Below are 57,671 nucleotides of genomic sequence, written 5' to 3' on the forward strand. Positions count from 1 at the left end.
GGCGCCCGCCCCCGCGCCCGCCTTCGCCGGCGCCGAGGGCACGGAACACGGCTACGGCCTCCTCGCTCCAGGCGAGGCGCCGCGTCGTCGGCTGCGCCCGTAGCAGCACCCAACCGGGCGTCAGACACCGTGTCAGCGCGGCGCCGAGCAGCGGCCCGCCCGTCCGGACGCTGATCCGGGCCAGCAGCCGCAGCGGTGGCAGCAGGATGCGCGCGGTCCCCATGTGTTCCCCCTCACAAGGAGGACGGCCGGGCCCGCGCCCTGGTTGCACTCCACGCCGCAAGGGCGCATCCGCATGCCACCTGGGCCTACCCCGACTGCGGCGGTTCCGTTCGCACTCTCATCACACTTCGTGTTCACATGAAAGCGCAAAGTCATCTTCTGTTTTTGGTCAACCAGAGGAGTTGCCATGCGTAACCGTCACACCCTGCGTCTCGCTGTCACCTCGGCCGTGACGTCCGCCGTGCTGGCCCTGACGTCCGGAGCCGCGCTGGCGAGCGACTGGTACGGCTATCCGCAGTCGAACCAGAAGGGCCAGCCCCAGCACATCCTGGCCTGCGGTTGCAGCAATCTCGACGAGGGCAAGCGCGGCTCCTACTACTTCGACCACCGCGGACAGGACGCGACGATGTTCAACGACCGCGACTGTCCCCGGGGTCACGGGCACTACACGTTCCGGGGCGACTCGGAGCGGAACGCGTCGTTCGGCTGGAAGAGCATCCATATCCACTGCTGACATCCACTGCTGACGGATTCGGTCCGGGCAGTCCGCGCGGAACGCCCGGCCGGGATTTCCCGGCCGGGCGTTCTGTGATGCGAGGCGACGTCAGCAGCCGGGCGGACGGGCGAACGCGGTACACACGACCGCAGGTCGTATTCGTACGCCGAACTCAGGGGAACTCCGCACTCAGGGGAACAGCAAGATGCCCACCAGCACCAGCACGACAAAGGCGATGAGAAGGAGCGTGGTGGTCCGTATGCGGTGGTGTTCCGGAACGTAACTCTCCGAACGTCCGCGAGGGCGGTCCTCCGGCAGCTCGGGGTTGTCCGGCCGGTCGCGGGTGTAGAAGTCGGTGTCGGCCATGGAAACCCCTTGGACGTCGTGACTTCGTTCGAGGCCGGGGCTCCGACCCCGTATGTCAACTTTACTCCCGAACGGATGATCGGAGAAAAGCGACGGCGGGGCGCGGGTACGGAGCCGTCGCCGTGGGCGCTGCCCCATTCCGATTCCGCCCGGGAACCGGACATGGCGGATTTGTGTCTGCCATGGGGACAGGGTGTGGGCTACCGTCCGCCGTCGCGCGACAGGCGACCGGCGGCGACGCCGAGGGGGAGAAATGAACGCCTGGTCCGTGCCCGGGTACACGGAGTACCGCGAACTGGGCTCCGGCGGCAGTGGGCGGGTCGTCCTCGCCGTCCACGACACCACCGGTGTACCCGTCGCCGTCAAGTATCTGAGCGAACGGCTGCGCGCCGACTCCGCGTTCCTCCGGTCGTTCCGGGCCGAGGCGCGCCTGCTCAGCGGCCTCGACACACCCCATGTGGTGGGTCTGTACGAGTATGTCGAGGCACCGCGGGGCGCCGCCATCGTGATGGAGCTGGTCGACGGCGTCGCCCTGAGCGCACTGCTGCGGCAGGAGGGACCCACCGGTCCGGAAGCGGCGCTCGTGGTGCTCAAGGGTTCGCTGCTGGGGCTGGCCGCCGCCCACCGGGCGGGGGTGGTCCACCGCGACTACAAGCCGGAGAACGTCCTGGTCGCCACGGACGGCTCGTCCAAGCTCGTGGACTTCGGTATCGCCACGGGCCGTGGGAGCACCCCGGGCGTGGCCGGAACTCCCGCGTACATGGCCCCGGAGCAGTGGAACGGAGAGCCCGCCTCCCCCGCGGCGGACGTCTACGCGGCGACGGCGACCTTCTACGAATGCCTCACCGGCCGCAAGCCGTTCTCCGGCGACAACTTCGCCGAGCTGGCGCTCCAGCACATCGGCGCGCCCGTTCCCGAGGAGGAGGCGCCCGAACCGGTGCGTCCGCTGATCCGGCGCGGCCTGGCCAAGGAGCCCGGGGAACGGCCCCACAACGCGGACGTGTTCGTCGCGGAGCTGGAGGAGATCGCCGGGACGGCCTACGGCCCGGACTGGGAGGAACGGGGACAGCGGAAGCTCGCCGCGCTCGCCGCCCTGCTGCCGCTGCTTCTCCCGTACGCGGCCGGCCGGCCCGCGGGCACGACCGCGTCGGCCACCACGGAGCTGGGCGGTGGAGGACGACGCGGTGAGGGCGGAGGGCGCGGCGGCGGGCGAGGCCGTAGCTGGAAGCCCGGTCTGAGAGGGACCCTGGCCGCCGCCGTCGCACTGGTCGTCGCCGCCGTGGCCGCCGTCGCCGCGGGAGCGGTGGGAGCGGTGGGAGCGGTGGAAGACGGCCAGGGCCGGACCACGGCCCGGGCGGTCACCACGGCGGGCCCGGTCCAGGCCACCGGCACGGGTCCGGGCGCCGCCGTGTCCGCCGGACCGGCCGACTCCATGAGCCCGTCGCCGACCGGCGCTGCCTCTCCCGGCGGCCCGCCCTCGTCTCCCGCGTCGCCCTCGTCGCCTTCGGTCACCGACAGCGCGACCGCCGGGACGACCGGTACCTCCACACCTCCCGTGGCGCCGCCGTCGCCGCCCGCTCCACCGTCGTCGTCCGCCCCCTCGGTCACACCGACGTCCTCGGCGCCGACGACGGATCCCGTACACGTGAAGTCCGTCTCCGTCACCGGCCTGCGGCAGACGGGTACGACGAGCGCCACCGCCACCGTCGACATCGCGACGGACAGCACCGGGCCGGTCACGGTCGTCGTCACCTGGTTCGCCGCCGAGGCATCCGGCGAACTCGGCGCCCAGGACGGCTCACAGACCTTCCGGCGTGAAGGCGCCACGCGGTACACGATCCCGCTCGACCACACCTTCCAGCGGCAGGGCTGCTACTGGGGCGTACGGGCGACCACCGATCCGGCGGCGGCGAGCGGCGCCTCCTCCCAGCAGATCCTGATCCGGCGGTGTGTGATCTCATGAGCGATCCCCGAATCCCCTACCACCCCGATGACGCGAACCCCGAGCGCCTGGAGGACGAGACCGAGACCGTGCACGGGAGTGGCGACGAGACCCGCCCCGCCGGCGGTCCCGGTCCCGATACCTACAGCGCGACCGTCCTGGGCAGCCACTGGTCCGAAGGGCCCGACCCTGCACCGGATCCGACGCGCGCTCCGGAGCCGGCGACCACCGCCTCGTCCCCCGCACCAGGTCCCCCGGCTCCGTTGCCGGAGGCGGCGCCGGACCGTGTCGAGGGCCAGGTCCTCCGCTTCGGTCCCGGAGTGACCGCCGCCGTCCGCGACCGGCACCACGAGAACACCACCACCGCCGCCGCCCTCTGGCACGGCGCCCCGCCCGGACGGCCGCCCGGGCCGGAGCCGGCGGTCCCCGGACGCCGCTCCGGGGGACCACGCCGGTACGCGCTCGCCGCCGCGGTCCTGCTCGCCGTCGTGGTGTTCCTCGCCTGGCAACGGTACGGGCCCGCCCTCGCCGTACAGGACGTGTCCGTGGGAACCGCCTTACGCGGGCCAGGATGTGACGGTACGTCGGACATCGTCGGCGTGGTGCGGACCAACGGGCGCCCCGGCACGATCACCTACCGCTGGGTGCGCGGCGACGGCACGTCCTCGGGTCCGCTGCGCGAGAAGGTGACGCGCGGTCAGAAGACCGCCCGGCTGCGCCTGCTGTGGACGTTCCGCGGCCGGGGCGAGTACCGGGCGACCGCGGAGCTGCGGATCACCTCGCCGTCCCGGCACACGGCCGTCACGCGCTTCGTCTACCGGTGCGTCTGAGCCGCCGCCGTACCCCCGTACCACGGCGGCGGCTCGTCCGGCCGGTGGACCCGGTCGGTCAGCAGGCCGAACCGTCGGCCGGTCAGCCGTTCACCACGACAGCGGCCCTGTTGTTGGCCAGGTTCGGGTCGAAGTCCCTGATCCTGAGGTCCGGCCGGTCGTTGAGGGTGACCGCCTTGCCACGAGCGCCCGGCACGACACGGTCGACACGGAGCGAGAACGGGAAGGTGTGACTCGCCCGCTCGTGCAGGACGTTGGGCGTCGTGCAGCGGTAGCGGGGCGCGCCGAGCTGCTCCTCCCGCCATTCACCCGAGGCGTCGAGCGCGTAGCACTCCTCCGGCTTGGCGGTGACGGCCGTCCCGCGCGGAACGGTGAAGTCCACGGTCGCCACCGGCTCACCCGCGCCGAGCGAGGCCACCCATGCCGGACCGCGGTTCTTCACCGTGACCGAAGCGGTGACGGTCTCGCCCGCCGCTCCCGCGACCTTGCCGCCGATCAGTTTCAGATCCGCGGTGTTGACGGCCTTGATGAGCACGGAGCGGTTGTTGTCGGAGGTGTCGACGTCGTCGTCCGCGGCCACGCGAGACGCGGCACCCGCCGCGCGCAGATCGAGTTCGGCGCCGTGGCCCCGGACGAACGGGCGTCCCGCGCGCGCCTGTTCCAGCGCCTCGTCCGAGTACGGCTCGACCCCGTAGTCGAAGCGGTCGTAGAGGACGCTCCTCTTGGCCCGCAGCGCGCCCGCGTCGAGGGACGAGGTCCGGCCGGGAGCGACCGGCTCGTCCAGTACGCACAGGGCCCAGGTGCCGACGGGAGTGGCCGGCGCGCCCTCGTGGGTGTACTCGCAGTTCTCGTGGCGCGAGGCGAAGTCCACGCCGTGCGAGGCGAACAGCGTCAGCAGGGTGCGGTCGGCGGTGCGGTTGCCGTTGTTGGTGAGGGTGATGGGCACGTCGACAGGGGTTCCCGGTCGCACCCCGGTCCGGTTCGGTGCCTGTACGAGGCCCAGATCGGGTCCGTTGAGCACGGTCACGGTCGTCTCGGCCGGATACGCCGTCAGATCCCCCGCGACGGCCGTGGACCTGATCGTCGCGACCGTTCCCTCGACGGCCGCGGACGTGGCCGTTATCCCGATCTCGGCCCCGTGGACGTAGCTGTCCGTCGACAGCTCGGGAAAGGAGCAGTCACCGGTGACGGTACGGTCCTGGCCCGTTCCGCCGATCCGCTCGGTGCAGTTGGCGGGCCAGGTGATCTCGGCGAGGTCCGCCAGCTCGGTGACATCGACGGTGAGCGTGCCCGCGGGCACCACCATGTTCGTGTTGTCGTGCGAGAGCTCGATGGTCAGGGTTCTGGTGGGCGCGTTGCCGTCTGCGTCCGTGCCGAGCAGGGTCATCTCGTACGGGACGGCGATCCACAGCGCGTCCGACTCGTCGGCATGCGCGGGCCCCGCACCCGCGGCGACAAGGGCGAAGACGGCGAGGAACGGTGTGATGAGGCGACGGGTCAGGGTCAGGCGTCCGGTCATGACGTCTCCCATGGGTCGAGTTGTTCGAGCTTCTTGAGCTGTTCGTGCTGATCGAGCTGTTCGAATTGGCCAGAAAGTCGGAATGTCGGAACGTCAGGAGATACGGCTTTCGTCATCAGGACCCACGGGACTGTCGGAAAGTTGTACGGGCGCGCCGGGCCGTGCTGTCTCCCGGCGCGCCCCGTACGGTCGTCCGCCCGCGCCGGGCCCGGCCCGAGCGCCACCCTCCGCCACCCGTTCGGGCCCACGGCGCGGCCCGGACGGCCCTGGGGTCCCTCGCCCGGGTACGCCGGGCCGACCGGCGCCGGACCTCCGTACGCCCGGCAGCCGCCGGGGCCCGGCCGGACACCGGCCGTTTGACATCAGGACCCAACGGGCACCGATCGCCCCCGACAAGGCTGACCACGACACCCACGAGCCGCGGAGGAGAGCCATGCGCGAGGCGAGCACGCCGGCGCGGACCACGGTCACGGCCGCCGTCACCGACGAGGAACTGGACGCTCTGGTGGCCCATTGGCGGGCCGCCAACTATCTGGCGGTCGGCCAGATCTATCTGATGGGCAATCCGCTGCTCACCGAGCCGCTGCGTCCTGAGCACATCAAACCGCGGCTGCTGGGCCACTGGGGTACGTCCCCCGGGCTGAATCTCGTGCACACCCATCTCAACCGTGTCATCAGGGCCAGGGGCCAGGACACGGTCTGCGTCTGGGGGCCCGGGCACGGCGGTCCCGCGGTCCTGGCCAACGCCTGGCTGGAGGGCAGCTACTCCGAGGTCTATCCGGACATCGGCCGGGACCGGGACGGCATGGCCCGGCTCTTCCGCCAGTTCTCCTTCCCCGGCGGCGTGCCCAGCCATGTCGCGCCCCAGACGCCCGGCTCGATCCACGAGGGCGGTGAACTCGGCTACTCGCTCTCCCATGCCTACGGCGCCGCGCTGGACCGTCCGGATCTGCTGGTCGCGTGCGTGATCGGCGACGGGGAGGCGGAGACCGGGCCGCTGGCGGCGTCCTGGCACTCAAACAAGTTCCTCGATCCGGTGCGCGACGGCGCGGTGCTGCCGATCCTCCATCTCAACGGCTACAAGATCGCCAATCCGGCCGTGCTCGCCCGTGTCCCCGAGCCCGAGCTGGACGAGCTGCTGCGCGGCTACGGCCATGAGCCGCTGCATGTCGGCGGCGACGACCCGCACACCGTCCACCGCGCCATGGCCCGGGCGATGGACAGCGCGCTGGACCGTATCGCGCTGATCCAGCGCACCGCCCGGCTGGAGGGCGCCACCGCGCGGCCCCGCTGGCCGGTGATCGTCCTCCGTACGCCCAAGGGCTGGACCGGTCCCGCCACCGTGGACGGACTGCCGGTCGAAGGGACCTGGCGCGCGCATCAGGTGCCGCTGGCCGCCGTACGCGAGAATCCGGAGCATCTGCGCCAGTTGGAGGCGTGGCTGCGCTCGTACCGGCCCGAGGAGCTCTTCGACGGCCAGGGCCGGCCACGGGCGCGGGTACTCGCGTGCGTTCCCGAGGGCACGCGGCGGCTCGGCGCCACCCCGTACGCCAACGGCGGTCTCCTGCTGCGCGAGCTGCCCGTGCCGGCCCTGGAGCCGTACGCCGTACGGGTCGACCGGCCCGGTGCCGGCCTGCATGAACCGACCCGGGTACTGGGCGATCTGCTGGAAGCGGTCATGGAGGCCACGAGCGAGCGCCGTGACTTCCGGGTCGTCGGCCCGGACGAGACGGCGTCCAACCGGCTCCAGGCCCTCTACAAGGCCTCGGGCAAGGCCTGGCAGGCTCAGACGCTGAGCGTCGACGAACATCTCGACCGGCACGGCCGGGTCATGGAGATCCTCTCCGAGCACACCTGCCAGGGCTGGCTGGAGGGCTATCTGCTGACCGGACGGCACGGTCTGTTCTCGTGCTACGAGGCCTTCGTCCATATCGTGGACTCGATGGTCAACCAGCACATCAAGTGGCTGAAGGTCTCCCGTACCCTGCCGTGGCGGCGCCCGGTCGCCTCCCTCAACTATCTGCTGACCTCGCACGTCTGGCGCCAGGACCACAACGGCTTCTCCCACCAGGATCCCGGCTTCATCGACCATGTGCTGAACAAGGCGCCCGAGGTCGTACGGGTCTATCTGCCGCCGGACACCAACACCCTGCTCTGTGTCGCCGACCATGTGCTGCGCAGCCGGGACTACGTCAATGTCGTCGTGGCGGGAAAACAGCCGTGCTACGACTGGCTCACGCTGGACGAGGCGCGGGCCCACTGCGCCCGTGGCGCGGGGGTGTGGGAGTGGGCCGGTACCGAGCGCGAGGGCGAGGAACCGGATGTGGTGCTGGCCTGCGCGGGCGATGTCCCGACCCAGGAGGTCCTGGCCGCCGCCCTGCTGATCCGCCGCCATCTTCCCCGGCTCGCGGTCCGTGTCGTCAATGTGGTCGATCTGGCCCGGCTGCTGCCGGAGACACGGCATCCGCACGGACTGTCCGGCAGCCAGTACGACGCGCTGTTCACCCGCGACAAGCCGGTGATCTTCGCCTACCACGGCTATCCCTGGCTGATCCACCGCCTCGCCTACCGCCATGCCGGCCATGAGCATCTGCATGTACGCGGTTACGAGGAGTCGGGCACCACCACAACGCCCTTCGACATGGTGGTCCGCAACAATCTGGACCGCTACCGGCTGGTCATGGATGTCATCGACCGCGTACCGGGACTCGCCGTACGGGCCACTCATGTGCGGCAGGCGATGGAGGAGGCCAGGCTCAGGCACCACTCCTGGATCCGTGAGCACGGCGTCGACCTGCCCGAGGTGACCGACTGGACCTGGCAGCCGGTGCCCGTGGACAGCGAGATCCACCCCACGACCCGCCTGTGAGCGGCGGGCACTGACCATGCACGGCTGGAGCTGGACGTACGAGGGCTACGAGCCGGAGTCGGAGCGGCTGCGCGAGGCCCTGTGCACGCTGGGCAACGGGTACTTCGCGACCCGGGGCGCGGTGTCCGAGACCTCGTCGGGACCGGCGCACTATCGCGGCACCTATGCGGCGGGCTGCTACAACCGGCTGGTCTCGACCGTGGCGGGACACCAGATCGAGAACGAGGACCTGGTCAATCTGCCCGACTGGCTGCCTCTGCGCTACCGCGTCCACCCCGAGGGAGCCGGGCCCGGACCATGGCTCTCCCCCGACCGGGCCGAACTGACCGGCCACCGGCGGACCCTGGACCTGCGGCAGGGCACGCTCGTCATCCGGTCGGTGTACGAGGTCGGCGCCGGGCGCCGGCTGGCGGTCGAGCAGTGCCGGCTGGTGCACATGGGCGAGCCGCATCTGGCGGCGCAGCGCACCTCGTTCACCGCCGACGGATGGGCCGGGAGCGTCGAGGTGGAGTCGGCGCTCGACGGCGATGTACGCAACACCGGGGTCGAGCGGTACGGCGAGCTGGCGAACCGGCATCTCACCCACTGGCACACCGGCACCGGGCACGCGGACACCGACTGGCTGCGCTGCCGCACGGTCACCTCGGACATCCGCGTCGCGCTCGCCGCGCGCACCCGCGCCGCCGCCTCCGGCGAGACCGTCACCTCCACCGCGCGGCTGACGGAGCGTCAGGCCCTCCGGACGCTGCTGATCCCCGTGGCGCCCGGAAGGACCGTCACCGTCGACAAGACGGTCGCGCTGTACACCTCACGCGACGCGGCGATCAGCGATCCCCGGTCCGCCGCCGTCGAGGAGGCACGGCGGGCGCCCGGCTTCGCCCGGCTGCTGGCCTCGCACCGCCGGGCCTGGGAGGACATCTGGCGCCGCGCGGCCCTGGACGTGCCCGGAGAGGCGGGCCGGATCCTGCGGCTGCACCTCTTCCATGTCCTTCAGACGCTCTCCCCGCACACGGCCGAACTGGATGTCGGGGTGCCCGCCAGGGGGCTGCACGGCGAGGCGTACCGGGGGCATGTCTTCTGGGACGAGCTGTTCGTGCTGCCGTTTCTGAATCTGCACTTCCCCGAGGTCTCCCGGGGGCTGCTGGACTACCGGCACCGGCGGCTGCCCGCGGCCTGCCGCGCGGCGCGGGAGGCGGGCCGGCTGGGGGCGATGTATCCGTGGCAGAGCGGGAGCGACGGGCGCGAGGAGACCCAGGAGGTGCATCTCAACCCGCTCTCGGGCCGCTGGCTCGCGGACCGTTCACGACTGCAGCACCACGTCGGTTCGGCCGTCGCGTACAACGTGTGGCAGTACTGCCAGGCCAGCGGCGATCTGACGTTCCTGCACACCAAGGGCGCGGAGACCCTGCTCCAGATCGCCCGGTTCTGGGCGAGCGCCGCGGCCTGGGACCCGTCCCTCGCCCGGTACCGCATCCGCGGTGTCATGGGTCCCGACGAGTACCACGACGGCTATCCGGGAGCGACGGCTCCGGGTCTCGACGACAACGCCTACACGAATGTCACCGCGGCCTGGGTGCTGGCGCGGGCGGGCGAGCTCTGCGCCACCCTGCCCGCCTCGCGCCGCCGCAGGCTCTTCGAGCGGCTCCAGCTCGACGCGGACGAGCCGGAGCGCTGGGACGACATCTCGCGGACGCTCCATGTGCCCTTCCACCGCGGTGTCATCAGCCAGTTCGCGGGTTACGGGGATCTCGCCGAGCTGGACTGGGCGGGGTATCGCGCGCGGTACGGCGACATCCGGCGGCTGGACCGGATCCTGGAGGCCGAGGGCGACTCGGTCAACCGCTACCAGGCGTCCAAGCAGGCCGATGTGCTGATGCTGGGCTATCTCTTCTCGCCCGGTGAACTCGCCGGCCTCCTCCGCCGGCTCGGGCACCGGCTGGACGACGACTCCTGGCGTACCACCGTCGACTACTACGAGCGCCGTACGAGCCACGGCTCCACGCTGAGCGCGCTGGTCCACGCGTGGGTGCTGGCGCGGATCCACCGGGACGAGGCGTGGACGTACGCCAGGGAGGCGCTGACAGGTGATGTGGCGGACGTCCAGGGAGGCACCACGGCGGAGGGCATCCATCTCGGTGCGATGGCGGGCACCCTGGACTTCGTCCAGCGTGGTCTGACCGGTCTGGAGACCCGGGAGGACGCGGTGTGGCTGGATCCGGCTCCGCTGCCGCAGCTCTCGAAGTTCCGGGTGGGAATCCGCTACCGGAACGACTGGGACGTGGATCTGCGGATCCGTGCGGAGCGCGTACGGGTCGGTGTCCCGGCGTCGGACGCGGATCCGGTGCGGGTGGTGCTCGGTGGCCGGGCGTACACGATCGCGCCCGGTACGGCCCGCTGGCTGGACCTGCCCGGCGCGTGAGCCGTGCCCAGGTGTCCTGGCGGGCGCCGGGTGTGCGCCGTGCCGGGGCGGGTGTCAGTCCGCGTCCGGTACGAGCACGGCGGCGCCCTGTACCCGGTCGCCCGCCAGATCGGCGAGCGCCCGGTCGGCCCTGCTCATCGGGTACGGGGTGGTGGTGACCTGGATGCCGATGCGCTCGGCGAGCGCCAGGAACTCCCGGCCGTCGTGGCGCGTGTTGGAGGTGACACTGCGCAGGTTCCGCTCCTGGAAGAGATGGCGGTCGTAGTTCAGTACGGGAATGTCGGTGAGGTGGATCCCGGCGACGGCCAGCGTGCCGGAGCGGTCCAGGGCCTCCATCGCCACCGGTACGAGATCACCGACGGGGGCGAACAGGATCGCCGAGTCCAGCGGCTCGGGCGGACTGTCGTAGGCGTCCCCCGCCGAGTCGGCGCCGAGCTCCAGGGCGAGTTCGCGGGCCCGCTCCGACCTGGTCAGCACATGGACGGTGGCGCCCTCGGCGAGAGCGACCTGGGCGGCGAGATGGGCCGAGCCGCCGAATCCGTAGAGTCCCAGCCGCCCGCCCTCGGGCAGCGCGCTGCGGCGCAGCGCCCGGTAGCCGATGATCCCGGCGCACAGGAGCGGCGCGAGCAGGACCGGGTCCTGGGACGCGGGCAGCGGATAGGCGAAGGCCTCGGGCACCACGGTCAGATCGGCGAAGCCGCCGTCCGCGTCCCATCCGGTGTAGCCGGACCAGGGGCAGAGGTTCTCCCGGCCGGCCAGACAGTAACGGCAGGTTCCGCAGGTGCCGCGCAGCCAGGCACCGCCGGCCCGGTCGCCGGTGCGGAACCGGGTCACCGAACCGCCGGTGGCGATCACCCGGCCGACGATCTCATGGCCCGGGACGGTCGACGGCCGGTGAGGGCTCAGATCTCCCTCGGCGAGATGCAGATCCGTACGGCAGACACCGCAGGCCTCCACGCGCAGCAGCAGATCCCCGGGGCCGGGGACCGGTGTGCGGCGGCGGATTCGGACCAGCGGCCCGGTGGCGACCGGGCCGGGCGTCTCGACGGCCCAGGCGCTCAGCGCGTCGGGGACGGCCGCGGGAGAGGCGGCGGAAGCGGGAGAGGCCATGTATCCAGCGTGCGGCGGGCGCCGACGAGGGGCAAACGGTCGGCGGACCGCCCCTCGCCCGTCGCCGGGGCCCGCCGCGGCGCCGCCCGAACGCGGGGACCACGGGACACCCCTTACGGGCGGTTCAGATACGCGAGACCGGGATGCGCCTTTGTGTAACCGTCAACGAGATGATGGGCCACGGTCACCGAGTCCACCAGCGGGTGCAGGGCGAACGCCCTGACGGCGGCGGCGCGGGAGCCGCTCCCGGCCGCGGCGAGCACCTCGCGTTCCACGGCCTTGACGGCGCACACCAGGCCGGTGGCATGGTCGGGCAGGGGCGCGACGGAGAGCGGATGGGCGCCGTTCGCGTCCACGAGACAGGGCACCTCGACGACCGCGTCCTCGTCCAGCACCCGCAGGGTGGTGCGGTTGCGGACATTGAGGATGAGCGTGGTGCGCTCGTCGCGGGCGATGGCGCGCATCAGGGCGAGGGCGACCTTCTCGTAGCCGCCGGACTCCAGATCGTCGGCGTCCCGCTCGCCGACGCCCGCCGCCTCGCGGTTCTCCGCCATGTACGTGGCCTCGCGTTCGGCGCGGGTACGGTCCCAGGTCGCGAGCGCCGGCGCGTCCGGACGGGCCATCTCGTCGTAGAAACGGGCCTGCTGGTCCCGGAGGAACGCGCCGCGTGTCTGCTCGGCCTCCTGGTAGGCGCGTACCGCTTCCCGGTTGAAGTAGTAGTAGTGCAGATACTCGTTGGGGATCGCGCCCAGGGAGCGCAGCCACTCGGGGCCGAAGAGCCTGCCCTCCTCGAAGGAGCCCAGCGCCTCGGTGTCCGCGAGCAGCCGGGGGAGTTCGTCACGGCCGGCCACCCGCAGTCCGCGCAGCCAGCCGAGATGGTTGAGACCGACATAGTCGGCCGACGCCTCGTCCGGGTCGGCGCCCAGGAGGCGGGCGACGCGCCGGGCCAGCCCCACGGGCGAGTCGCAGATGCCGATGACACGGTCGCCGAGCCGGCGGGACATGGCCTCGGTGACCAGTCCGGCGGGATTGGTGAAGTTGATGACCCAGGCGTCGGGTGCGAGCCGGGCCACGCGCCGCGCGATGTCGACGGCGACGGGCACGGTGCGCAGTCCGTACGCGACACCGCCCGCGCCGACGGTCTCCTGGCCCAGGACACCGAGGTCCAGGGCGACGCGCTCGTCGGCCGCGCGCCCTTCGAGCCCGCCGACACGGATCGCCGAGAAGACGAAGTCGGCGCCGCGCAGCGCCTCGTCGAGATCGGTGGTGGCTGTCACCGCCGGCGCGTCGGGGACGCCCTCGGCCTGCTCGGCCAGCACCCGGGCGACGGCCGTGAGCCGGGCGGGATCGAGATCGTGGAGGGTGACCCGGGTGACCCGGCCTTCGGCGTGGTCGGTCAGGAGCGCTCCGTACACGAGCGGCACCCGGAACCCGCCTCCGCCGAGAATGGTCAGCTTCACGCGGGAACCGCCTTCGCGTCGGCCTCCTCCGGCACGGCCCGGATCACCGCGTCCGGGGAGGCATGGGAACTACGGGACCGACGGCGTGAGGGCCGCCCGCCGGGAGGCCGCCGGAGTGCGGATCGCGCAGGATCAGCCGATCGCACGGGATCAGCGGGGGTCGTCGCTCGGCCGGCACGCCGTGAACACTACCCGTCGCCCGGCGCACTTCTCCACCGACCGGGAGGCGCGGTCTGCGTCATCCGGTCCCGGCGAGGGGCAGCCGTACGGTGAAGACGGTATGGCCCGGACGGCTGGTCACGTCCACCGTGCCGTCGTGGGCGGCGGTCACCGCGGCGACGATCGCCAGGCCGAGACCCGTGCCGCCCGTGGTTCCCTCGCCCGTGGTCCTGGACCGGGCGCGGTCGGCGCGGGTGAACCGCTGGAAGATCTCGGGCTGGAGCTCCTCGGGGATACCGGGCCCGGTGTCACTCACGGTGAGTTCGGCGTGGTCCTCGTGGGCGGCGATACGCAAGGTCACCGTCGTGTCCGGCGGGGTGTGCGTACGGGCGTTGCCCAGGAGATTGGCGACGACCTGGTAGAGACGGTGTTCGTCGCCGGTGACCGTCACCGGTTCACTGGGCAGCTCCAGCAGCCAGTGGTGTTCCGGCGCGGCGGCGCGCGCGTCGCTCATGGCGTCGAGGGCGAGCCGGGTGAGGTCGACGGTGGCGCGGGCCAGCGGGCGGCCCGCGTCCAGGCGTGCCAGCAGCAGCAGGTCCTCCACCAGGCCGCTCATCCGTTCGCTCTCGTACTGGATGCGCTCCAGCGCGTGCCGTACGTCGTCGGGTACGGACTCGGGGTGGCGCAGGGCGAGTTCCGCGTGTGCGCGCACGGTGGCCACCGGAGTGCGCAGCTCATGGCTGGCGTCGGCGGCGAAGTGGCGCAGCCGCTCCTCGCTGGCGTGACGGCGCGAGAGCGCGTCGCCGACATGGCCGAGCATCCGGTTGAGCGCGGCGCCGACCTGGCCGACCTCGGTCCGGCTGTCGGTGTCGGGCACCGGGCCGGGCATGGCGACCTCGCCGCTGGCCAGTGGCATACGGGTCACCTCGGTGGCGGTCGCGGCGACGCGGCTGAGCGGGCGCAGGGAGAGCCGCACCCAGAACGCGCCCGCCACTCCGGTGACCACGATCGCGGCTCCGAACACCGCCGTCTCCACCGCTTCCAGCCGGTGCACCGTGTCCGTCACGCGTCTGAGCGGCAGTCCGGTCAGAAGCGTGTCGCCCCCGTGGCCGCGCTCGGCGACCACCCGGTAGGCGCCGAGGGAGGAGAGGGCGATGTTGTGTCCCCTGCCGTCCGGCGGTACGGCGGCCAGCGTCCTGCGGTCCGCGCGGGTGAGCGGTACGGGCACATGCGTATAGCTGTGCACGATCGACGCCTCGGTGGCGACGCCGAACAGCAGCCGGGCGCCGAAGGTGCCCTCCGCCTGGCCCCGGGTGTCGGGATTCGCGTCGTCGTTGTTGTCGTCGTTGTCGTTGTCGTTTCCGTTCTCCTTGTGCTGGAGGCTCGCGGCGAACCGTCCGTCGGCGACGGCGAGCTGATGGTCGAGCCTGGCCATCAGGAAGCGTTCGAGCGCCAGCACCGTGATCACGCCCACCGCGAGGCAGGCGAGGGCGAGCAGCAGCAGGAGTCCGGTGGTCAGCCGTGCCCGGAGGGTGCGGGGCAGGGGCAGCCGACCCGGCAGGCTCCGCAGCGCCGCCACGGCCTGCCGGGCCCGTCCCGCGCGGCCGGCGGCGCTCGCCCGCCGCACGCCGCTCACGCGTCCGGCTTCAGTACGTAACCGACACCGCGCACCGTGTGGATCAGCGGTGTCCGGCCCGCGTCGATCTTCTTGCGCAGATAGCTGATGTACAGCTCGACGACATGTGCCTGGCCACCGAAGTCGTAGGACCAGACCCGGTCCAGGATCTGTTCCTTGGACAGGACCCGGCGGGCGTTGCGCATCAGGAAGCGCAGCAGTTCGAACTCGGTGCGGGACAGGTCCACCGCCACCCCGGCCCTGGTGACCTCGTGCGACTCCTCGTCCATCACCAGTTCGCCCACCACCAGCCGGTCGCCGCCCGGCTCGCGGGCCATACCGGCCCTGCGCAGCAGTCCGCGCAGCCGGGCGAGCACCTCCTCCAGGCTGAACGGCTTGGTGACATAGTCGTCACCGCCCGCCGTGATGCCCGCGATCCGGTCCTCGACGGTGTCACGGGCGGTGAGGAAGAGCACACAGACGTCGGGCAGTGTGGCCCGCAGCTCGCGCAGGACCTGAAGGCCGTCCATGTCGGGCAGCATCCAGTCGAGTACGACGGCGTCGGGGCGGAACGTACGGGCGGCGCGGACCGCCGACCGGCCGTCGCCCGCGCTCTGCACCTCCCATCGCTCGTAGCGCAGTGCTCCGGACAGGACCTCGGTCAGGTCCGGCTCGTCGTCGACGACGAGGACGCGCACCGGGGCGCCGTCGGGCCTGCTCAGGACGGGAGAGGCGGAGTGATCGGCGTGTTCGGCGTGTTTCTCCATGGTGGGTCCAGCTTCTCGCGCCGCGATCGCCGAGGCGGGCAGGCCGGCGTCCGCGTCCGCGCGTCGCGCCCGTCCGCCCGCCGGGGCCCGCCGGTGTCCCCCGCCGGTGTTCAGAGGGTTCTCAGAGGGCGTCCTGTCAGGGTGGTGCTTCCGTGTCCTGCGGACAGCCCGCCTCCGAAAGAGGGACCCCTGGTGATCACTCAACAGGACCCGCAGAGCAGACACAGCCCCCATCCCGGTCTGCGCCACTTCGAGCATGTGATGGGGAGGGTGTTCTCGTTCGACATCCACGATCCCGTCACGCAGGAGGTCGGGCAGGCCGTCACACGGAGTGTCGCCTGGCTGCACGAGATGGACGCGCTGTTCTCCACGTTCCGCGCGGACAGCGCCGTCAACCGGCTCACGCGCGGTGAGACGACCGTGGACCGGTGCCCGGGCGAGGTGGCGGAGGTCCTTGCGCTCTGCGACGAGGCGGCACGGGACACCGAGGGGTTCTTCACCGCCGTTCCGCAGGGCCGGCTCGATCCGTCCGGCCTGGTGATGGGATGGTCGGTGGAGCGGGTCTCGCAGAAGCTGTACGCGGCCGGAGCGCGGAACACCTACATCGACGCCGGAGGCGATCTCCAGCTCCGGGGCGAGACCTCGCCGGGCCTGGCCTGGCGGGTCGGTATCGCCCATCCGGTCCTGCGGGACCAGCTCATAGCGGTCGTCCACGGCCATGAGCTGGCCGTCGCGACCTCGGGATCGGCGGAACGCAGTGGCCTCATCATCGATCCGCGTACGGGTCTGCCGGCCTCCCAGTCGCTGTCCGTCACCGTGACCGGGCCTCATCTCACCCGGGCCGACGCCTTCGCCACCGCCGCCTTCGCCATGGGCGATCTGGCGCGTTCCTGGATCGAGACCCAGGACGGGTACGAGGCGCTGGGCGTCACCGCCGACGGGGAGACCTGGCGGAGCAGCGGCTTCCCGTCCTGAGGCGCCCCGGGGAACGGCCCGCACCGTCCTGCGCCCCGGGAGCCTCCCGGAGCGCAGGACGTGCCGTGCGCGCGTTCAGCACTGGGGGACGCCCGGCAGCCACTGCTCGGGGACATCGATGTAGATGTTGGTGATGTAGCCGCCGTAGTCCGGCAGATAGGACCACGCGTCATTGGTGATGCCGTCGACGGTGACGCGCTGGCCGTGGACCTGGCACGAGACATTCACCCGTGTGGGCCCGGCCAGTCGCGCCACCTCTGCGGACGCGGTGGTGGCCTGCTGCCGGATGCGCACGGCGGTGCCCCAGGTGGGGAAGGACTTGCCCGTCTGGGTGCCGGTCCACAGATAGGTGACGGTCACCCAGCCGTTGTCCCTCAGCCCGACATTGGCGAAGGTGCCGTCGGCGAGATCGATCCCGGCCGGGTTGAGCACCCGCCGGCCGGAGCCGTCGAGGCCGCCGTTGTAGCCGCTCTCGTACGCGGCCTGCGCCTGCGGCCTGCCCTGCGGCAGATCCTTGAAGCTCTCGCGGACCGAGGAGGGGTTCCAGTGGTCGTCCCGGATGTTCCACGGGCCGACGTCCCAGACCGGGGCGGTCTCGCAGCGGGCCGGGCCGCACACCTGGACGGAGTACTGGCCGCTGCCGTTGGGCGACAGGCCGCGCCGGGAGGGCAGGGCGACGAAGTGGTCGTTGGGCTGTATGACATGGCCGTTGGCGGTCGTCCCGCCGACCAGTCCCTCACGGGTGGCGAAGACCCGGGCGCTGAAGGCGGCGGCGGCCCGGGGCGTACGCGGCTCGGGGCCCCGGTCAGCGGTCAGCCGCAGCCCCTGGACCCGTGCCTGTCCGGCCTTGTCCCACAGCGTGATGCGGGCCTGGACGGCGACGACGGTACGGGGCAGGGACACCGCGCTCGCCTCCGGACCCGCCTCCGTCCCGCGCCACTCGGTCCAGGAGCCGTCCTCGGCGCGCCCCCGGACCTCGACGGCGACCCGCGCCCCGGAGGGGACCTCGGCGGAGAGCTCGGCCCGGACGCGGTTGACGGGACGGTCGAGCGTTCTGGGCGGGAGGACCTGGGAGCCGTATCCCGCTTCGCCCCCTTCGGCGGTGGTGCGGAAGTCCCGCTGACGGACGGCGAGGGCGCCCCGGGTGTGGCGCACGTTCACGTCGTCGGTGTCGACGCGGGAGAGATCCGCCCGCCAGGAGATCTCCCCGGACACCTCCTCGGACGCCGCGCGCGCGGATGCCCGGGTGCCGGCCGCCCCCGCGGGCTGCGCGGTCACCGTCAGCCCCAGGCAGACGAGCGTGGACAGGACTCCGGTCAGTGAACGGTGGAGCTGCCGTCTCTGGCGCATCGCGTGTCTCTCTCGTTCCGGGCCGGGCACGTGCCCTCCCATGACACACGCGTGGGGGGCCGATCCGGCGCAGGGTCCGGTGAACGGGTCACGCCGGTGTGGCGCGGCCCGCCACACCGTAGCGATCCTGTCATGTACACAACAAGAGAAATCCGGAGGTCTTCACGTGCGGACGGGCCCGTTCGCCACGGGCCCGTCCGTACGGCATCGCCGTCAAGGGGCGTTCATGTCCGGCTCAGACGGAGCCGGCCCCCGAGCGGCGCCTGAACCACCAGGCTCCGCCGGCCAGCGCGACCACGACCACCACGCCGAGTCCGACGAACAGCAGAGGACGTGTGCCGTCGTCCGTCGCGGCTGCCGGCCCGGCCGCGGCGTCGGAGGGGTCGTCGGAGGGGGACGGTGAGGTGTCGGCGGAGGATCCCGTGGTGGGCTCGGTGGCCGGGCCGGTACCGACCGGCTCGGCTCCGGGCGCCGCGGGCCTGAGCGCGAGTGTCGGCGCGGGACTGCCGTGCCCGCCGTCCGCGGGCTCCTCCAGTTCGATCCAGCGGTCGACGCGGCCGTCGTCGTAGCTCTGGAGGGTCTTGAACGCCAGGGACTCGGCGTCCGGAAGCTGCCGTACGGTGACGGTGTACGCGGCGTCCCCGCCGACGGCGATCGCCGGTCCGGAGACGGTGTAGCCCCGCGCGGTCGCGGCGAGCCGCCAGCCCTTGGGACCCTTTCCGTAGGTGATGTCGGCGGGCGCGACGCCGTCGGGCAGGATCACCTCCAGGGCGGTGATCCCCGCCGTGTCGGACTCGGTCTCCGCGGTGAAGGCGAGGGTGACGTTCTCGGCGAGGGCGGCGGCGCCCGGCGCCTCGACCTCCACATGGGCGGACGCCGGAGCGGCGAGGGCGACCGAGGCCGCGAGCACGGCCGCGGTGAGAACGGAGAGACGGCGCACGGCGCACGCCGGAGCGGTGGTACGGAACACGGATGACTCCCATGGTGATGTGGGGCGGTACGGGCACGCCGGAGCGCGCCCCGGGCTCAGAGGGCGGGGGCGTGCTCCGGAGGCGGCCCTCGGCGTACCACCGCGTGCGCCAGTATCGGAGAGCCGTGCGAAGGCGGCGGCGCACGCGTCCCTACGGCGCGCGGGACGCGGGGCGCGGACGGGAACGGCCGGGTGGGAGCGCGCCGCAGGAGCCGTACCAGCAGCGCGCCGAGCACACCGCCGGCGCTCCGGCAGACGGCGAGACAGGCCGCGTCGGCGCGCTGGAGGAACCAGGCCACCAGCAGCGCCGCGAGGACATGGGCGGCCGTCATGGAGAGCCCGTGGCGCCCGGCGTGCCACGCCTCGTACGTTCCGTGCGCGGCGCCGTGGCCCGCGGCGCCGTGCGGCGCGGGCGCGCCCGGGGCCGAGACCCGTACGAGCCAGAGGTGCAGGGCCAGTTGGGCCGTGCCGGTCGCCGCGATCACCGAGGGCAGCGGCAGTGGCCACGACCGTGACGGCGGGCGCGACGGCGATGTGCGCACGGCCGGCAGCGTGAGGGCGAAGAGCGCCGCGGCGGCGGGCGGCACAGCCCGCCAGGGCACCGGATGGCCGGAGACCACATGATGTCCCGTGACCGCGAGCACCACACCGGTCACGGTGAACACCGCCGCACGGACGACGGCCACCGGCACGCGGGACCCGGACGCTCGACCGGTCCGGCGCGCGGTGCGGGTGCGGTGGATCCGCGAACACGACATGGCCGGCCCATCATGGGGCATCGCCGGGCCCTCGGACCGGGAGTCGCGGAATCCGGCCATCCGCCGGCCGGGTCCGCGGGCCGCCTCCCGGCTCCCGGATGCGGCCCATTGGCCGCCTCCTGCTCGCGGACATCCCGCACGGCACGCATGGTCGATCTGTGTCCCCGCGAGGAGCACCAGATCCGAACCGGTGAACGGAGCCCGCCATCCCCTCCGCACAGCACACCTCGCCGTCCTTCGGTCCCGGTCCTGAGGCCGCGCTCGGGACACCGGAGCCGCGCGAGCGGTCGTCGCGTCACACGATCGCCCTCGTCCTCGGTCCGTTCGCCGTGGCGCTGCTCCTCGGGCTGTGGGGAATCGACCGCGGGAACACGCTGTGGGGCGACGAGGCGGTCACCTACGAGATGGCGCACCGGAGCGTCGGACAGATCTGGCACACGCTGGGCCACGCCGACGCCGTGCACGGTCTCCACTACCTGCTCATGCACGGGGTGTTCGCGCTGTGGGACGGCGCCGAGGCGGCCCTGCGACTGCCGTCCGTCCTGGCGGTGGCCATGGCGGCGGTGGGGGTCACCCTCATCGGGCGGACGCTCGCCGGGCCACGCGCCGGAGTACTGGCCGGGCTGGCCTTTCCGCTGATCCCGACGGTGCAGCGGTACGCGCAGGAAGGACGTTCGTACGCGCTGGTGTGTGCGCTGATCACCTGGAGCACCTGGCTGCTGCTGACCGCGATCGGCAGGCGGGGCGGGCTCCGCTGGAGCGCGTACGCCGCCGTCCTGCTGATCGCCTGTCTGCTCCACGAGCTGGCGGTCGTGACCCTGCTCGCCCATGGCGCGACGGTGTTCCGCTCCGGGCTGCCGCGCGCGGTGATCCGGGAGTGGGGCATCGCGGCCGGATGTGTGGGCGTCGGGCTGCTGCCGCTCGCGGCCTTCAGCACCACGCAGGCCGGACAGGTCGACTGGATCGGCTTTCCCGACCTCTGGCAGACGGCACGCTTCGTGGCGGCGGCGCTGCTGGGCCTGCTGTGCGCCAGGGTGGCGGACCGTGCCGGACCCGGTGCGGGGCGGCCGGTCGAGCTGCGGACGCTCGCGCTCCCCCTGCTGATCCTCCCGACCGTACTGCTCATCCTGCTGACCCCGGTACGGCCGCTGTACGTCGACCGCTATGTCCTCTCGTACACCATCGGCCTCGCCCTGCTGGTGGGCGCGGCGCTCGACCGGATCCGGCGCCGGGCGACCCGGCCGCGCGCGCTGCGCGGCGCCGTGACCGTGGCGGCGGCGGGCGCGGCGCTGGCGGCGCTGTTCCCGGTGGGCGCGTATCTGCGGACCCCGCAGAGCCGCCAGAACGACGCCGACGCCGTCGCACGAGCGGTACGGGAGGTCGCGCGGCCGGGCGACGGGGTGCTCTTCATGCCCGCACGCCGGCGCGTATGGACCCTCGCGCGCCCCGAGGCGTTCCGGGGGCTGTCGGATCTCGCGCTGGAACGCTCCCCGGTCGCCTCGAACACCCTGCACGGTACGGAGTTCGCACCCGGCCGGATCCGGGCCCGCGTCCTGACCGCCCGAAGGATCGTCGCCGTCCATGACCTGGCCGGCCAGCCGCTGGAGACGGACGCCCGGGAAGTCGCCAAGCGCGAGACCCTGCGGGCCCACTTCCAGGAGTGCCTGAGCCGTACGGTGACCCAGGCCCAAATCACGGTGTACGCCCGTCCCGGCGCCTGCCGGCACTCGGCAGGAACCGGGAACCGCCCCGCCCGGTACGGGGCTCGGAGGCGGGGTGACCTCGGGAGCGAACCGGGCGCGGGGCGGGAAGCGCCGCTGACGCCGTCCCACCCCGCACCTCCTTCCCCGCGCTTTCGTCGGCCGTCGCGCGCCCTCCGTCCCGCGCCGCCGGCCCGCGCGCTCAGCGCGAGATCGGCTCCACGGGAATCCACAGCTCCGCGTCGGCCGTCCTCGCGTCCTGCGACAGCCGGGTGCGCAGGATCTCGGGTCCGGGCACACTCCGGTACGGATTGGACGGGAACCACTGCGTGTAGATGTCCCGCCACAGATACTGGAGCGCCTTCGGGAACTCGCCCGAACTCTCGAACACCGCCCAGGTGCCGGCGGGAACGCTACGGCTCTCCATGTCCTCGGGAACCGGGGCCCCCGTCACCACCCCGTGGTAGTAGTCGAGTTCGGTGCCCTCCGCCCTGCTTTCGTCGATCTTGTCGCTCACGCCGAGGATCCCGAGCGGTTCCTGGTCCGACAGTTCCTCCAGCCGCCGGAGCGTGTCCTGGCCGATGCCCCGGATGAACGCGACGAGTGCCGGGTTCATGCCTTCGTGGACCAGAGGGATCCGTGCCTTTCTGCCGACCACTCGGAAGGCCGGCTTCTCCACGATCCGATACCGCATGCTGCTGTTCCCTTCAACGATGAGACGGAAGGACATCCGGGGCTGGGAACGCAGCGCGGCACCGGTCCGTCTGGCCTCGCCCGGGCCGACGCCGTGCAGAGCACGGAAGGCCCGGGCGAACGACTCGGCGGAGCCGTATCCGTACCGCACCGCGATGTCGAGCAGCGTGCTGCCCCTGCCGAGCACCTCGGCGCCGGCGACGGTGAGCCGTCTGCGGCGGATGTACTCGGACAGCGGGATGCCCGCCAGCGCGGAGAACATCCGCCGGAAGTGGTACTCCGACGTGACGGCGATCCGCGCGAGTTCGGTCATCTCGATCCGCTGGTCGAGGTTCCGCTCGATGTACTCCATGGCCTCGTTGAGTCCCTCGATCATCCCCGGACCTCCTGCCCCTTCCACTTCCACTTGCACTCGTCACGCTAGGTACGGCCCACCCTGCCCGACCCGGCATTCCATGCCCGTATCGGTCTGCCGGACATCGCGTGCCTCCGTGGAGGAGCCCGGCCCGTGGACGGTCCCGGAGCGGCTGCCGTACGCGCGGCGGAGCGCCATGCGCGTGTCCTTGCCGACGGGCCGCGCAAGCGCCGGCGCGTGTCCGGAAGCACCGCGCGCCGGTCGTCAGGGACCGTCCGACGTGCACAACACGGGTATGCGGCAGCGCGGTTCGCCGTCCGGACCACTGTTCCGTCAGGCGTGGATGTCCGCACACGGCGGTAGCACGATGACAACGACGGCGCGCCGTCCGTTGGCCGCCACAACGCAACACACTCTAGTCTGCTCTACAGCGGTCACCGACGGGGTCAAGTGGTGACCCGGAACGAAAGGGCGACACCATGACATCCGTGACCGGCACACCGGGCAGCATCGAGGCGACCACAGCGCTCCTCCTGAGCGAACTCCCGCGACTGGAAGCACAACAGCAGACACTTGAGAACGAGTTGGCGGCCGTCACCGAGCGGTTGGGCTCGGTACGTGCCGCCCTGACCGCGCTCCAGGCGCTGTCGGCCGCTCCCCATGTGCCGGAACCGGCGGTGTCCCCGGAGGCCGGTGCCGAGTCGGGGACGGAGCACGGCGCGCCGGCCGAGGAGTCCGTCGGGCAGCCCGCCGAGGAGTCCGACACGACGGCGAAGAAGGAGGAGACGGCTGACGACGCGGCCTCCGCAGCCGACGCGGAGGACGACGCCGAGGCCGCGACCGAGGACGACGCGACGTCAACGCCGGTACAGCACAAGGTTCCTCGGGCCCGCGCGAGCCGGAAGGCGGCGGAGGCTCCCAAGGAGCGCAAGCGGCGCAGCGCGAAGAAGACCGTCCCCGCCGCGGCCGACGACGCCGTCGCCGACGACACCGTCGAAGACGCCGCCGATGACGCCGCCGCGGATCAGCCTGCCGGTCTGACCGAGCAGATCCTCGCGGTCCTGGCCGACTCCGCCGACACCCCGGTCCGCGCCCGTGATGTGGCACAGGTGCTGGGTCGCGACGAGTCGCCCGGCAGCATCAACGCCGTACGCAGCACGCTCGACCGCCTGGTCGGTTCCTCGCGGGCCCACCGTGCCGGCCGTGGCCTCTACCAGGCCGTCCAGGGCTGAGCGGCCGCGCACGGGCCGGCGGTGCGGTGGTTACCGTCGGTCCGGATTCGGCTGTCACTCCCGGGAATAGCGGGCAATGTGCGGGAAAGGCCGGGCGTACTCCCTTCACGGGAATGACGTCTACGCGCATCGCACGGCGGCCGGCCGCTTCCGGGGCCCGGAGGCGGATCGTCAAGCCGAATCAGAAATCGTCTACCGATTCGGGCAGCAAAACCACATCTCCGGGTGAGCAAAACCACACGGCGGTCAATTTGTTCGAATTCTTGACCAGGAAAACCGGTCTTCAGAACACAATTACGCCGGGCTCCGCGCTCGATCAAACAGACAACAGAACGGCGGAAGCGGACCGCGGTACCGCGTACCGCCCGGCAGAAAACACGGAAGCCCGCACAGATCCGCGGAACCCTTCGAAGGGTTCCGCGGATCTGTGCGGGCTGCGCGGATTGTACTGGCCGTACGGCCGTGCGGGCCGGGAACCGGCGACGCCGGCGGGCCGCTCCCGGCGGCCCGGCGGCCTCACTTGATGAAGTCCTCGACCACCTTGGGCGGCCAGGTACCGACGTTCAGAACACCCATCGAGTAGGCGCGGGAGACCAGGGCGGCCCGGTTGGGCACCCGCAGCTTCCGCAGCAGACCCGTGACGTGGTATTCCACGCCCTGCCGGCTCAGATAGAGCCGCGAGGCCAGCGGAATCGTCGACAGACCCGCCGCTATGCCTTCGAGGATCCGCGCGTCGATCTCGGTCAGGATCTTCTTCTGACTGGTCACCACACCCGCGTCGGCCGTGTTCTCCGACGAGCGCATGAGCACCAGGATCGCGGCCACGTCAGGGGTCTCCCCGCTGACGGCCGCGGCCGTCAGCGTGCCTGCGAACGCGGAGTCCTCCGGCCCCAGTGCCACCACATGCGAGGCGAACCGCTGGCGTTTGCCTTCGACCAGCCGGGAGAACTGACGCATCAGCGGCTGCTGGACGCTGGGGTGCACCAGCTCTCGGAAGCTGCGTCCGCAGACATCGGCCGAGGAGTCGCCGAAGCGGCGGAAGAACTCCTGGTTGGCCTGCTGGACGGTCAGGGCCGGGTCGAGCGAGGCCATGCAGAGCCCCGCCTGGTCGAACTGCTGGGCACCTCCGCGCCCGTGCTGGTCGGGTACGAGTTCGGTGGGGTTGAGCTGCGCCGAGTCTACGAGTGCGGCAATCGCCACAAGACCGCCATCCTTTCGGGTCCCCCGGTTCTCTGGGAATTGACAACGACGCTATGCGTCAATTAGCAGTGGTATCCGGCCTTACCTGTACCCATTGACCGGTTATCCATTTACCGAAATTGAGACTAGGTAACCGCGCGCTCGCGCGTCAACAAGGTCCCCTGTTCATCGGGCTAAAGCTGTGGTCGAACCCGGGGAAGGTTCGGTCCGCAATGGCGACGGCACGGGATGGGCAAATCACGGCATGACGGGCGGGGCCGACCGGGCACCCATCCTGCAATTGAGCCGCCTTTGAGGTTCCGCCGGGGCACGTCCGGCGCGGTGTGACCGAACCACCGGGCGCAGCCGTCGCTCCGGTCACACCGTCCGTAGCACGCCGTTAACACATATGTGTTCGCATGCTACGCGGGGAGAGCGCCCGCCAGTTCGTGCCGGCCCGAGATGCCGAGTTTCCGATAGGAATTCGTCAGATGCTTCTCGACGGCCCTGGAACTCACACCGAGTTCACCCGCAATTTCCTGATTGGTGAGGCCGCGGCCGACAAGGGAGACGACCCGGCGCTCACTGCGGGTGAGTACGGCCGTACGCGGTGGCGGTGCGGGCGTACCGAGGCCGTGCTCGGCCTGTTCGACCAGCCACGGAGCCCCACAGGCGGCGGCGATCGCGCCCGCCTCGCGCAGGGCGGACTCCGCCTCCGGGCCGCCGCCGAGCCGCCGGCCCAGCAGCACCAGCGTTCTGGCGAGTTCGAGGCTGTGCGTGGAGCCGCGCAGTACGCCGACGGCCTCGCGCAGCAGCGGAACGCCCTGGCCGCCGTGGAGCCAGCCCTTGAGGCGCAGGGCGCGTCCGAGGCCGGTCGGCGCTCCCCAGGCCGCGGCCCAGGCGTGCTCCTCCTCGGCCAGTGCCAGTGCGGCGTGCGAGTCACCGAGCCGGTGGTGAAGGCCGATCGCGTGAGGACGCCACGGAAAGAGCGCCGAGTTCTCCCAGCCCGACGCCTCCAGCCGCCGGCCGCAGACCAGCAGGCTCTCCAGTGCCCTGGCGCGGCGACCGCGCTGGGCGTCCACCGATGCCTGGAGGATCCGTAATGTCACGGTCACGGCCAGGCCGGTGAACCTACGGCGGTGCGCCCGGTTCAGGACGCGCTCGCCGAGCGCCGGATCGCGCAGCTCGAACGCGACGGCGCACAGGACGAGTACGGCGCTCTCGCGCCAGTCCGCGTCGGCCAGTCCCATGGCGCGTTCCAGATATTCGCGCGCCTGGCCGTGCCTGCCCTGCATGACAAGGGCCAACGCCCGTTCCGCGAACAGGAGTACGCCGTCGGCGCCGGTGGTGTTCTGCCGCCGGGTCTGCTGTTCGCTGGACAGCCAGGAACCGACACCTCGTATCGATTCCGCCGCGAACAGTGTCATCACCACCAGCGGCAGTCCGGTGTACGCGCCCGCCGAGGCGGCCGGTTCGCGTTCCAGGACGCGGTTGGCCGTGCGGGCGGCTCCGGCCGCGGTGAGCCGGCCGGTGAGCGTGCCCGCGCAGAGCAGGACGGCCACCAGCTCGCGTTCGCCCGCCGAGCCGAGCGGTGGATCCTCGCCCAGCTCACGCAGACGTTCGGCCGCCGAGGCCAGCTCGCCCGGATTCTCGTGCCCGCAGTGCCGCAGCCGCGCTTCGAGGCGCAGTGCCAGCTCGCGCGCCGGTTCGTCCAGGCGGGCCTGCGCGCCGAGTTCGGCTGCCGCGGCGCGCAGCAGGGCGGCCGTCGCGGGAGGCACCGCGCCGAGCAGCGTCGGCGGGATGCGCAGCGCGGCGGCGGCGCGGTCCCTGGCGGTGGTGAGCAGGGGGATCGCCTGGACGACATGGCGCTCGCACGCCTCCGGGTCGAACGCCCGCTCCGCGGTGGCCAGATCGACGAGCAGCCGGGCCCGTCCGGTGTCCTGGGCACGGTGGGCGAGCAGCGCGCGGCGCAGATAGCGGGCCGCGGTCTCCGGCGCGCCCCGGCGCAGCGCGCTGTCGGCGGCGGACCGCAGCACCGGCAGGGACCAGGAGCGGCCCGGACCGGTGACGGCCATCAGGTGGGCGGCGACCTGTTCGGCCGGAAAGCCGCTGCGGTACAGCAGATCCGCCGCGTCGGCGTGCGTGCGTTCGCGCTCGGCCGGTGTCATCGAGAGCTCGATCGCGTCCTGGACGACACGGTGGGTGAAGCGGGGCTCCCGGGCACCGGTCAGCAGTCCCGTCTCCTCCAGCGCGCGGCGCGCGGCGCCGAAGCCGATCTCGTCCAGCCCGGCCAGCTGGGCGACGAGCGCGGGCTCCGCGTGGTCGCCCAGGGCGGCGACCGCCGCGGCCAGGTCGCGCACGGCGGGTGTCTGGGTCCGCAGATGGCTCGCCAGCCGGTCCCGCAGTTCGGCGGGCCGCAGTGCGCGCACCTGCCCGATGTGGTCCGCGGTCGGCGGGAAGCCGCGCGCCGCCGTGCCCAGCAGTACCGACATCAGGAACAGCGGATTGCCGCCGGAGACCTCGTGGCAGGCGCGCGCGTACTCCTCGTGCCCGGGGCCGCCGCGCCGCTCACGGACCAGGGCCCGGGCGGCGTCGAGCGACAGCGGCGCGGGCCTCAGCACGCGCGCGGCGGATTGGGCGACCTCACGTACCAGGGGATGCCGGGCCCTCGGCTCGCCGTCCCGTAGCGCGCAGACGAGTACGGCGCGCAGTCCGTCCAGCCGTTTGGCGAGGTGGGCGAGCCAGCGCAGCGAAGGAACGTCCGCCCATTGCAGATCGTCGACGAGGATCAGCAGCCGGCCGTTCGAGCCGAGGCAGGCCGGCAGTGACCGGAGACCGTACAGGATCGCCTCGGAATCGGCGTCCTCCCGGCTCTCCCCAATGCCGTGCGCGGTGGCGGCAGAGGGGAGGCCGAACCCGTGGCCGGACTCGTGGCCGGACGCCCGCGTGCCGTCCCGGCCGCGGCCCCGGCGGTCACCCCGGCCGCGGTCGTCGGGCACGGTGCCGGCGGTGAAGATCCGGGTGAGACCGCCCGCCTCACCCGCCCAGCGCGTACGGTCCGCCTCCGGCGCGCCGGCCACCAGGCTGTCGAAGAGCTGGCGCACCACCCCGAAGGCGAAGTCCTGTTCCGTCGCAGCGGCGTTGGCGCGCAGGACACGTACGTCCTCGCCCGCGCAGAGGCCGGGCAGGCACCGCAGCAGGGCGGATCTTCCGATGCCGAGCGGACCGGAGAGCAGTATGGACGACGACGTGCCTTCTTCGGCGGCTCTCAGAGCGGTGCCCACGTGCGCCAGTTCGGTGTCCCGCTCAAGAAGCATCCGTCGGCCGTCCTTCCATGGCCTTGACCAACTCGCACAGTTCCTCACGGCCGGTGATACGGAGCTTGCGGTAGGTGTTGCTCAGTCGCAGCTCCACCGTGCGCCTGCTCACCGACAGCAGTTCGGCGATCTCCCGGTTGCCGTGGCCGCGCCCGGCGAAGGTCGCCGTGCGCTGTTCGACCTTCGACAGCGTTGTCCACTCGCGCGGCGGCGCGGGCGGCGAGGGCGTGACCGGTTCGTCCAGCCGCTCGGCGAACCGGCGCAAGGACACGGCGATCCGGCTCGACGGATAGGCGGTGACGAAGGCGGACAGCTCCTCGGCGGTACGCGCGGCGGCGTGCCGGTCGCCCTCCTCCAGCTCGGCGGCGGCCAGTTGGACGAGCCCCCACGCGTGGGCCAGCCGGGCGGGCGAGTCCCGCAGCACGCGTGTCGCGCCACGGGCCCTGACCACCGGCCTGCCACCCGTGCCGGTCATCGGTCCGGCCCACAGCTCGGCCAGCCCGAGCGCGCTCGCCGTGCCCCAGCGGCGGGCGAGCGTCAGCTCCGAGAGGCTCAGCCGGGCCGCCTCGGCGCGGTCGCCGAGCGCCAGGCCGGCCGTGGCGGCCAGCGGGCGCCAGCACAGCAGCGCCGGGTTGCTCCACCCACGGCGCAGCAGCAGCCGGCCGCACTCCTTGGACAGCTCCAGCGCCTCGGTCCACCGCTCCTCGACGGCGGCGAGCTGCGCCCTGGCGAGCAGCAGCGAGGACCAGGCCACACCGTCCGCGGCCCCGGCGGGCGCGGGCGCGGCGGCGAGCGACCTCGCCCGCTCGTGGCGCCCCGCTTCCAGAGCGGTGGCGATCCGCAGGGCCGTCAGCTCGGGCGCGATGAGCGGATGGCGGCTCGCCGGCGGCAGCGCGCGCTCGGCGGCCTCGGCGTCCCGTTCGGCGGCATCCAGCATGCCCGTACGCAGATGCAGTTCGGCCCGTACGGTCAGCACCCGCGCGACCGCGGCGGGGAGGTGATCGCGGCGGGAGGCGGCGAGCAGGGCGGTCAGCCCGGTGGCCGCCTCCGTGCAGTCGTCGGTCAGGATCAGTGCCTTGCAGGCGGCCAGCCGGGGAAGGAACAGGGCGGCGCCGGGCCCGCCGCCGGCCAGCGCGGCACGCGCCAGCTCCCTGGTCGTCCCCCGGTCCTCGCCCCGCGCGGCGAGCTGCCAGGCCCGTACCCCCGCCTGGGCGGGCCCCGGGGGCAGGTCGGGGAGCGCGGGCACCTCGGGCACCATCGGCTCGGTGTCGTCCTTGGCCGCGTCGGCCAGCCAGAACAGCGCGATCAGGCCGTCCCGTTCACCGTCGTGGGCGTCGTGCAGCGCCTCGGCGGCGGATCTGCGGACCGTGTCGCTGTTGCCCCGGGCGAGCGCCAGATCGACGGCGCGAACCCTCAGCCCGGCCGGGACATCGCCGCGCGCGCGCACGAGTTCGGCCAGTCTGCGGTCACCGGCCTCGGGTGAGCGGACCGCCTCGACGGCGGCCAGTTCCATGCTCAGCCGGGCACGCTGGTCCGGCTCCAGCGGCTCACGCAGGGCGCGGGTCAGACACGCGACCGCGTTGTCGTGGTTCTCGGCGCGCAGGGCGGCGGCGAAGCCGCGGCGCAGTACGGGGACGGCCCACGAGGAGCCCAACGGCGGTGAACGCAGCAGAAGGCGGGTGAGGTCCTCGTCGTTCACGGATGCCCGATGGGCCTGTTCGGCGGCGCCGGAGTGGAGAGCGGCCCGTTCGTCGGCGGGCATGTCCTCCAGCAGCCGGGCCTTCACCATCGGACAGATCAGAGCCTTCATCCCGGCGGAGGTGATCAGACCGGCCGCCTCCAGCATCGCGCGCAGGTCGCGGCCGACGGCCGGCCGCAGTCCGGCCACGGCGCACACGAGGGAGAAGGGCAGCAGGTCACCGCAGACCGCCAGCGTCCGCAGAAGTGTGGTCACTTCCACGGGCAGACCGCCGAGCGCGTGGGTGACCAGGTCGCCGACGACCTCCGTGGCGACCGCCTTCAGCTCGGGCAGCCGGGCGGCGACCGGTTCATGGCCCTGGCCGGCGAAGCGCCGCAGCACCTCGTACAGCGCGGTGGGATTGCCTCCGGTGGCGGTCCTGGCCGCCCGGGTGAACCGCGGGTCGCCGGAGGCGCCGCAGATCAGCCGCACGGCCGCGGCGACACCGCCCTCGCTCAGACCGTGCACCACGAGCCGCTTCACGGGCACCGGGGCCGTGGGCAGAGCGCTCAGCCAGTCGGGTCCTCCGGCGGACAGTGTGCTGGCGCTCGCCATGATCGCGACCGGTGTGTCCGGAGTCAGCCGCCGGACCAGTGTCTCCAGCCAGTGCCGTGAGGCGGCGTCGAGCCACTGGGTGTCCTCGACGACCAGCAGTGTCGGCGTGGTGCGGGCGGCGCGCAGAAGTCCCCGGAGCCCCGGGAGCGGATGGAGGTGTCCGGGCACCGAACGGTCGTCACACCCGTCCCGTCCGGTCAGGGCCCGCAGGGAGTACGGGACCCGACCGTCCCCGTGCGCCGGACCGCCCACGGGGACAGGCCCGTGCAGCGCCGTCATGAGCTGGACGACCACCCCGTAGCGCAACTCCCGCTCGGCCGGGGCCGCCTGCGCGCGCAGCACCCGTGATCCGCTCTCCCCGGCCAGCCGCGCGGCCCAGCCCAGCAGGGCGTTCTGCGCGTGTCCCGGTCTCCCGGTGAGTGTCACGACCGCCGCGCGCCCACCGCTCAGCTCGGCCAGCACCGAGCGCAGCACCGTCTGTTCGCGCCGGCGCTCGAACAGCGGAAGTTCGTCGTCGTGGATGTCCGGACCGTACGCCCACCGCGTGGACCGCGTGCTCAGACATTTGTCATTCCGGCCGGTCACGCGCACCGCCTCGCTCCGTTCGCTTCAGCGTCGCCAGCGTGACTCGATCACCCAGCCCGGTGGTTGTCCGTCGGGGATGTCCGGAGTGTGCAGAATGGCGCCCAGTTCGGTCCGCCGGCTGACACCCAGCTTCCGGTAGACGCTGGTCAGATGCGTCTCGATGGTGCGTACGGTCACGAAGAGGGACTCGGCGATGGAACGGTTGCTCTCTCCCGAGGCGGCGAGACCCGCCACCCTGCGCTCCATTCCGGTCAGCATGTCCAGCGGTGAGGCGCTCATCCTCCGCATCCTGCCGCCGGCGGTGACCAGCAGTTCGCGGGAGGTCCCGGCGAGGGCCAGCGCGCCGCAGCGCTGGGCGAGGTCGGTGGCGGTACGCAGATGTTCGCGGGCGCCACGCTGGTCACCGGTCCTCAACAGCGCGCGGCCGAGCAGGAATTCGGCCCGCGCGTGCGCGGATCTGGCGGGTGAGCCCGCCAGGAGCCGGACCGATTCGGTGAGCAGCTCGATGCCCGCAGCGCCGGACGTGATCACCCCTCGGGCCAGAGCCGCGAGACCGAGCGCGCGGGCCGTGCCCCATCCGGCGGCCAGATCGGCGCCGTACTCGGTGATCTCCCGGGCCTCGTCGGCGCGGTTCATGACGGCGAGCAGCGAGGCCGCCTCGGCCCACCACGGGAGGAACGCCGGATTGGTGAACCGCGATTCCCTCAGCGAGTCGCCGCAGTCCAGGAAGAGGCCGAGGGCCCTCTCGCGGTCACCGAGCGCCCACCGGGCACGGGCGCGGGCCATCAGATACCAGTGGTACTCGATGACGAACCGGTCCAGGCGCGGTCGCCCGATCCCCAGGAGCAGTTCCTCGGCGCGCGCGGGCTCGTCGCGGTCGAGCAGCACGGTCGCGAGCGCGATCCGCGGCATCGCGGCGCTGTCGCCCCATCGCTCCTCACCGGTGATCTCGATGGCCGTCTGCGCGTCGGCCAGCGCGTCCGGCACGGCGCCCACGCTGTGCAGGACGAGGGCACGGGCGGAGAGCCCGAGCACATAGGTCCAGACCGCGGCCGTCTCCTGGCTGCGCCGGAGGAGACCGTCCAGCGCGTCCAGGGCCTCGCCCACCTCGTCGGCGAGGCCGAGCACGAACGACGAGGCGAGCAGCGACCAGCTCTCCAGCTCGGCTCCGGGCAAGCACATGGCCCGGCGGGCCTGTGCGACCGTACGCTCCGCGCAGTGGCCGTCCATCGCTGCCAGCACCGTCATCATCGCGAGCTTCTGCCGCTGGGCGCGGGTGTCGCCGGGCGGTAAGGCCAGCCGCGCGGCCCGGTCCCTGGCCGCCGAGACCGTCGCCTTCTCGTCCGCGCCGACGATCAGCAGGACCGATTCGACCAGGGTGTGCAGCTCGCGGTCGGCGGGATCGGGCCTGGCGGGCAGCTCGGCCTCCAGGGCCGCCAGCACCTCCTCCAGCACCCGGACGCCGGCCGGCGCCTGCTGCACGGCCAGACATGTCATGCCGTACCGCACGGCGACCGTCGCCCTCGTACGGATGTCACCGGCCCTGGCCAGCGCCTCCTCCAGCAGCCGGACGGCCTCCGGCGGGTTGGTCTCCGCCAGCGACGCGGCCATCTGGACGCGGACCGGCACACTGTGCGGCTCGACCTCCAGCACCCGGTGCAGATACCGGACCGCGGCCTCGGGCGCGCCCCTGCGCTCGGCCTGGACCGCGGCCTCACGGAGCACTCCCGGCATCCACGGCTGGGTCACGGCGGGCAGCAGCATCAACAGGCCCGCGACCTCCTCGGCGGGCCGGCCCGCGTCGCTCAGCAGGAGGGCCGCGGCCGCCCGCAGCTCGGCGGGCGCCCGCGCGCCGGCGGATTCCAGCACGGCCGAACGCACCACGTCGTGCACCAGATCCGGCCGCCCCGGCGCCAGCAGTTCGGCGCGCCGCAGGACGAGCAGCGCATCGGCCACGAGCGAGGGCGGCACACCGGCCAGCGCGGAGAGGAGATCGGCGGACTCCTCGCCGAGGACCGCGATCGCTCTGGCCACCTCGCGCACCCAGGGCGGCTGCCGGTCCAGCAGCGCGCCGACCGAGAGGGTGACCACCTGCCCGCCCGCCTCGGCGAGTCGTTGCTCGCCCTTCTCGTCGGGCCGTACCCCTTCGGCGCGCAGCTCGGCCAGCAGCCGGCTGAGAATGAAGGGGTTGCCGCCGCAGACGGCGGCGGCGCGCTCGGCGAAGCCGGGACCGACCGGGTCCAGGAAGATCCCGCTCGCCATCTCCGCCACGTCCTCGACGGTCAGCGGCGCGAGCCGGAGCAGGGTGGGACCGTGCTGCGCGGCGATGTCCGCGAGGGCGACGGGCGCGACGGGCGCGGTCTCGCCGCGCTGCGCGAGCACCACCAGCAGCGGCAGACCGTCGGCGCGCCGCAGCAGGAAGTCGACCCAGCGCAGGGAGCGTTCGTCACACCACTGCACATCGTCGAGGACCAGTACGAGCGGACGGTCGGCCATCAGATTCGCGGCGAGCCAGTAGAGCCCGTGCAGCACGGGATAGACGCCGGAAGCGCCCGCCGTCGCGTCGTCGGCGGGTCCCGGGGTGAGCGCGGGCAGCGCGCGCCGGGCGAGGCCGCGCAACAGGGGTGACCGTCCGGCATCCTCGCCGCTGAGACCGAGGGAGCCGAACAGCTCCCGCACCCCGCCGTACCCGGCGCCGCCCACGACCTGGCGGCACGAGCCGTACAGCACCGCCATGTTCCGGCAGGCATCGGTCTTCAGGAAGGCACGGAGCAGGCTCGTCTTGCCGATACCGGCCGGTCCCGACAGCAGCACCAGACCCGCGCGCCGGGCGCGCGCGGCCTCGGCGTGGCGCGTCAGCACCCGCAGCTCACCGGCGCGGCCGACCAGGGCGCTGGACAAACCCATGAGATCGGCCTGATCCGGCATCGAGGTCTCCTCGCATCTCAGGGGACACAACAGACGCACTGACTCGCCGGTGACATCCCGCACAACGTAGTTGAAGGAACAACGATCGACCGGACGCGCGGGTGCGCGATCAAGGATCCCGTACCCGTGGAGCCACTGGCGCCGGTGGCTCCGGGCGCGCTGAGCAGGTCATCGACCAATCGATGCCTGGGGACTACCCCACGAGGACTGGATCACTCACCACCGTCTTGCAGACGCCAGAAGTCGTTCGGAAATCGAGATCATGGCATACGGACCGCGCCGCGGATGCCCGGACAGGACACCGTTCCGGAAGAGCAACTCCCTTCCGGGGTACGGCATTCGGGGGCATCCGGTCCTCGACGGCGTCCGGCGCTCGGTGCTCCGCGCGGTGTGGGACGGAGCGGGGGAGGAGAGGGTGGTGGGGGGACATGTCGTGCGTGGTGCCCCGGGGGCCGGCCGGTAGGCGTCAGCCGGACGTCAGATGGTCGCGCAGAAGATCGATCACGGCGGGCGCCTGGGCGCTGAGAAAGAAGTGCCCGCCCGGGAAGACCTTCAGCTCGAACGCTCCCGTGGTGTGTCCGCGCCAGTCCTCGGCCTCGTCCAGCGTGGTCTTCGGATCGCTGTCGCCCGTGAGTACGGAGATCGGCGCGCGCACGACCGCGCCCGGCTCGCACCGGTAGGTCTCGATGGCGCGGTAGTCGCTACGGATCGCCGGCAGGATGAGGCGCAGGATCTCCTCGTCGCCGAGCAGGGCCGAATTGGTACCGGAGAGCAGCTTCAGCTCCGCGACGATGCCGTCGTCGCTGAGGCGGTGCACGTTCTCGTCGCGGTGGCGCGACGGCGCGCGCCGGCCCGAGGCGAAGAGACGGGAGAGCTCACCGCCGTCCGCCTCGTACCGCCGTGCGACCTCGAAGGCGAGCGTCGCGCCCATGCTGTGCCCGAAGAACGTCGTCGGCCGCGTGTGGAGCTGTCTGCGCAGTGCCGCGTAGACCTGGTCGGCCATGGTGCCGATGTCGTCGGGGCTGGTCTCCTTGCGCCGGTCCTGCCGTCCCGGGTACTGCACCGAGAACACCTCGGCCACGGACGACAGTTGTGCGGACACCGGGAAGTAGAAAGACGCCGAGCCACCCGCGTGGGGGAAACAGAAGAGCTGTCTCGGGCTGTCCGATGCCTGATGGAAGCACCGTGCCCAGAGGCTCTCCTCGGTGGACGTCGTCATCGTGTCGCATCCTCCTCAGAGCTGGGTCGAGCGATCCGGACCGCCCGGCGGTCCGCAACTGCGGGACGTCCGGGACCCGTACGGCATTGTCACACGGATCGACAGCCATGACGGTCCGGTGCCCGGCCATCCCATTCCACTAGGGCGGACAGTGGGAAATTCCCTAGTCTCTCGGCGCCCCGCCGTGACGGAACCCACCATGGACGCCCGGCCGGACCGCCATCGGACCCCGCGGCCCGGGTCACTTCCGGCCGGACGGCCCGCATCCGCTGTCAGGACAAACCCAGTTCGTCGTCGAGAAGCGCGAACACGTCGTCGTCCGACGCCGCGTCGAGATCGAACTCGCCCGTGCCGTCCGCAGGTTCGCGGCGCAGCGCCGCCCACTTCGTCCTCAGCACCTCGATCCGTCCGGCGACATGCTTGAACTCCTGTGCGTCGACGGTCAGTTCCGCGATCGCCTTCTCCAACTGGTCGAGCCCGGCGAGTACGGAGCCGGTCCCGGTGACCTCCTCCGTGACGAGCTGGGAGTGGAGATGGTCCACGACATCGGCCGCCGTGGGGTGGTCGAACAGGAGGGTGGCGGGCAGGCGCAGTCCGGTCGCGGCGTTGAGCCGGTTCCTGAAGTCCACCGCCGTCAGCGAGTCGAAGCCGAGTTCCTGGAACTGGCGCGTGGCCCCGATCGCCGTCCCGTCCGTGTGTCCGAGCACCACGGCGGCCTGGTCCCGTACCAGTTTCAGCAGTACCTCACGGCGCTCCTCGTCGGTCAGCCCGGTCAGCCGTCGTGCGAGCGTGTCCGCCGCCCGCGGAGCGGCCGTGGCCGTGGCGGACCGCCGGGAGGTCGTACGGATGAGGCTCCGGAGCAGCGGCGGGATCTCACCCCGGGCGGCCCGCAGGGCCGGCAGGTCCAGCTGTACGGGGACCATCAGCGCCCGGGTGCCGGTGGCCACCGCGTCGAAGAGCTCCACGCCCCGGGCGGCGGGGAGCGGCGGCATGCCCGAGCGCGCCAGCCGTCGCATGTCCGCCTCGGACACGGTGCCGGTCATCCCGCCCGACCCCTCCCACGGACCCCATGCCAGCGATACGCCGGGCAGACCCTCGTCCGCGCGGTGCGCCATCAGCGCGTCCAGGAAGGTGTTGGCGGCGGCGTAGTTGCCCTGGCCCGCACCGCCGAACACACCGGCCACGGACGAGAACACGACGAACGCGGTGAGATCGAGGTCCCGCGTCAGTTCGTGCAGATGCCAGGCGGCGTCGGCCTTGGGACGCAGGACGGTGTCCAGCCGCTCGGGTGTCAGCGAGCCGATGGTGCCGTCGTCCAGCACACCCGCCGCGTGCACCACGGCCGTCACCGGATGCTCGGCGGGCACCGCGGCCAGTACGCCGGCCAGCGCGGCGCGGTCGGCGACATCACAGGCGGCGGCGGTCACCTCGGCCCCGAGGCCGGTCAACTCGTGGACGAGGTCCTGGGCACCCTCGGCGCCGATGCCTCGGCGGCTGAGCAACAGCAGCCTCCGTACGCCGCGCTCCGCGACCAGGTGCCGGGCGAGGACTGCGCCGAGCCCGCCGGTTCCACCGGTGAGGAGGACTGTGCCGCCTCGCTCCCAGGTGGCCGGGGTGACGGGGGTGGACGCGCCGGCCGGAGTGGCGGGGCGGTCGGGTCGGTCGAGTAGGTCGGGTCGGTCAGGGAGGACGCGTCGGTCGGGGCATCCTCCGTGACCGGGGCCGGGAGGGGTGCGCGTTCGAGCCTCGCGGCCCTGATCTCGCGCCCCCGGAGCACCAGTTGGGGTTCGTCCGAGCCGAGAGCTTCCCCGAGACGGGTGAGGCCGTCGAGGGCGGGCGCCGTATCCCCGGAACCGGCCGCCGGGCCGAGATCGAGCAGGGCGAAGCAGCCCGGATTCTCCGACTGCGCCGACCGCACCAGGCCCCAGACGGCAGCCGCCGCAAGATCGGACACACCGCCGCCGTCCACCGCCACCGCGCACCGGGTGACGAACAGCAGACGCGATCCGGCGAACCGGACCTCGGTCGCCCAGTGCCGCACCTGCTCCAGCGTCCTGGCCAGGACGGCGCGTACGGATCCGGGCACGGCATCGCCACCGGAAGCCGCATCGGCCGTCTCACCGCGCACCGGAACCAGCACCACATCCGGCACCGGGCCGTCCGCCGCCGCGAGCGACGCCAGATCGTCGTACGCCTCGACACTCGGGCCCGACGCGGTGACAGCGCCGGCGAGCCCGAAATGGTCCGGCCCGACGAGGGCCACCACCCCGGGCACGGCCGAACCGGCTGTGACGGGGATCCACTCCACCGCGAACAGCGCGTCCGTGCCGCTTCCCTCGGACGGGGGCAACTGCTCGCCGGACACGGCCCGTACGAGCAGCGAGTCGACGGAGGCGACCGGGGCCCCGGAGGTGTCCGCGACCGCGATCGACACCGCGTCCTTGCCTCCGGACGGAGCGATCCGTACCCGTAGAGCGGAAGCGCCCGTCGCGTGCAGCGAGACGCCCTCCCACGAGAACGGCAGACCTCCGGTGCCCTCCTGGCCGTCATCGGCGAGCAGGGACGCGTGCAGGGCCGAGTCGAGGAGGGCCGGATGCAGACCGTACTCCCCCGCCTCGCTGCCCTCGGGCAGGCTCACCTCGGCGAAGATCTCACCGTCGCGACGCCACGCGGCTCGGAGCCCTTGGAACACCGGTCCGTACGCGAAACCGAACTGCGCGAACCGCTCGTAGCAGCCGTCGAGTTCCAGCGCCTCGGCGCCCCTCGGCGGCCACACCGTGGCGTCGAAGCCGGTGTGCGCCGTCCCGGTACCGCCGATGGGGCCGCCGGTGCTCAGCGTGCCCGTGGCATGCTGCGTCCACGGCGCGTCGACGGCATCCTCGGGCCGTGAGTAGATGCCCAGCGTGCGACGGCCCGACCCGTCGGGAGTGCCTACGGCGACCTGTACCTGTACGGCCCCGCGCTCGGGCAGGACCAGCGGTGCCGCGAGCGTCAGCTCCTCGACCCGGTCGCCGCCCACCTCGTCACCCGCTCGGACAGCCAGCTCCAGCAGGGCGGTCCCGGGCAGCAGGGTCCGGCCCATCACCCTGTGGTCGGCGAGCCATGGATGCGACTGCACGGAGAGCCGACCGGTGAACAACACGCCTTGACCGGAGGCCAGTTCGACGGCCGCGCCCAGCAGCGGATGCCCGGCGGAACCGAGCCCCGCCGCGCGCATGTCACCGGCTCCGGACAGCGAGGCGGCCGGCCAGAACCACTGGTGCTGGAAGGCGTATGTGGGCAACTCCACCCGCCGCGCACCGGTTCCGGCGAAGAACCGGCCCCAGTCCACCGTCACACCGCGCGTATGCAGCTGAGCCAGCGCGGTGAGAGCGGTCAGCTCCTCGTCCCGGTTCCTGCGGAGGATCGGTACGGTCACGGCCGCTTCCGGCGCGCACTCCTGAGCCATGGCGGACAGAACCCCGTCGGGACCCAGCTCCAGGAAGGCGGTCACGCCTTGCTCGGCCAGAGTCCGTACGCCGTCGGCGAAGCGGACGGCCTCGCGGACATGCCGTACCCAGTACTCCGGAGAACACAGCTCATCGGCCGACGCGAGCCCGCCCGTCAGATTCGACACCACCGGAATACGAGGCGCCCGGAACACCAGCCCCTCCACAACCGCTCGGAACTCCGCCAGCATCGGATCCATCAGCGGCGAATGGAACGCGTGCGACACCCGAAGACGACTCGACTTCCGTCCCAGGGCCTCCAGTTGGGTCGCCACCTCCAGGACCGCGCCCTCCGCGCCGGAGATCACCACCGAGGACGGACCATTGACCGCCGCGATCGACACCCGGTCCGAGAGATACGAGGCGACCTCGTCCTCGGTGGCCTGGACCGCGAGCATCGCACCACCGGCCGGCAACGCCTGCATCAGGGATCCACGGGCCACGACAAGAGCGCAGGCGTCCTCCAGCGAGAGGACACCGGCCACATGGGCGGCGGCGATCTCACCGATCGAATGGCCCGCCACGAAGTCGGGCCTGATGCCCCACGACTCGACCAGCCGGAACAGCGCCACCTCGATCGCGAACAGCGCGGGCTGCGTGACGGCCGTCCCATTCAGCGCTTCGGCGTCCTCGCCCCAGATCACATCCCTCAGCGACCCGCCCAACTGGCCGTCCAGCACAGTCAGTACCGAGTCGAACGCCTCCGCGAACACCGGGAATCGCCCGTACAGCTCACGGCCCATACCGAGCCGCTGCGAACCCTGACCCGAGAACAGCACCGCCGACTTCCCGCCGGCGACCGAGCCCGAGACCGCCAATGGATCCGGTTCACCGGCGGCCACCGCCGCCAGCGCACGCGCCGCATCAGCGGAGCCGGCCGCCAGCACCACCGCACGATGCTCGAACGCCGAACGACCCGTCGCCAACGAGAACCCGACATCCACCGGCCGCACGTCCGGCCGTGCCTCCACCAACGACAACAAACGCGCCGCCTGCCCCCGCAACGCCTCCGGCGTCCTGCCCGAAAGCACCCAGGGAACCGTCACCGCTTCGGCCGGGTTCTCCGTGGACGTCCCTGCCTCGGTCTCGGTGACGACCGTCGGCTGCTCAAGGATGACGTGAGCGTTTGTACCGCTGATGCCGAACGACGAGATACCGGCACGCCGTACATGGTCCGCCTCGGGCCATACGGTCTGCTCGGTGAGCAGTTCCACCGCGCCCGCCTGCCAGTCCACATGCGACGACGGCGCGTCAACGTGAAGCGTCCGAGGCAGAACCCCGTGCCGCATCGCCATCACCATCTTGATCACGCCAGCCACACCAGCAGCCGCCTGCGTATGCCCGATGTTCGACTTCACCGACCCGAGAAGCAGTGGACGCTCCGGATCGCGGTCACGCCCGTACGTCGCCAGCAACGCCTGCGCCTCGATCGGATCACCCAACGTGGTCCCCGTGCCGTGCGCCTCCACGACATCCACATCACCCGCAGACAACCCACCACTCGCAAGCGCCTGCCGGATCACCCGCTGCTGCGACGGACCATTCGGAGCCGTCAGACCATTCGACGCACCATCCTGATTCACCGCAGACCCACGCAACAACGCAAGCACCTCATGACCACGACGCCGCGCATCCGACAACCGCTCCAGCACCACCACACCCACACCCTCCGACCAGCCCACACCATCAGCCGAATCCGAGAACGCCTTGCACCGACCATCAGGCGACAACCCACGCTGACGCGAAAACTCCACAAACGTCCCAGGAGTCGACATCACCGTCACACCACCCGCCAACGCCAACGAGCACTCACCGCCCCGCAACGCCTGAGCGGCCAGATGCATCGCGACGAGCGACGACGAACACGCCGTGTCCACCGTCACCGCGGGACCTTCGAAACCGAAGGTGTACGACACCCGGCCCGAGGCCACGCTGCCCGCACTGCCCTGGCCCTGATGGCCCTCGAACTCCTTGCCGTTCAGCGTCGTTCCGTAGTCGCTGTACATCACCCCCGCGAACACGCCCGTCTGGCTGTCGCGCAGTGAGTGCGGGTCGATACCGGCCCGCTCGATCGCCTCCCACGACGCCTCCAGCAGCAACCGCTGCTGCGAATCCGTCGCCAACGCCTCACGCGGCGACATACCGAAGAACACCGGATCGAAATCGCCTGCGCTCTGGAGGAATCCGCCCGAGCGGGTGTACGACGTACCGGCGTGGTCCGGGTCCGGGTGGTAGAGCGACTCCACGTCCCAGCCACGATTGGCCGGGAACTCGGAGATCGCGTCCGTGCCCTCGGTGACCAGCCGCCACAGATCCTCCGGCGACGCCACCCCGCCCGGGAACCGGCAGCTCATCCCCACGACCACGATCGGATCGTCCGCTGTCGACGGCAGAAGCCGGAGCGGGACAGACGCCTCGGTCTCGGCCTCGCTCCCGAACAGCTCGTCGCGTAGATGGTCCGCCAGAGCCGTCGCGGTCGGGTAGTCGAAGATCAGCGTGGCGGTGAGGCGCAGGCCGGTGACCGTACTCAGCCGGTTACGCAGTTCGATCGCCGTCAGCGAGTCGAAGCCCAGGTCCCGGAACTGGGATACGGCGTCGACGGCTCCACCGTCGGCGTGTCCGAGCACCAGGGCGACCTGACTCCGCACGAGATCCAGAAGGGCTTCCCGTCGCTCCACGGCGGTGAGTCCGGCCAGCCGAGCGATCAGACCGGTCGCGGTGGCCGATCCGGTCACCGCGCTCCGGCGCGAACGTGCCGGGATCAACGCCCTGAGTACGGACGGTACTTCGCCCTGCGCGCGGAGCGCGGGAAGATCCAGCCGTACGGGGACGAGAGCCGTCAGGCCCGTGGCGAGCGCGGCATCGAAGAGCGCCACACCCTGGTCGACGGAGAGCGGTGGCATGCCCGAGCGCGCCAACCTCCGCATGTCCGACTCGGTGACAGCGCCCGTCATACCGCCGCCCGTCATACCGCCGCCGGTCATGCCTCCGATCCGGTCCCAGGGGCCCCAGGCCAGCGATACGCCCGGCAGGCCCTCGGCCCTTCGGCGTTCGACCAGTGCGTCGAGGAAGGTGTTCGCGGCGGCATAGTTGGCCTGCCCGGCGCCGCCGAGGAGACCCGCCACGGAGGAGAAGACGACAAACGCGGCGAGGCCGAGATCTTGGGTCAGTTCGTGCAGATGCCAGGCCGCGTCGGCCTTGGGGCGCAGCACGGCGTCGATCCGCTCGGCCGTCAGCGAGCCGACAGTGCCGTCGTCCAGCACGCCCGCCGTATGGATCACGGCCGTCAGCGGATGCTCGGCCGACACCGACGCCAACAGCCCGGCCAGCGCCTCCCGGTCCGCCGCGTCGCACGCGGCAACCGTCACCTGGGCACCGTACAAAGTGAGTTCGGCGACCAGTTCGGCCGCGCCGGGGGCCTCAGTACCTCGTCGGCTCGCCAACAGCAGGCGGCGGACTCCTCGTTCGGTGACCAGATGCCGCGCGAACACACCGCCCAGGCCGCCTGTGCCGCCGGTGATCAGTACCGTACCGTCGGGGTCCCAGACCGGGCCCGTACCGCCGTCGGCAGCGGCCTCGACATCGGTAGCGGGAGCGGTGGCGGCCTCGATATCGGCGCCCGAGGGGACGGTCGTACGGACAAGGCGTCCGGCGGAGATCTCACCGTCACGGATCAGCAGGGCGGGCTCGTCCATACCGAGCGCGTGCGGCAGCGCGGTGAGCGACGCCGTGCCGGAGTCGAGATCCAGCAGCCCGAAGGAGCCCGGGTTCTCCGTCTGCGCGGAACGTACGAGGCCCCAGACGGAGGCCGCCGCCACATCGACGGCACGGGCCTCACCATCGCCGCCCTCGCCGGTGCCCCCGACCGCGCCCCGGGTGACGAACACCAGCCGGGAGTCCGCGAACCGCTGCTCGGCCAGCCACTCCTGTACCAGGGCCAGCGCGCTCGCCGTCAGCGTGTGCGCGGACTCCACGACCTGGCCGTCGGAATCGCCCGCAAGTCCCACCAGTCCCACCAGGACGGTGTCCGGCACCGGCCCCTCCCCCGTCGCCAGCGACGCGAGATCGTCGTATGTCCCGACCAGGAGACCCGGTCCCGCCAGCGGTTCGGCGAGATCCAGCACGTCGGCCCCGAGGACGGCGACCGACGGCGGGACGTCCGGAGCAGGGGCCACAGGGGCCCAGGCAAGCTGGAACAGTGCGTTGGTGGCAAGGATCCCGATGTCACCGAGCCCGTCGCTCGACACGGCTCGTACCAGGAGCGAGTCGACGGAGGCCACCGGAGCGCCGGAGGTGTCCGCGACCGCGATCGACACGGCGTCCTTGCCGCCGGCCGGTGCGATCCGTACACGCAGCACCGAGGCACCGGTCGCGAACAGCGACACGCCCTCCCACGAGAACGGCAGACCTCCGCCTTCCCGCGCGCTGTCGCCCGCCAGGAGCGAGGCGTGCAGGGCGGAGTCGAGCAGCGCCGGGTGCAGACCGTACGCTCCCGCCTCGGTGCCCTCGGGCAGGCTCACCTCGGCGAAGATCTCACCGTCACGGCGCCAGGCGGCACGAAGACCCTGGAAGACCGGACCGTACACGAAGCCGATCTCCGCCAACCGCTCGTAGCAGCCGTCGAGTTCCAGCGCCTCGGCGCCCCTCGGCGGCCACACCGTGGCGTCGAAGCCGGTGGCCGGCTCCTGGACGCCGACGGCCAGTGCGCCCGTCGCGTGCTGTGTCCACGGCACGTCAGCGGCGCCCTCGGGCCGGGAGTGGATGGTGACCGTACGCCGGCCCTTGTCGTCGGCGGCGCCGACCCGTACCTGTGTCTGAACCGCGCCACGCGCCGGCAGTGTGAGCGGCGCCGCGAGCGTCAGCTCCTCCACCCGGTCGCAGCCGACCTCGTCGCCCGCCCGGAACGCCAGCTCCAGCAGAGCGGTTCCCGGCAGCAGCACCCGGCCCATCACCACATGATCGGCGAGCCATGGATGTGTTCCGACCGAGAGACGGCCGGTGAAGAGCATTCCCTCGCCCTCGGCCAGTTCGACCGCGGCGCCCAGCAACGGATGTCCGGCCGGGCCCAGGCCCGCGGCCCGCATGTCGCCCGTTCCGCCGAGCGGACCGGTCGGCCAGAACCACTGGTGCTGGAAGGCGTACGTGGGCAACTCCACCCGCCGCGCACCGGTTCCGACGAAGAACCGGCCCCAGTCCACCGTCACACCATGCGTGTGCAACTGAGCCAGCGCGGTGACGGCGGCCAGCTCCTCCGGCCTGTCCTTCCGGAGGACCGGCACCACAGCGGCGGCGTCTCCCGCGCCCTCCCGCACGAGAGCGGAGAGCACGCCGTCCGGGCCCAGCTCCACGAAGGCCGCGACACCTTGCGCCGTGAGCGTGGTGACGCCGTCGGCGAAGCGGACGGCCTCGCGGACATGCCGTACCCAGTACTCCGGAGAGCACAGCTCCTCGGCCGACGCGAGCCCGCCCGTCAGATTCGACACCACCGGAATACGAGGAGGCTGGAAGGCCAGCCCTTCGGCCACCGTACGGAACTCGTCCAGCATGGGGTCCATCAGCGGCGAGTGGAACGCGTGCGAGACCCGAAGGCGGTTGGTTTTACGTCCCTGGTCCGCCAGCCGGACGGCCAGCTCCAGGACGGCGTCCTCGTCACCGGAGATGACCACGGAGGACGGACCATTGACCGCTGCGATCGACACCCGGTCCGAGAGACAGGGGACGATCTCGTCCTCGGTGGCCTGGACGGCGACCATCGCACCACCGGCCGGAAGCGCCTGCATCAACAAGCCCCGCGCGACCACCAGACGACAGGCATCCTCCAACGAGAACACACCCGCCACATGAGCCGCGGCGATCTCGCCAATCGAATGGCCCGCCACGAAGTCGGGCCTGATGCCCCACGACTCCACCAACCGGAACAGCGCCACCTCGATCGCGAACAACGCGGGCTGAGTGGAGGCCGTCTCATTCAGCGCTTCGATGTCCTCGCCCCAGATCACCTCACGGAGCGAACGGCCCAACTGGCCTTCCAGCGAGGTGAGTACGGCATCGAACGCCTCGGCGAAGACGCGGAACCGACCGTACAGCTCACGCCCCATACCCAGCCGCTGCGAACCCTGACCCGAGAACAGCACCGCCGACCTCCCACCGGCGACCGAACCCGAGACCGCCAACGGATCCGGTTCACCGGCGGCCACCGCCACCAGCGCACGCGCCGCATCAGCGGAGCCGGCCGCCAGCACCACCGCACGATGCTCGAACACCGAACGACCCGTCGCCAACGAGAACCCGACATCCACCGGCCGCACGTCCGGCCGAGCCTCCACCAACGACAACAAACGCGCCGCCTGACCCCGCAACGCCTCCGGCGTCCTACCCGAAAGCACCCAGGGAACCGTCACCGCTTCGGCCGGGTTCTCCGTGGGAGTCTGCGTCGCCACCGTCTCGGGCACTTCCGACGGCTGCTCCAGAATGACATGCGCGTTCGTGCCACTGATACCGAAGGACGACACCCCCGCGCGCCGTACGCGGCCTTCCTCCGGCCATACGGTCTGCTCGGTCAGCAGCTCGACCGCGCCCGCCGACCAGTCCACGTGCGACGACGGCTCGGTCACATGCAGTGTCCGCGGCACCGTCCCGTGCCGCATCGCCATCACCATCTTGATGACACCCGCCACACCAGCAGCCGCCTGCGTATGCCCGATGTTCGACTTCACCGAACCCAGCAGCAACGGACGCTCCGGATCACGGTCACGCCCGTATGTCGCCAGCAACGCCTGCGCCTCGATCGGATCACCAAGAGTGGTCCCCGTGCCGTGCGCCTCCACGACATCCACATCACCCGCAGACAACCCACCACTGGCAAGCGCCTGCCGGATCACCCGCTGCTGCGACGGACCATTCGGCGCCGTCAGACCATTCGACGCACCATCCTGATTCACCGCAGACCCACGCAACAACGCAAGCACCTCATGGCCATTGCGCCGGGCGTCCGACAACCGCTCCAGCACCACCACCCCCACACCCTCCGACCAGCCCACACCATCAGCCGAATCCGAGAACGCCTTGCACCGACCATCAGGCGACAACCCACGCTGACGCGAAAACTCCACAAACGTCCCAGGAGTCGACATCACCGTCACACCACCCGCCAACGCCAACGAGCACTCACCGCTCCGCAACGCCTGCATCGCCCAGTGCATCGCCACCAACGACGACGAACACGCGGTGTCCACCGTCACCGCCGGACCCTCAAGCCCCAGCGTGTACGACACCCGGCCCGAGGCCACACTGCCCGCACTGCCCTGACCCTGGAAGCCCTCGAACTCCTCACCGCTGAGGGTGGTGCCATAGTCGTTGTACATCACCCCGGCGAACACGCCCGTCTGGCTGTCGCGCAGCGATACGGGGTCGATACCCGCCCGCTCGATCGCCTCCCACGAGGTCTCCAGCAGCAACCGCTGCTGCGAATCCGTCGCCAACGCCTCACGCGGCGACATACCGAAGAACGCCGGATCGAACTCCCCAGCCGTATGCAGGAATCCACCCGACCGCGTGTAGGAAGTCCCACTGTGGTCCGGGTCCGGGTCGAACAACGCGTCGACGTCCCATCCGCGATTGACCGGGAAGTCCGAGATCACATCGGTGCCCTCGGTGACCACACGCCACAGATCCTCCGGTGACGCCACACCGCCCGGGAACCGGCAGGCCATGCCGACCAGCACAATCGGATCGTCGGCCACCGGCGGCAGCGACGACACCGGGACGGACGACTCCGGCTCGGAGCCGAGCAGTTCGGCGAGCAGATGGTCCGCCAGCGCCGACAGCGTCGGATAGTCGAAGGCCATCGTGGCCGGCAGACGCAGACCCGTGGCGGTGCCGAGCCGGTTCCGCAGCTCCACCGCCGTCAGCGAGTCGAAGCCGAGGTCACGGAACGCCCGCCCCGAGTCGATGTCGGCACCGCTCGCGTGTCCCAGTACCAGGGCCGCCTGGGCCCGTACGACATCCAGCACCACTTCCTTGCGGTCGGCGGGCTCCAGCGCGCCCAGCCGGCGCACCAGAGCGCCGTCCGCGCCCGAAGCCGCGGTCGCCGTCCGGCGCGACGGTGTCCGCACCAGACCGCGAAGCAGCGCCGGTACGGTGCCCAGGGCACGCAGCACCGGGAGATCGAGCCGTACGGGTACGACGACGGCCTCGCCGGTCGCGAGCGCCGCGTCGAAGAGCGCGAGGCCCTGTTCCACCGGCAGCAGTGGCATACCGGCGTCGGCGGCCCTGCGCACATCCCGCGCGTCAAGTCCGCCGGTCATGCCTGCGACCTGGTCCCACGCACCCCAGGCGAGCGACAGGCCCGGCAGTCCCTCGGCCCGCCGATGGGCGGCGAGCGCGTCCAGAAAGGCGTTGCCCGCCGCGTAGTTGGCCTGTCCGGCGCCCCCGAACGTACCGGCCACCGAGGAGAACACCACGAACGCGGCGAGATCCAGCTCACGAGTCAGCTCGTGCAGATGCCAGGCCGCGTCCGCCTTCGGCCGCAGCACACGGTCCAGCCGCTCCGGGGTGAGCGAACCGATCACACCGTCGTCCAGTACACCCGCCGTGTGGATCACGGCCGTCAGCGGATGCTCGGCCGGCACCGACGCCAGCAGCCCGGCCAGCGCGTCCCGATCGGCCACATCGCACGCGGCGACCGACACATGCGCACCCCGGGCGGTCAGCTCGGCCGCCAGATCCTCGGCACCTTCCGCCGCGGGCCCACGACGACTGGTCAGCAGCAGATGCCGTACGCCCCGCTGACCGATCAGATGACGGGCCAGCACCCCGCCCAGACCGCCCGTGCCGCCGGTGATCAGTACCGTACCTTCGGGATCCCAGGCGGAGCCGACCGTCTCGGACCCGGACCTGAGTTCGGACCTGGCCTCGGTCACGGTCACTCGGGTCAGGCGCCCGGCGCGGATCCCACCGTCACGGACGAGCAGTTGTGGTTCCTCGACACCGAGTACGCGCGGCAGCAACGTCGCCGAGGACTCGGCGGAGTCCAGGTCGACCAGCCCGAAGCAGCCAGGGTTCTCCGTCTGCGCGGAGCGCACCAGGCCCCAGACCGAGGCCGCCGCCACATCCGCGACCTCCTCACCACCTCCGGCGACGGCCCCGGTGGTGACGAACACCAGCCGGGAGCCGGCGAATCGCTCCTCGGCCAGCCACTTCTGCACCAGGGCCAGCGCGTCGGCGGTCAACGCCCGGACGGAGTCGGTGACTTCGGCGCCGTACGCACTGGACACGCCCACCAGCACCGCATCCGGCACCGGGGCCGACCCGGCCGCGAGTGACGTCAGATCCCCGTGCCTGACGAGCTCGACGCCCGTACGTGCCAGTCCTTCGGCGAGCCCGACGACATCCGGGCCGATCAACGCGACCGTACGAACGGCGGATTCGGCCGGCAGCGCCACCGGTACCCATCCCACTCCGAACAGCGCGTCGTGGGTCGCCCCCGCGCTGCCGCCGCTCAGCTGTTCGCCCGAGACGGGCCGTACGCGCAGCGAATCGACGGAGGCAACGGGCCGGCCCGCCGTGTCGGCGACCTCCACCGAGAGTGTGTCGTGACCGGCGGGAGTGATCCGTACGCGAAGTGCCGTGGCGCCCGTCGCGTGCAGGGACACACCCTCCCACGAGAACGGCAGACCTCCGCCTTCTCGGGTGCTGTCACCCGCCAGGAGCGAAGCGTGCAGGGCCGAGTCGAACAGCGCCGGATGCAGACCGTACGCTCCCGCCTCGATACCCTCCGGCAGACTCACCTCGGCGAAGATCTCACCGTCACAACGCCAGACCGCACGAAGACCCTGGAACATCGGACCGTAGACAAAACCGAGCTCCTCGAACCGCTCATAGCAGCCCTCCACCGCCAGCACCTCGGCACCCACGGGCGGCCACACCACGGCATCGAACCCGGTGACCGGCTCATGGGCCCCACTGGCCAGCACACCGGTCGCATGCTGTGTCCACGACGGCTCATCGCCCCCGTCAGGACGGGAATGCACCGTGACCGCACGCCGACCGACCTCATCGGCAACACCGACACGAACCTGCACCTGAACCGCACCCAGCTCAGGCAGCACGAGCGGCGCCGCAAGCGTCAACTCCTCCACCCGGTCACAACCGACCCCGTCACCCGCCCGGAACGCCAACTCCAACAACGCCGTCCCCGGCAACAACACCCGACCCAGCACCACATGATCAGCAAGCCAACCATGCGACCGCACCGACAACCGACCAGTGAGCAACACACCTTCGCCCTCGGCCAGCTCGACCGTCGCACCCAGCAACGGATGCCCGGCCGAGCCCAGGCCCGCCGCTCGCATGTCGCCCGTACCGCCGAGCGGACCGGTCGGCCAGAACCACTGGTGCTGGAAGGCGTACGTGGGCAACTCGACCCGTACCGCACCGGTTCCGGCGAACACGGCCTCCCGTTCCATGGGCACGCCCTGCACATGCAGTCGCGCCCACGCGGTGGCGGCGGCCAGCTCCTCCGGCCTGTCCTTACGCAGAACAGGCACCACAACGGCGTCGTCCCCGGCGGACTCGCGTGCCAGTGCGGAGAGAACGCCGTCCGGGCCCAGCTCCACGAACTTCCTTACGCCTGCTGCGTCCAGGCAGCGCACGCCGTCGGCGAAGCGGACGGCCTCGCGGACATGCCGTACCCAGTACTCCGGAGAGCACAGCTCCTCGGCGGAGGCGAGCCCGCCCGTCAGATTGGACACGACCGGAATACGCGGAGGCTGGAAGGTCAGCCCCTCCACGACCGCCCGGAACTCCCCCAGCATCGGATCCATCAGCGGCGAATGAAACGCATGCGACACCCGAAGACGACTCGACTTACGACCCAAGGCCTCCAGTTGGGCCGCCACCTCCAGGACGGCATCCTCCGCGCCGGAGATCACCACGGAGGACGGACCATTGACCGCCGCGATCGCGACTCCATCGGAGAGATACGGAACAACCTCGTCCTCGGCGGCCTGGACCGCCACCATCGCACCGCCCGCCGGCAATGCCTGCATCAGCAAGCCCCGCGCCACCACCAGACGACAGGCGTCCTCCAACGAGAACACCCCCGCCACGTGGGCGGCGGCGATCTCACCAATCGAATGGCCCGCCACGAAGTCCGGCCGCACACCCCACGACTCCACCAACCGGAACAACGCCACCTCAACCGCGAACAACGCAGGCTGCGCACAGCCCGTCGCGTTCAACGCCGCGGCATCCTCACCCCAGATCACCCCCCGAAGCGACCGGCCACCCAGCTCACGACCCAACTCGCCGTCCAACAAGCCCAGTACGGAATCCAGCCCCTCCGCGAACACCGGGAACCGCCCGTACAACTCACGCCCCATACCCAGCCGCTGCGAACCCTGACCCGAGAACAGCACCGCCGACCTCCCACCGGCGACCGAACCCGAGACCGCCAACGGATCGGACTCCCCCGCAGCCACCGCCGCCAGAGCCCGCACCGCCTCACCGGCATCACCCGCCAGCACCACCGCACGATGATCAAACACCGAACGACCCGTCGCCAACGAGAACCCGACATCCACCGGCCGCAGGTCCGGCCGAGCCTCCACCAACGACAACAAACGCGCCGCCTGACCCCGCAACGCCTCCGACGACCTGCCCGAAAGCACCCACGGCACCACACTCGTCTCGATCACCGAAGCCGGAACATCGCCGCTGCCGACCACCGTTCCCTCAACGACCACAGGCGGCTGCTCAAGAATCACATGCGCGTTCGTCCCACTGATACCGAACGACGACACCCCCGCACGCCGGACACGGTCGACCTCCGGCCACACCGTCTCCCCGGTCAGCAACTCCACCGCACCCGCCGACCAGTCCACATGCGACGACGGCGCGTCAACGTGAAGCGTCCGCGGCACCGTCCCGTGCCGCATCGCCATCACCATCTTGATGACACCCGCGACACCAGCAGCCGCCTGCGTATGCCCGATGTTCGACTTCACCGACCCGAGAAGCAACGGACGCTCCGGATCGCGGTCACGCCCGTACGTCGCCAGCAACGCCTGCGCCTCGATCGGATCACCAAGAGTGGTCCCCGTGCCGTGCGCCTCCACGACATCCACATCACCCGCAGACAACCCACCACTCGCGAGCGCCTGCCGGATCACCCGCTGCTGCGACGGACCATTCGGCGCCGTCAGACCATTCGACGCACCATCCTGATTCACCGCAGACCCACGCAACAACGCAAGCACCTCATGGCCATTGCGCCGGGCGTCCGACAACCGCTCCAGCACCACCACCCCCACACCCTCCGACCAGCCCACACCATCGGCCGAATCCGAGAACGCCTTGCACCGACCATCAGGCGACAACCCACGCTGACGGGAGAAGTCCACGAACACCGTCGGTGTGGACATCACCGTCACACCGCCGGCCAGCGCCAACGAGCACTCACCGCTCCGCAGCGCCTGCATCGCCCAGTGCATCGCCACCAACGACGACGAACACGCGGTGTCCACCGTCACCGCCGGACCCTCAAGCCCCAGCGTGTACGACACCCGGCCCGAGGCCAGGCTGGTGCTGCCGCCGCCCTGGAAGCCCTCGAACTCGGGGCTCGCCAGTACGGCGGTGTAGTCGCTGTACATCACTCCGGCGAACACGCCCGTCGCGGTGCCCTTCAGCGACACCGGGTCGATACCCGCCCGCTCGATCGCCTCCCACGACGCCTCCAGCAGCAACCGCTGCTGCGAATCCGTCGCCAACGCCTCACGCGGCGACATACCGAAGAACGCCGGATCGAACTCCCCAGCCGTATGCAGGAATCCACCCGACCGCGTGTACGACGTACCCAGATGGTCCGGGTCGGGATGGAACAGTCCGTCGACGTCCCATCCGCGATTCACCGGGAAGCCCGAGATGGCGTCCCCGCCCTCCATGACCAGGCGCCACAGATCCTCCGGCGATGCCACGCCCCCCGGATACCGGCAGCTCATCCCCACGACCACGATCGGATCATCGGCGATCGCGGCCGAGCGCCGCGCCACGGCAGCGGCCATGGCGGCCGATCCCGCACCTCCGGCGACCGCCGCGTCCGTGTCACCGTCCGCGTCCGCGCCGAGCAGTTCATCGAGAAGGTGGTCGACAAGCGTCTGGACCGTCGGATGGTCGAAGGCCATCGTGGCCGGGAGCCGGAGCCCGCTCACAGTGTTGAGCCGGTTCCGCAGCTCGACCGCCGTCAGCGAGTCGAAGCCCAACTCGCGGAAGGCACGGCCGGGATGGACGGCCTCGGCGTCGGCGTGTCCCAGCACGAGGGCGACCTGCCCGCGTACCAGATCCACCAGCACCTCCTGCCGCTCGACGACGGTGAGCGCCCTCAGGCGCTCCACCAGGCCCTGGGCGGTCGCCGAGCCCGCGACCGCCGCGCGGCGCGCACGTGTGCGGATCAACGCCCGCAGGAGCGGCGGAACTTCGCCTTGCGCGCGGAGCGCCGGCAGGTCCAGCCGTACCGGCGCCAGCACGGCGTCACCGGTGGCCAGCGCGGCATCGAACAGCGCGAGTCCCTGCTCCACCGGGAGCGGCGGCACTCCGGACCGCGCCATCCGGTCCGTGTCGGCCTCCGTCAGTGTCCCGGTCATCCCGCCCGACTCCCACGGGCCCCAGGCCAGCGCGACTCCGGGCAGACCTTCGGTACGCCTGCGCTCCATGAGGGCGTCCAGGAAGGCGTTGCCCGCCGCGTAGTTGCCCTGTCCCGCGTTGCCGAAGGTGGCCGCTGCCGAGGAGAAGACCACGAAGGCCGTCAGGTCGAGATCGCGGGTGAGTTCATGGAGGTGCCAGGCCGCGTCCGCCTTCGGCCGCAGCACACCGCTCAGCCGCTCCGGAGTGAGCGCGCCGACCACGCCGTCGTCCAGGACGCCCGCCGCGTGGACCACCGCCGACACACGGTGTCCGGCCAGCAGCTCCGCGAGCGCCGCACGGTCCGCCACATCGCAGGCCGCCGCGGTGACCTGGGCTCCTCGCCGCTCAAGCTCCGCAACGAGTTCTTCCGCGCCCTCGGCCGCCGGTCCCCGCCTGCTGACCAGCAGCAGTCGTCGTACATCGTGCTCCGCCACCAGGTGCCGGGCCAGCACGGCGCCCAGACCACCGGTACCCCCGGTGATCAGCACAGTGCCGCCGTCGGTGTTCCAGACGGGACGTGCGTCGCTCCCGGCCGCCGGCCGGCGCACCAGGCGTCCGGCGCGTACCTCACCGTCGCGGACCACGATCTGTGGCTCGTCCGTGTCCAGAGCCGCCGGCGGCAGGGCCGTCGTCTCCTCGTCGGGATCGAGATCGATCAGGCCGAAGCAGCCGGGATTCTCCGACTGGGCGGACCGTACGAGACCCCGGACCGAAGCCGCCGCCACATCGTGACCGCCGACGGCGCCGCGTGTCACGAAGACGAAGCGGGAGTCCGCGAAGCGCGCCTCGGCCAGTCGGGCCTGGACCAGAGCCAGGGCCCGGTGGGTGAGCGTGTGTGCGGAGGCGGCGGTGTCGGTCTCGGCGCCCTCTTCCCCGACCACGGGGATCAGCACCACGCCCATCGGCACCACGTCCATGGGCTGACCGCCCGTCGGCTGACCAGACACCTCGCCGGTCGGCAGCTCGCCCGTCGGCAGCTCATCGAGGACATTGACCTCGGCGCCCGCGGCGCGCAGGGCCTCGGCGAGGCCCAGGGTGTCCGGGCCGAGCACCGCCACCGTCCGCTCGGACCACCCGGACCGCTCAGACCGTCCGGCCCGCGCCGAAGCCGCGCCGGAGGGAGCCGCCACCGGCGTCCAGTCGAGCCGGAACAGCATGTCCCGTGTCAGTGCGTCGGCATCGCTCAGGCTCTCGCCGGACAGGGCCCGCAGCGCCAGCGACTCCACGGAGGCGACCGGCGCACCCATGGTGTCGGCGACAGCGATCGACACCGTTCCCTCGGTCGTACGGGACAGCCTGACCCGCACGCTGGAGGCTCCCGACGCCTCCAGCGACACACCGCTCCAGGAGAACGGGACACCCAGCGGTACTCCGCCCGCGCGGCCGTTCGCGTCGGCGGGCGAGCCGATGAACCAGGCCGCGTGAAGACCGGCGTCCAGCAGCGCGGGATGCAGTCCGAACGCCTCCGCGTCGGCCCGGACGCCGTCCGGCAGGCTCAGCTCGGCGAAGACCTCGCCCTCGCGCCTCCAAGCGGCCCGTAGACCCTGGAAGACCGGACCGTAGACGAAACCGTCCTCGGCGCGAGCCTCGTAGAAACCGTCCAGCTCCACCGGTTCGGCGCCCACCGGCGGCCATACCGTGGCATCGAAGCCCGTTGCGCCGAAGCCCGTCGCACCAGAACCTGTGGCGTCGGCCCCGGAGAGGACCGCGGCCGTTGGGCCGGCGGCCAGTACGCCCATGGCGTGCTGGGTCCAGGGCGCCTCGGGCTCACCCTCGGGCCGCGAGTGGATCGTCACAGTACGCCGACCGCTCGCGTCGGCCACCCCTACCCGCACCTGTGTCTGTGTGGCGCCCCGCTCCGGCAGCACCAGCTGCGCCGCGAGAGTCAGTTCGTCGACACGGTCGCTGCCGACCTCGTCCCCGGCCCGGATCGCCAGCTCCAGCAGGGCCGTTCCCGGCACCACGATCCGGCCCGTCACCGCATGATCGGCGAGCCATGGATGGGAGCGCACCGAGAGGCGTCCGGTGAACAACACGCCTTCGCCCTCGGCCAGTTCGACCACGCCGTTCAGCAGCGGATGTCCGGCGGACACCAGACCGACCGCGGCGGCGTCGGCCGCGCCGCCCGTGCCGTCGGGCCAGTAGGGCCGGTGCTCGAAGGCGTACGTGGGCAGCTCCACGCGCCGCGCGCCGCTTCCGGCGAAGTACCGGGGCCAGTCCACGGAGACACCGTGCACATGCAGTTGGGCCAGTGCGGTGACGGCGGACAGTTCCTCGGAACGGTCCTTGCGGAGCACCGGCACCGTGACCGTACCGTCGGGCACCGACTCCCCGGCCATCGCGGAGAGCACCCCGTCGGGCCCCAACTCGACCAGTACGGTGGCACCTTGTCCGGCGAGGGTACAGACTCCATCGGCGAAGCGGACGGCCTCCCGGACATGCCGTACCCAGTAGTCGGAGGTGCACAGCTCCTCCGGGGACGCAAGCCCACCGGTCAGATTCGAGACCAGAGGAATGGTGGGTCGCCGGTACGACACCGTCTCCGCCACGGCACGGAACTCATCGAGCATCGGCCGCATCAGCGGTGAGTGGAAGGCATGCGAGACCCGGAGCCTGGTCACCTTCCGGCCGTCCCGCTCCCACCGGGCCGCGATCTCCAGGACGGCATCCTCCTCGCCCGAGATCACCACCGAAGAGGGCCCGTTGACCGCCGCGATCGACACCTGGGCCTGTGCCCCGTACTCGGACAGCAGCGGGACGATCTCGTCCTCGGTGGCCTGGACGGCGACCATCGCGCCACCGGCGGGCAGCGCCTGCATCAACGAGGCACGGGCCGCCACCAGACGACAGGCGTCCTCCAGCGAGAACACCCCCGCCACATGAGCCGCGGCAATCTCACCGACCGAATGCCCCGCGACGAAGTCGGGCCTGACGCCCCACGACTCCACCAACCGGAACAACGCCACCTCGACTGCGAACAACGCAGGCTGCGCACAGCCCGTCGCGTTCAACGCCTCGGCATCCTCACCCCAGATCACCCCCCGAAGCGACCGGCCACCCAGCTCACGACCCAACTCGCCGTCCAGCAAGCCCAGTACGGAATCCAGCCCCTCCGCGAACACCGGGAACCGCCCGTACAACTCGCGCCCCATGCCGAGCCGCTGCGAACCCTGACCCGAGAACAGCACCGCCGTTTTCCCACCGACGACCGAGCCGGTGAGGGCCAGTGGATCCGGTTCACCGACGGCCAGCGCCGCCAGCGCGCGTACCGTCCCGCCGTCCTCCGCGGCCGTCACCACCGCGCCGTGCTCGAACCTCGACCGGCCGGTGGCCAGCGAGAACCCGATGTCCACCGGTCGTAGTTCGGGCCTGGCCTGGATGCAGGAGAGCAGCCGGGCCGCCTGGCCGCGCAGCGCCTCCGGTGTCTTGCCCGACAGCACCCAGGGCACCGCACCCGGCGCCCGCGACCCGACGGGCGGCGCGGCTTCGGCGCTGCCGGGCACCGAATCCTGGATCACCGTGGGCGGCTGCTCAAGAATGACATGCGCGTTGGTGCCGCTGATACCGAAGGACGACACGCCCGCGCGCCGGACATGATCGGTCCCGGGCCATTCGGTGGGCACGGTCAACAGTTCCACCGCGCCGGCCGACCAGTCGATGTGTGACGACGGCTCGGTGACATGGAGCGTCGGCGGCAGCACACCATGACGCATCGCCATGATCATCTTGATCACACCCGCGGCTCCGGCCGCGGCCTGGGTGTGGCCGAGGTTGGACTTCACCGAGCCCAGCAGCAGCGGACGCTCCGGATCACGGTCACGCCCGTACGTCGCCAGCAACGCCTGCGCCTCGATCGGATCACCAAGAGTGGTGCCCGTACCGTGCGCCTCCACCACGTCCACATCGGCGGGCGAGAGACCACCGGCGGCGAGCGCCTGACGGATCACCCGCTGCTGAGAAGGGCCGTTCGGCGCGGTGAGACCGTTGGAGGCACCGTCCTGGTTGACTGCGCTGCCCCGGAGGACGGCGAGGATCTCATGGCCCCGGCGCCGGGCGTCCGACATACGTTCCAGCAGGAGCATGCCGATGCCCTCGGACCAGCCGACACCGTCGGCCGACTCGGAGAAGGGCTTGGACCGGCCGTCGGGTGCGAGGCCCCGCTGCCGGGAGAACTCCACGAAAGTGTCGGGGATCGACATCACGGTGACACCGCCGGCCAGTGCCAGCGAGCATTCACCGCTCCGGAGCGCCTGGGCCGCGAGATGCATCGCGACGAGCGACGACGAGCACGCCGTGTCCACCGTCATCGCGGGGCCCTCGAAGCCGAAGGTGTACGAGACCCGGCCCGAGGCGACGCTCAGCGCGCTGCCCTGGCCCTGGAATCCTTCGAACTCCTTGCCGTTCAGCGTGGTGTTGTAGCCGCTGTACATCACCCCGGCGAAGACACCGGTCCGGCTGTCGCGCAGCGAGTGCGGGTCGATGCCGGCCCGTTCGATCGCCTCCCACGAGGTCTCCAGCAGCAACCGCTGCTGCGAGTCCGTCGCCATCGCCTCGCGCGGGCTCATCCCGAAGAACGCCGCGTCGAACTCGCCCGCGTCATGGAGGAATCCGCCGGAGCGGGTGTACGACGTACCGGTGTGGTCCGGATCCGGGTGGTAGAGCGCGTCCGTGTCCCAGCCACGGTTCACCGGGAAGTCCGAGACCACATCGGCGCCCTCGGAGACCACACGCCACAGATCCTCGGGCGACCCGATGCCTCCGGGAAAACGGCAGCTCATGCCCACGACGACAATGGGGTCGTCATCGAGCAGGGCCGGGGAGAGCTCGGGTACGGCGGCCGGGGCGGTGTCCGGGCCCAGCAGTTCTTCGAGCAGATGACCGGCCAGTACCTCGACCGTCGGATAGTCGAAGACCATGGTGGCGGGCAGCCGCATCCCGGTCGCCGCGTTCAGCCGGTTGCGCAGTTCGACAGCGGTGAGGGAGTCGAAGCCCAGATCGCGGAAGGCACGCGCCGGATGGACTCCGTCGCCGCTCGTGTGGCCCAGGACCAAGGCCGCGTGGTCACGCACCAGTTGAAGCAGTGTCTCGTGCCGTTCCGCGCGCTCCAGCCGGCTCAGCCGCTCGGCCAGACCGGCGTCCGTGCCCGTGCCCGTACCCGATCCGGCTCCCGCGGCC

The 57,671-nt window shown here is 71.7% G+C and carries 27 protein-coding genes (1 of these 27 running past the window's edge); 7 read left to right on the top strand and 20 right to left on the bottom strand.

Translation table 11 applies throughout. From position 1 onward, the window contains the following. A partial coding sequence (locus tag BFF77_RS09835) for a hypothetical protein (protein ID WP_141698404.1) occupies window positions 1–223 on the bottom strand: 223 nt, incomplete at its 3' end. 186 nt (window positions 224–409) lie between these two features. Between BFF77_RS09835 and BFF77_RS09840 the strand changes: the two genes are divergently transcribed. Then, complete coding sequence (locus tag BFF77_RS09840) at window positions 410–736, top strand: MiAMP1 family antimicrobial peptide (RefSeq protein WP_066946484.1); 327 nt, start codon at window positions 410–412, stop codon at window positions 734–736. A gap of 171 nt (window positions 737–907) precedes the next feature. Here BFF77_RS09840 and BFF77_RS35545 read toward each other — a convergent pair whose 3' ends face one another. After that, entirely contained in the window at window positions 908–1,084 is a 177-nt protein-coding gene (locus BFF77_RS35545) for a hypothetical protein (protein ID WP_169922644.1), read from the bottom strand. A gap of 253 nt (window positions 1,085–1,337) precedes the next feature. Between BFF77_RS35545 and BFF77_RS09845 the strand changes: the two genes are divergently transcribed. Further along, window positions 1,338–3,047, top strand: a complete 1,710-nt coding sequence (locus BFF77_RS09845; RefSeq protein ID WP_066946487.1) for a serine/threonine-protein kinase — start codon at window positions 1,338–1,340, stop codon at window positions 3,045–3,047. Beyond that, the gene (locus BFF77_RS09850) at window positions 3,044–3,856 is read left to right on the top strand and encodes a hypothetical protein (protein ID WP_245703336.1); all 813 of its coding nucleotides are present in this window, start codon (window positions 3,044–3,046) and stop codon (window positions 3,854–3,856) included. Before BFF77_RS09845 ends, BFF77_RS09850 begins: the two co-directional genes overlap by 4 nt. An 82-nt stretch (window positions 3,857–3,938) precedes the next feature. Here the strand turns inward: BFF77_RS09850 and BFF77_RS09855 are convergent, their stop codons facing one another. Beyond that, the gene (locus tag BFF77_RS09855) at window positions 3,939–5,375 is read right to left on the bottom strand and encodes a COG1361 family protein (RefSeq protein WP_066946533.1); all 1,437 of its coding nucleotides are present in this window, start codon (window positions 5,373–5,375) and stop codon (window positions 3,939–3,941) included. Between the two features lie 433 nt (window positions 5,376–5,808). On the opposite strand from BFF77_RS09855, the gene BFF77_RS09860 reads away from it, so the two are divergent. Next, a complete protein-coding gene (locus tag BFF77_RS09860) occupies window positions 5,809–8,244 on the top strand; it encodes a phosphoketolase family protein (protein ID WP_066946490.1) in 2,436 nt (811 codons plus the stop codon). Window positions 8,245–8,260: 16 nt separating this feature from the next. Continuing rightward, window positions 8,261–10,663 (top strand): glycoside hydrolase family 65 protein, encoded by a 2,403-nt coding sequence (locus BFF77_RS09865; RefSeq protein WP_066946493.1) that lies wholly within the window; start codon window positions 8,261–8,263, stop codon window positions 10,661–10,663. Window positions 10,664–10,717: 54 nt separating this feature from the next. On the opposite strand, the gene BFF77_RS09870 is transcribed toward BFF77_RS09865, so the two are convergent. From BFF77_RS09870 to BFF77_RS09885, 4 genes are all read right to left on the bottom strand, one after another. After that, window positions 10,718–11,773 carry a zinc-binding alcohol dehydrogenase family protein gene (locus BFF77_RS09870; RefSeq protein ID WP_066946496.1) on the bottom strand — a complete coding sequence of 352 codons (1,056 nt, stop codon included), beginning with the start codon at window positions 11,771–11,773 and terminating at the stop codon, window positions 10,718–10,720. Window positions 11,774–11,886: 113 nt separating this feature from the next. Then, window positions 11,887–13,233 (bottom strand): 6-phospho-beta-glucosidase, encoded by a 1,347-nt coding sequence (locus BFF77_RS09875; RefSeq protein WP_066946498.1) that lies wholly within the window; start codon window positions 13,231–13,233, stop codon window positions 11,887–11,889. Between the two features lie 238 nt (window positions 13,234–13,471). Then, on the bottom strand, window positions 13,472–14,971 hold the full coding sequence (locus BFF77_RS09880) for a sensor histidine kinase (protein ID WP_107422129.1): 1,500 nt from the start codon (window positions 14,969–14,971) through the stop codon (window positions 13,472–13,474). Window positions 14,972–15,024: 53 nt separating this feature from the next. Next, on the bottom strand, window positions 15,025–15,774 hold the full coding sequence (locus BFF77_RS09885; RefSeq protein ID WP_066946501.1) for a response regulator transcription factor: 750 nt from the start codon (window positions 15,772–15,774) through the stop codon (window positions 15,025–15,027). Between the two features lie 192 nt (window positions 15,775–15,966). Between BFF77_RS09885 and BFF77_RS09890 the strand changes: the two genes are divergently transcribed. Next, a complete protein-coding gene (locus tag BFF77_RS09890) occupies window positions 15,967–16,749 on the top strand; it encodes an FAD:protein FMN transferase (protein WP_342671220.1) in 783 nt (260 codons plus the stop codon). A gap of 75 nt (window positions 16,750–16,824) precedes the next feature. Here the strand turns inward: BFF77_RS09890 and BFF77_RS09895 are convergent, their stop codons facing one another. The 6 genes from BFF77_RS09895 to BFF77_RS09915 all read right to left on the bottom strand — a co-directional run bounded on the left by BFF77_RS09895 (window position 16,825) and on the right by BFF77_RS09915 (window position 22,596). Further along, window positions 16,825–18,099, bottom strand: coding sequence for a hypothetical protein (locus BFF77_RS09895; protein WP_066946504.1), 1,275 nt, complete (start codon window positions 18,097–18,099; stop codon window positions 16,825–16,827). 235 nt (window positions 18,100–18,334) lie between these two features. Then, the gene (locus tag BFF77_RS09900; RefSeq protein ID WP_066946506.1) at window positions 18,335–19,069 is read right to left on the bottom strand and encodes a DUF1775 domain-containing protein; all 735 of its coding nucleotides are present in this window, start codon (window positions 19,067–19,069) and stop codon (window positions 18,335–18,337) included. 56 nt (window positions 19,070–19,125) lie between these two features. Beyond that, on the bottom strand, window positions 19,126–19,755 hold the full coding sequence (locus BFF77_RS09905) for a hypothetical protein (RefSeq protein ID WP_141698405.1): 630 nt from the start codon (window positions 19,753–19,755) through the stop codon (window positions 19,126–19,128). Window positions 19,756–20,299: 544 nt separating this feature from the next. Then, complete coding sequence (locus tag BFF77_RS38150) at window positions 20,300–20,953, bottom strand: hypothetical protein (RefSeq protein WP_425424364.1); 654 nt, start codon at window positions 20,951–20,953, stop codon at window positions 20,300–20,302. 36 nt (window positions 20,954–20,989) lie between these two features. After that, window positions 20,990–21,238 carry a hypothetical protein gene (locus BFF77_RS36730; protein ID WP_245703337.1) on the bottom strand — a complete coding sequence of 83 codons (249 nt, stop codon included), beginning with the start codon at window positions 21,236–21,238 and terminating at the stop codon, window positions 20,990–20,992. Window positions 21,239–21,729: 491 nt separating this feature from the next. Then, window positions 21,730–22,596, bottom strand: coding sequence for an AraC family transcriptional regulator (locus BFF77_RS09915; protein ID WP_066946510.1), 867 nt, complete (start codon window positions 22,594–22,596; stop codon window positions 21,730–21,732). A 458-nt stretch (window positions 22,597–23,054) separates the two neighbouring features. Here BFF77_RS09915 and BFF77_RS09920 point away from each other — a divergent pair, with 458 nt between their 5' ends. Beyond that, on the top strand, window positions 23,055–23,807 hold the full coding sequence (locus tag BFF77_RS09920) for a hypothetical protein (protein ID WP_066946513.1): 753 nt from the start codon (window positions 23,055–23,057) through the stop codon (window positions 23,805–23,807). Window positions 23,808–24,323: 516 nt separating this feature from the next. Here the strand turns inward: BFF77_RS09920 and BFF77_RS09925 are convergent. The 7 genes from BFF77_RS09925 to BFF77_RS36735 form a co-directional block, all read right to left on the bottom strand. Continuing rightward, the gene (locus BFF77_RS09925; RefSeq protein WP_079124986.1) at window positions 24,324–25,007 is read right to left on the bottom strand and encodes a helix-turn-helix transcriptional regulator; all 684 of its coding nucleotides are present in this window, start codon (window positions 25,005–25,007) and stop codon (window positions 24,324–24,326) included. A gap of 401 nt (window positions 25,008–25,408) precedes the next feature. Further along, a complete protein-coding gene (locus tag BFF77_RS09930; RefSeq protein ID WP_066946515.1) occupies window positions 25,409–28,303 on the bottom strand; it encodes an ATP-binding protein in 2,895 nt (964 codons plus the stop codon). Beyond that, the gene (locus tag BFF77_RS09935) at window positions 28,293–31,181 is read right to left on the bottom strand and encodes an AAA family ATPase (protein ID WP_141698406.1); all 2,889 of its coding nucleotides are present in this window, start codon (window positions 31,179–31,181) and stop codon (window positions 28,293–28,295) included. Before BFF77_RS09935 ends, BFF77_RS09930 begins: the two co-directional genes overlap by 11 nt. A gap of 24 nt (window positions 31,182–31,205) precedes the next feature. Then, complete coding sequence (locus tag BFF77_RS09940; RefSeq protein ID WP_066946518.1) at window positions 31,206–34,109, bottom strand: helix-turn-helix transcriptional regulator; 2,904 nt, start codon at window positions 34,107–34,109, stop codon at window positions 31,206–31,208. A 466-nt stretch (window positions 34,110–34,575) separates the two neighbouring features. Further along, window positions 34,576–35,328, bottom strand: coding sequence for a thioesterase II family protein (locus BFF77_RS09945; protein WP_066946521.1), 753 nt, complete (start codon window positions 35,326–35,328; stop codon window positions 34,576–34,578). Between the two features lie 272 nt (window positions 35,329–35,600). Further along, window positions 35,601–36,863 (bottom strand): type I polyketide synthase, encoded by a 1,263-nt coding sequence (locus BFF77_RS09950; RefSeq protein WP_245703340.1) that lies wholly within the window; start codon window positions 36,861–36,863, stop codon window positions 35,601–35,603. After that, window positions 36,773–57,671 carry the 3' portion of a type I polyketide synthase gene (locus tag BFF77_RS36735; protein ID WP_066946525.1) on the bottom strand. 11,372 nt of this gene lie beyond the right edge of the window, so 20,899 of the gene's 32,271 nt are visible here — the last part of the coding sequence; its start codon lies off the right edge, out of view — the gene reads right to left on this strand; its stop codon occupies window positions 36,773–36,775. The genes BFF77_RS09950 and BFF77_RS36735 overlap by 91 nt, the downstream gene beginning before the upstream one ends.

This window comes from Streptomyces lushanensis (assembly GCF_001700515.1).
Lineage (GTDB): Bacteria > Actinomycetota > Actinomycetes > Streptomycetales > Streptomycetaceae > Streptomyces > Streptomyces lushanensis.

Coding starts and splice junctions, on each gene's coding strand:
- BFF77_RS09840 (WP_066946484.1), top strand. CDS start 410: ATGCGTAACCGTCACACCCTGCGTCTCGCTGTCACCTCGGCCGTGACG.
- BFF77_RS35545 (WP_169922644.1), bottom strand. CDS start 1,084: ATGGCCGACACCGACTTCTACACCCGCGACCGGCCGGACAACCCCGAG.
- BFF77_RS09845 (WP_066946487.1), top strand. CDS start 1,338: ATGAACGCCTGGTCCGTGCCCGGGTACACGGAGTACCGCGAACTGGGC.
- BFF77_RS09850 (WP_245703336.1), top strand. CDS start 3,044: ATGAGCGATCCCCGAATCCCCTACCACCCCGATGACGCGAACCCCGAG.
- BFF77_RS09855 (WP_066946533.1), bottom strand. CDS start 5,375: ATGACCGGACGCCTGACCCTGACCCGTCGCCTCATCACACCGTTCCTC.
- BFF77_RS09860 (WP_066946490.1), top strand. CDS start 5,809: ATGCGCGAGGCGAGCACGCCGGCGCGGACCACGGTCACGGCCGCCGTC.
- BFF77_RS09865 (WP_066946493.1), top strand. CDS start 8,261: ATGCACGGCTGGAGCTGGACGTACGAGGGCTACGAGCCGGAGTCGGAG.
- BFF77_RS09870 (WP_066946496.1), bottom strand. CDS start 11,773: ATGGCCTCTCCCGCTTCCGCCGCCTCTCCCGCGGCCGTCCCCGACGCG.
- BFF77_RS09885 (WP_066946501.1), bottom strand. CDS start 15,774: ATGGAGAAACACGCCGAACACGCCGATCACTCCGCCTCTCCCGTCCTG.
- BFF77_RS09895 (WP_066946504.1), bottom strand. CDS start 18,099: ATGCGCCAGAGACGGCAGCTCCACCGTTCACTGACCGGAGTCCTGTCC.
- BFF77_RS38150 (WP_425424364.1), bottom strand. CDS start 20,953: ATGAGCAGTACGGTCGGGAGGATCAGCAGGGGGAGCGCGAGCGTCCGC.
- BFF77_RS36730 (WP_245703337.1), bottom strand. CDS start 21,238: ATGAAGAGCACCCCGTCGCCCGGCCGCGCGACCTCCCGTACCGCTCGT.
- BFF77_RS09915 (WP_066946510.1), bottom strand. CDS start 22,596: ATGATCGAGGGACTCAACGAGGCCATGGAGTACATCGAGCGGAACCTC.
- BFF77_RS09920 (WP_066946513.1), top strand. CDS start 23,055: ATGACATCCGTGACCGGCACACCGGGCAGCATCGAGGCGACCACAGCG.
- BFF77_RS09930 (WP_066946515.1), bottom strand. CDS start 28,303: ATGCTTCTTGAGCGGGACACCGAACTGGCGCACGTGGGCACCGCTCTG.
- BFF77_RS09940 (WP_066946518.1), bottom strand. CDS start 34,109: ATGCCGGATCAGGCCGATCTCATGGGTTTGTCCAGCGCCCTGGTCGGC.
- BFF77_RS09945 (WP_066946521.1), bottom strand. CDS start 35,328: ATGACGACGTCCACCGAGGAGAGCCTCTGGGCACGGTGCTTCCATCAG.